Source organism: Chthonobacter albigriseus (assembly GCF_013839445.1).
In the GTDB taxonomy this organism is placed as follows: Bacteria; Pseudomonadota; Alphaproteobacteria; order Rhizobiales; family Pleomorphomonadaceae; genus Chthonobacter; species Chthonobacter albigriseus.
In genome coordinates this window covers 1,133,445-1,191,115 of sequence record NZ_JACDIT010000001.1, presented here as the reverse complement: position 1 = coordinate 1,191,115, position 57,671 = coordinate 1,133,445, and the positions used below count along the sequence as shown (strand labels likewise).

Below are 57,671 nucleotides of genomic sequence, written 5' to 3'. Positions count from 1 at the left end.
CAGAACGGCGAGTCCGGGAAGTAGTATTCGCCGGCGTTCTCCTTGGTGATGAGCGGAGCGTCCAGTTTCACCGTGCCGCGGATCGGCGCCTGGCCCGTGAACTGCGCCGCGGTCATGTAGATCGCGGTCTTGATCATGGACGGCGGATACGGCGTTTCGATCGGGGTGACCGGGTCGCCGGCCATGACCTTCTCGATGATTTCCTTCATCCCGTTGCCGCCAAGCGCGTACTTGATGTCGGTCCGACCGGACTGCTTCATCGCTTCGAGAACGCCCAGCAGCATGTCGTCATCGTTGGCCCAAACCGCATCGATCTGCGGGTACTTGGAAAGGAAGTCCTGCATAACCTTGAAGGCGTCGTCGCTGTTCCAGTTCGCGTACTGGATGTCGAGGATCTTCAGATCGCTGCCCTTGATCCCGTCCTCGAAGCCCTTGATGCGCTCGTCGTCGATGACCGTCGGGATGCCTCGCAGAACGACGAGGTTTCCCTTGCCGCCCAGCTTTTCGACCAGGAACTTTGCCGTGGTATGGCCCACGGCGATGTTGTCGCCGGCCAGGTAGAGATCCTGGATGGTCGGGTCGGTGAGGCCCCGGTCCACGACGGTGATGAAGGTCCCGCTCTCCTTGATCTGCTTGACCGGAGACGTCAGTTCCTCGGAGCTGTGCGGCAGGATGACCAGGGCGTCCATGCCCCTGCCAGCCGAGATATCCTCGATGGCGCTGACCTGGGCGCTTGCTGACGGCGAGGTCTTCACGATGACCTCGACGCCTGGAAATGCGTTGTTGATCTCCTCGGCCGCCGCGTTGGCGTGGTAGACGACGCCGGCGGTCCAGCCGTGGTCGGCAGCGGGTATGGACACCGCGATGACCTTCTTCTCCTGGGCATGGGCTACGCCGCCGAGTAGAAGCGTGGCTGCGAGTGCAGCCGTCAGATTGGCCGTTGTTTTCATAGTCTCCTCCCAAAAATCCGATCTTCGTCCGCATGTCCCGCGGCACGGGTCTGCGGGTTGGTCCAAGACATCCGCCTCCCTGCGGCCGTCTCGAAAAGTGGAGGTGCATCCGTCGACAGGGCGCAGGTATCCCCTCGGAGACCGGTTGGACCGGATCGTCCGTCTCACCTCGTTCTTCGGATGTCCTCGATGCCAGGCGGCCCGGTCCGAGAAGCACGCCGCAGCGGCCGCCCGGAAAGCCGCCAGGCGCTAGTCGAAGGCTGGCAGGAGCCGGTCTCTCGACCGCTCGATATGCCGCCTCATCGCCATTTCCGCCGCCTCACCATCTCCAGCGGAAAGGGCGTTCAGGATCGCATCATGTTCGTCCAGGGCTTCCTCGGTGACCCGCGCGTGAAACATGAGGCGGAAGATGTGGAAATGCGTGTGCTGGTGGGCCAGCGTTTCGCGGATCAACTCGTTGCCCGCGATCGCCAGGATATCGTCGTGGAAGATCGCGTCCTGGCGAGCAAAGGATGAGTACCGGGCACGCTCGTCACCGGTCGTACGCTGCATCATCACGCCGGCCGCGTCCCGGAGAGCGGCCAGGCCGTCAGCGTCGATCCGGCCAGCGGCGCGGCGGGTCGCGTCCGGCTCGAGCAACAGCCTTAGTTCGTAGAGTTCGTCGAAACGACGGCGCGTGATCTGTGGGGCCGCGCTGTAGCCGACGAGGTGGGTCTTCACGACGAGGCCCTCGCCCTCAAGTCGTCCTAGCGCTTCTCGAATAGGTGTGTGCGAGACGTTCAACTCCCGTACAAGATTATCCACTGTGATACGAGCTCCTGGAGCGATCCGCAAAGCCATGAGTTGCGCAAAAATCGCTTCGTAGACTTCTTCAGCAAGGCCGCTGGATCGGTGGATCGGACCGGTTGATCCATCCATTCCTATCTTGTTGCCTGGTTTCTGCGTGACCGCGTTCCGCATATCTTTTGCCCCTTGACACAGGGCAGTCGTATCATGATGCTCGCATACATTCAATCCTATATCGTATAGGATTTTGGAGGCGGGCCGTTGAGAGTCTGTGAGCGGGACGCGCAAGACCTTGCCGTAGGGCTTCTTCGCGGGTACGGCGTCCCCGAAAAATCGGCGCAGATCCAGGCCGGCATCCTCGTGGAAGCCGAGCTGAGAGGCCACCCGTCACACGGTCTTCAGCGTCTGCCCAGGCTGCTCCGGCGCATCGAACGCGGCCTGGCGGACCCGGTGTCGCAAGGCGAGTTCCGGTGGCGATCGGAGGGAGTGCTCGAAGGCGACGGGCTGCGCGGACTAGGTCCTGTCGTGGCTTTCGCAGCGCTCGACCGCCTGCTGGAGCGGGTCGGCCGGACCGGCGTCGCACTCGCCGCCGTGAGCAACGCCCAGCATCTCGGCATGCTCGCCCAGTACGTCGAGGCGATCGCTTCGACCGGACGCATCGGGATCGCGATGTCGTCCAGCGAAGCGCTCGTCCACCCTCACGGCGGCACGAGCCGGGTGCTTGGGACGAACCCGATCGCGATCGGCGTGCCTTCGGCCGACGGCGCTCCATTCGTCGTCGATCTGGCCACCAGCGAAGTGTCGATGGGGAAGATCCATCATCACGCCGCGATCGGCCGGCCGCTGCAGCCCGGTTGGGCCACCGACGCCGACGGGCGGCCTACGACCGATGCCGTCCGTGCCAGGGACGGGGCCATCGCACCCTTCGGGCAGGCCAAGGGCTACGCGCTCGGCTTGGCGATCGAACTCATCGTGGCCGCCGTCGCCGGAACGCCGTTCGCGCCCTCGATACGCGGAACGCTCGACGCGGAGGCGGTCTGCAACAAGGGCGACATCTTCCTCGTCCTCGACACCTGCGGTTCGACTGATCTCCTCCGGCGCATTGCCGACTACCTGGATTTCGTCCGTGCGGCGCCTTCCGCCGACCCCGAAACGCCGGTGAGCATACCGGGCGATGGGGCACGCAGGCGCCGGACGCAGGCCGCGAATGCCGGCTTCGAGGTGGATCCCGGGCTTTGGGCCCGGCTCAACGACCTATCCCTACACAAGAACCTCAGCCGACGGGAAACGCCATCATGAGCCTCTTCGCAGCCCTCCGCCTTCCGCGGGAGATCCTGTTCGGTAAGGGACAACGCGCCGCCCTCGGGGCCGTCGCCGCCCGGGTCGGATCGAGGGCCCTGATCTGCACCGACGAGCGTTTTGCGGGAACGGCGGCGTTCGAGGAACTCGTCGCGATCCTGCGGTCGAGCGCGGTGGACGTCCATGTCTTCGCCCGGGTCGAGCCCGACGTCCCGCGTGACAGCGCCGCCGTCTGCGCCGAGGAGGCGCGGGCCTTCCGCCCGGAGATGGTGATCGGGATCGGCGGCGGCAGCTGCCTCGACATGGCCAAGTGCGCCTCACTCCTCCTCAGCCACGGCGGCCGGATCCAGGACTACTACGGCGAGTTCAAGGTTCCCGGACCGACGCTGCCGGTGATTGCCGTGCCGACCACCGCCGGCACCGGTTCGGAAGCCACGCCCGTCGCGGTCATCTCCGACCCGGACCGGACCTTGAAGGTCGGCATCTCCAGCCCGCACCTGATCCCCGCCGCGGCGATCTGCGACCCGGACCTCACGCTCTCCTGCCCGCCGGGCCTCACCGCCATCGCCGGAGCCGACGCGCTGACCCACGCCATCGAGGCCTTCACGGCCGCCCGGCGCGATGCGACCGCCGATCTCCCGCAGCGGCACGTGTTCATCGGCAAGAGCGCCCTCACCGACCATTTTGCCCTCCTGGCGATCCGGCTTCTCGGCCGAAGCCTGGAGAGGGCCTGCCGGGACGGCTCGGACGAAGCGGCGCGCGCCGACGTCATGATGGGAGCGCTCGCCGCCGGCTGCGCCTTCGGCACGGCGGGAACCGCGGCCGCCCATGCGATCCAGTACCCGGCCGGCGCACTCACCCACACGCCGCACGGCCTCGGCGTCGCGACCCTGATGCCCTACGTCATGGCCTACAACCGGTCCGCGGCGATGGCCGAACTGGCCGAGGTGGCCGACGCGCTTGGTCTGGACACCGCAGGGCTGTCCGAAGATGCCAGGGCGGATGCCGCGATCGGGGAGGTGGCGCGCCTGTTCGCTGCGATCGGAATCACGCCGAGCCTCGATAAGCTCGGACTGCCGGAAGACAGGATCGCCTGGACCGCGGAGCAGGCGGCCGGGATCGAGCGCCTGGTCAAGAACAATCCCCGACCCATCGACCGTGACGCCATGCTTCGCCTGGTCGGCGCGGCCTGGCGTGGCGACCTCGCCGCCGCCGCCGTTTGAGCCCTCGTCCATCCATCCGTCAGGATCCACCGCGATGACAGCATCTCTTCAGTCCGAGTCAGGCGCCACAGACGCCGACATGCCCACGCCGGCTTCCCGTCACGCCCGCGGGCTGTACATCGCCGGTCGCTGGTGCGACGGCGAAGCCGGCGGCAGGATCGCCGTGACAGACCCGTCTACCGGAACGGTGCTGGCGCATGTACCCGACGCGACCGTCGCCGATGCGGCGGCCGCGGTGGAAGCTGCCGCGGCCGCCGCTCCGACCTGGGCCGCGACGCCCCCCCGGCGCCGGTCGGAGATCCTGCGCCGCTGTTTCGAGCTGATGGTGGAGCGAGCGGACGCGCTGGCTGCGCTGATCTCCCTGGAGAACGGCAAGGCGCTCCGCGACGCGCGCGGCGAGGTCGCCTACGCCGCGGAATTCTTCCGCTGGAACGCGGAGGAAGCCGTCCGCATCCCGGGCGACTTCGCGCTCGCCCCTGCCGGCGCCAACCGCATCATCGTCGATTACCAGCCGATCGGCATCGCGGTGCTGATCACGCCCTGGAACTTCCCGGCCGCGATGGCGACCCGAAAGATCGCGCCCGCGCTGGCCGCCGGCTGCACCGTGGTTCTCAAGCCGGCCAGCGAAACGCCGCTGACGGCCTATGCGCTTGCCGACCTTTATGCCGAAGCCGGCGTTCCGCCCGGCGTCGTCAACGTGATCACCACCTCCACCCCGGGCCCTGTCACGGCAGCCATGCTCGCCGATCCGCGCGTGCGCAAGCTGTCCTTCACCGGCTCCACCGGGGTCGGTCGTCTTCTGCTGGCAGAGGCGGCGAAGAACGTGATCAGTTGCTCGATGGAACTCGGGGGCAACGCACCGGTCATCGTGTTCGACGACGCGGACCTCGACGTGGCGGTCGATGGCACGATGCTGGCGAAGATGCGCAACGCCGGCGAGGCCTGCACGGCGGCCAACCGGATCTTCGTCCAGGCCGGCGTACATGATGCCTTCGTCCGGCGCTTGACCGAACGCATGACGGCTCTGAAGGTCGGCCCCGGAATCGACCCCCTCACCGAATGCGGCCCCATGATCACGGCAGCTGCCGTTTCCAAGATCCATCGTCTCGTCGAGGATGCCAGGCAGCGGGGCGGCAGGATCCACTGCGGCGGGACGCCCACTGCGGGTAGCGGACACTTCTACCCGCCGACCGTCATCACCGATGTCCCGACGACCGCCGCCATGGCCCGCGAGGAGATCTTCGGTCCGGTCGCGCCGATCTACCGGTTCGAAAGTGAGGACGAGGTCGTCGCTGAGGCGAACAATACTGAATACGGGCTGGCGGCCTATATCTTCACCCGGGATATCGGGCGTGGGCTTCGTGTCTCCGGCCGCATCGAGGCTGGGATGATCGGGCTCAACCGTGGTCTCGTCTCCGATCCCGCGGCCCCGTTCGGCGGGGTCAAGCAAAGCGGTCTCGGGCGTGAGGGCGGCCACCATGGCATTCTGGAATTCCTGGAGCCAAAATACATCGCCGCCGCCTTCTGACCGGCGGACCGACGGAAGGGGAAGGCGTGGAGAAGGATCTGTTCCGGACGCGGGATCACGTCGCCGATTTCGATGGCTACCTGACCGCCTATGCCTCGCGGAGCGCCGAGGCCCGCCAGGCCGGGCCGGCGGTGCTCGATGTTGCCTACGGCGGGTCGCCGGACGAAACGCTGGATCTCTTCATGCCTGATGGCGCGGCAAGGCCTCGGCCCGTGCACCTGTTCGTGCACGGCGGCTATTGGCGCATGTTCTCCAAGAGCGACTTCTCCTTCGTCTCCCGCACCGTCACCGCTGCGGGAGCCATCGCGGCGGTGATGGACTATTCCCTGATGCCGGCCGTCCGAATGGCTGTCATCGTCGATCAGGTCCGTCGCGCAGCCCGCTGGCTTCAGGATCATGCGCGATCCTATGGCGGCGATCCGGATCGGATCACCGTCGGCGGACATTCCGCGGGGGCGCACTTGTGCACTTTCCTGCTCGACTCCGATCGGGGGAAGAGCCTTCGCGGCGCGTTCCTCCTCAGCGGGGTCTACGATCTGGCACCGCTCCAGTCGTCCTTCCTGGCGCCGCTGATCGGCATCACCGACGAGGAAGTCCGGTCCTTTTCCCCGCTGGCCCGCCACCATGCCGCTGGCGGCCCGGTGAGAATCATCCACGGCGATCAGGAGACCGAACCCTTTCACAGCCAGGCGGCGGCGTTCCGGTCACGGCTCGTCGCGCAGCATGTCGACGCGACACGAACGATTCTTGCGAACGCCAACCACATGAGCTGCGTGCTGCAGCTCGACGATCCCGCCAGCGAGGCGGGCCGGAGCTTGACCGAGCTTCTCCGGCCCGCTTGAGAGCGTCCAAGAACCGGATTGCACGCCGACGGAGGAGCGAGCCGGCGAGAGAGCGGATGGCCGACGCCGGTTAGAGGCAGGGCGTCTCCTCCTTCAGCATCCCGTGCGTCCGGACGCCGACGAGGCCGCGCCGGCAGCGGGATCGTCAGCAGAGCCCTACGCACAGAGACGGGAGTTGCCCCGAGGCTGCAACGAGACATGAAGCCGGACCAGCCGGAAGGCTTCGGTTCAGCAGCGCAGCGGAAGGGGAGTTGGTGGAGCCAAGGTCCACCGTACTGCCGTCTCAGGCCGTCTCTGTGGGTGTCGGAGAACCGCCAAATGCCGAGGACTAATACCAGTTTGCTTCTCCACGTGTCCCACAGAATGTCCTACAATCCCAGTTCAGGAGTGGGGCCGATAGTGGGGCCGAATAATGCCGAGGACATCGAAGCGGTTGACCGCGCGTGAGGTAGCGACGCGCACAGAGCCCGGCAAGTACGCCGACGGCGACGGCCTGCACCTAGTGATCAACCGCGACGCGGATGCCGTCCGGAAGCGTTGGCTCCTCTACTTCACCTGGAACGGAAAACGGCGGGAGATGGGGCTTGGGTCGGCTCGCGATGTCTCGCTGGCGGAGGCGCGTGCCCGTGCTGAGAGCGCAAGGCGGTTGGTCAGAGATGGAGTCGACCCGATTGCGAACAGAGCCGCGATTGCACCCGTCGTACTCACATTCGGCCAGTTCGCCGATCAGCTTGTCGATGAGATCGAAGTGGGTTTCCGCAACGAGAAGCATCGCTACCAGTGGCGCCAGACCCTAACGACGTATGCGGCGCCGATCCGAGCCAAAGCGATCGACGCAATCACGACAGACGACGTTCTCGCTTGCCTCAAGCCCATCTGGTCTACGAAGCAGGAAACGGCTTCTCGCCTTCGTGGCCGAATAGAGCGAGTTCTCGATGCCGCCAAGGCCCGTGGCTTGCGGCAAGGAGAGAACCCGGCGCGATGGCGGGGGCACCTGCAAAATCTCCTGCCGAAACGCATCAAACTCCAGCGCGGACATCACCCTGCTCTGCCGTTTGGTGAGGTGCCGGCGTTTGTTGCCAAACTCCGCAACCGGAACGCCATTTCTGCACTGGCGCTTGAGTTTACGATCCTGACTGCTGCTCGAGCCGGCGAGGTTTTCGGGGCGACCTGGCGTGAGATCGATTGGGATAACGAGCTCTGGACCGTTCCGAAGGAGCGCATGAAAGCTGGACGACTGCACCGCGTTCCTCTCAGCAGCCGCTGCATCGAGATCCTCAACTCAGTGGCGGCACTCCGGCACTCAGCCGATCCTGGTGCTTACGTGTTTCCGGGCGCAAAACGAGGTCGTCCCTTGTCGAACATGGCCTTCAAAGCTCTGTTCACGCGCATGGAGATCAACGGGATTACAGTCCACGGCTTTCGATCGAGCTTTCGCGACTGGGCGGGTGAGTGCACCGACTTCCCCAGAGAGATTGCCGAAGCCGCCCTCGCGCATGTTGTTGGAGACGCGACGGAGCGTGCCTACCGGCGCGGTGACGCTCTGGAAAAGCGGCGCGAGCTGATGGATATGTGGAGAGCCTACTTGACCTCGTCAGATCCGAATTAGGAGACGCCCCATGAGCGTTGAAGATCTGCACATAATATCTTTGCTCTTCGGAAAAGGTTTTGATCTGAAGGGGCTTGATAAGCTTTGGTCAATGCGCCTGGAAAAGATTGAGAATAAGATCTACGCGAATTTACGCAATAGGAGATCCCAATCCGTAGACTGGATGCTGAGATATAATATTAATTCATCCATGCAGTCCCTTATAGATCGACCGACTAATAGAAGGATTATTAAGTTTTTTGATGATTTCTGTGCGTCCGACATAACAAAGTTCGCATCTGATCTGAGGCTCCGTGATGGCTCAGACAAGGGCGGCCGCGGAGAAGCAAAATGGCACTACAGTATTCTGCTCCACATCATGATAGATCTAATGAGAAAGGACGGTTTGTGTGACTCGGCTATAACTCGTTATATTTTCAGCGATCTGACCGACGATCGACGACTGGAGCTATTCGGATACCTTATATCGCCGGCTGCTTTCAGGAACTGGATATCAAAAATGAGGAAGGTTGAAGCACAAGAAGGGTACGACCGTTTCCATAAGCAACAACAACTGAGAGGCATTCCGCCGGCGCCAAAGCCAGAGCCTTGAGTTTCTGTGAAAGACACTCGACATGGGGTGTGATTGATAGGGGGCCACCTAGCGACATCAAGGTGGCTCATGACCCAGGAAGACTATTTCACCCGTTCGCGGACGCTGCCGGCTACCACCAGCTTGTCTCTGCCCTACTCGCTGTCAGTGAACGAGGCAGTCCGCTACTCGGGGCTTTCGAGGTCGACGCTCTATCGGATGCAGGCCAAGGGCTCACTGCAGATGGTCCGCGTTGCCGGCCGGACTCTGATCCTGCGTGAAGAGCTCGAGCGTTTCATCGCAGCTGAAGCCGCGGCAGCGTCGAGCGGAAAGGGCCATCGGTGATGGTCGCCGCGACGAGCTTCCGCAGCGGCGGTAGATGGTCTCGCGGAGATCGGCTCACCGGCGAACAAGTGTTCTCATCCGACGATATTCTCTTTCAGAACACCGGCGAGGAAGACTCGCCGGCCGAGTGGAGCCGTAAACAAGCACGCCGCAAACGTATCCTTGACGCTTCTCATACCTGGGCAGAGCTGCTGGAGAAAGCCGGCCTTGAGGTAAGGACCGAGTCAAAGCTGACTGAGTACGGCATCCTCACAGGTCACCACCGACGCGTAGAGGCCTACCGCGCAGTCAATATGCTCCCCGTGATTGCGCAGCGCGAACGGGCGCCGCTGGGCCTCGCTGCACAGTACTTTTGCGACAAGCTCCTGCCACGTGGCTCCGCGGTTGCGCAGCTCGTCGTGACTGCCGGTCCGCCCACGCCAGTTTCCGGTTTGAGAGAGGCTAGTGGTGATCTCCATCGCCTGCTCTCCCGCTTGGCTCCCGAGATGAAGAAGCGCTTCGGCGTATGCGTCCTTCTACGCTCAACTCATTGCCCGTCATCAAAAGACCGCCCCGCCGGTACAACTGTCGAACACCTGGTGCACCTGCACGCCCATGTGCTTCTTCAGGTTTGCCAGGCCGATGCGGAAGACGAGGTCTGGTGCCTCGGTGTGCAAGAATGGTGTCGCCGATTTCTGAAAGCTGCGGTGGCGGGCCCGAGGCTGGAAGCCGATCCAGCGGCTGCCGTCCGATACGTGCTCAAGCCGGACTGGATGGGCCCTCCGCCGTCCTGCCCTAAAACGGCTCTGGCCCTGTTCGAAGCAACAGGACGGCTGAAGTTTGCCCAGCCGATGGGAGATCTCGCCAAATTCCTCCGAGAATTGAGACAAGCCGGTGAGGCGATCGTCGGGCTTCGGCGAGATGGAAAAGTCGAACTCGTACGTCAGCTTAGGAGCCGGCGGTCTCCTGCAAATGGTAACTGCAGCAATGCGGCCGGCAGGCGCCCGCCGCGCACCAATGTTGTTGTTGCCGTCACCAACCCTCGAGCCAGCTTCTCGAGGCGATATGAGCCGGTCGCCATTGTCCGGAACTTCGACGAAACCACAATAGACCCAAGCCGCATCATTGATCCGTGGACGCTCTCAATCTTGCGCGACGTGTTTGAGCGGAAAGCAGACGCCAGACGCAGTCGCCGTGGCTCCCCTAACGGCGCGTCTGTTGCAGATCCTCGTTTCAAACGACCACGGTTTGATCCGAAGCACCTGGTCCATCCTGGTAGGTCAACTGTCCGAGGGAACGACGATCGCCAGTCTCAAGCAGGCGATGGCGGACTTGGGCGACGTTGTCGTGCCGCTTCGGTCGTCGCCTCCGACACGCTCAATACCTCGATCGCTGCGCGGCGGTCTTACCCAGCGCCCCCCAGATCGAAGCAGAAGCGCATCCAGCAGATTGCCCCGTCATCGCCGGTCTCCGCATCGGGAGAAGGGACCGAAGTTTAACACGCGTCGGGTGGACCGGCGCTGACGTCGAACAAACATCTAGATCGGAGCTGAAATCATGGCTACCAATGCGACGCCCTTGCTCCCGGAACAGGATCAGTTGAGGAATCCGAAGAGTGTTCCGGCAGAGCTGATACGTGCCGCCGTTCTCATCCTCGACGTTGAGAAGGCTCAGCCAGATGTATCGCGCAGCATCCAGTCCGTTCTAGAAAGCGCGGCGTCGTTTAGGGCGCGGTACGATGCAGTTGCGAGGCTGTTTGCACCAACGCAGCAGCCTTTAGCGGTAGCGTTCGCGACGGTGGCGGCTTTCGGCAAAACCGGTTCGAAACTCCTTCGTAAGCTGCGCCGCCTAATCAGCACTAGCGAGAAACTCGGCCTTTCGGTCCCTATGCTGTTGGACGAAATCATCCGCAGCCAGGATGAGGCATTCGGCAGCAGTCCTGCGATTAGCGATCGTTCAAATCAGCAAGCGGGTGAGGCGCTCGATCTTGACCGACAGGTCGCACAGGGCCGCACCTATAGGGAAGCCGTCGCGTTTTCTCCAAAGGACGATTCCTCGTCGAACGCACTGTCATCCGTCAGCGACGTCCTGGATGTTCCCGTTGCGCGGACCGCTCCTGCTGGAGCCATGCGAGATCAAGGTAAATCCGCGAGCCGTGGACAAGTCCTTAGCTCGTCACCCACGCTTGGACCGGATCACGGGACGGAACCGGGGAGAGATCAGCCTGACCTGACAGCGAACCGCGATGCCGATCTCCGTGGATTGGTCACCGGTTCGAAGCGCCGCGGAAGCTCGAAAGCAACCGCTCAGGCCGCTACTCACCGTGGCGTAGAACATGAGTCGCCTGAACTACAGGCACGTCGTACGTCGCTCGCTAAAGATGGAACGAGGCAGTCGGCAACTGGCTCGCCTGGCGAACTACGCGAGCCAAGTCTTTTCGATAGTCAGTAATGGCTAGTCCCGAGATCCTCGTGGTGGGGGGTGCCGATGACGAAAATGAACTCAACCTCCGATGTTCTCACAACGGAACTGATCGGCGATCGACTTCCTGAGCCAGTCACCCCTCGCGGCGAGACCTCCACGCCGGGCGGAGCGCCAACCGGAGTGCTCAACGGGCGATACACCGATGGCCGCTACACAAAGGAGGCGAAAGCGCGGCGCACCTGGGTTCGGCGGCAGCTACTCAAGCACTCACAACACTTGGCGGGCGCCGGATCAGCTGTGGAGCCGCAACTTGCCGCGGCGGTGGAAACGCAGCGCGCCAACTACCGTGTTGCAACTGCGCCAGTTGGAACAGATGAAGAGGCCTGGCGGACGACCTTGCGCAGTTCGCTGGGCGGCGGCTCGGACGCCTTTGTAAACACGATGCTCAATCAGCTGATCGACGCGGCCGCCATAAACCGGGACCACGTGGCAACCTCGGAAAGCTTATCTGCTGCTCTGGAACTAATCCGGGGACTTGCTCCGAGCAATACAGCCGAAGCCGCACTGGCCGTGCACGTGGCTCAGCTTCACATGGTTGCCGCCGCCCTGAACGGGCGGATCCTCCTTTACGGCTCGACGCGCGCAACGCGGGATCAGGCAAATGCCGCGGCGCGATTGGAGCGCGCCTTCTTAGCTGCCTTCCAGACCTATCACCGTATCCGTTACGGTACACGGCATGTCGTTCAGATCGAGCGCATCACAAAGATGCAGCAGAGCTGAATCGGGACATCAGGCCCAACGCATCCCCAGCTAAGCCCTGCCCTCGGAAAGCAGTTAAAAGGGCACGGCGGCTATGATGCATGGCGCGTGAACCAAAGCGGCTTTCGAGAGCCGCACAGGTCAGCTAGATTCCTCGGCCAGCTTCTGCCAATCTAATGGTTTACGTCTGCCTCGAAGGCGTCGACGATGCTTTGGTTCGGCTTAATCACGCCGGCTGCCGAGTTGGGCATTGCGCTCGCGGGACTATCCTCGGCTCGCGCACGGCGGCGGCGGGTCTTTCCGGTGCTGCTCACATTTGATCCTTCCTCTGAAAGCTTGCGGATCAGCGAGGATCGAGGGCCAGTCGCCGTTGAAGTGCCGGCCCAAGGCGATTGGTCTCCCACCGGTGCAACAGTGGACCTTCATCTTCTAAGCCGGGCGGCGCGGAGTTGCGCTTCCAGCGGCGAGGTAGCAATTCGGATGTTGGAGGATGCACTACTGGTGAGCGACGGCCGCTTGAGCTTCACGCTGTACCTGCTGGAGTACGGGCCTAGAAGTTCGATTCATGCCCCGAACCCGGCAGCTCCGGTCTGGACGCTCCCGCTTTTTGCGTGGGCAGCGCGGCAGGATCGTCGACGCTCCTGAATGGGCAGCAATTGGTCAGCCGCCTTTTACACATGCTCAAACTCAGCATCACGGTCCAACCAAGTAGTCCTGCCGCCGCACAACTTATTCCAACTGGAGAACGAACAGCATCTAAGGTGGACATGGTGTCGGTCGATGCGTCCAGCGGTCGACCGCCGGTCTCCATCCTTCCGCCGGCGATGCATCCATCGACCTAAGCTGCTTCGAAAAAGAGTCCCTCGAAATGACGGCCGGCCGGTTCGTCGAATCTGAGGAAAGTCCGATCGTCGATCGAGCGAAGTTCAGAAGACCCCGGCAGATTGAACTCACTGCCGAAGCGCAGTGTCCCGCCGGCATCGCGTTTGTAGGCGAGAAGCCGTAGGCGTGGTTGCATTGGTGGCGAGATTGCCGGCGACGTCGGCCATCAAGACGGCGAGTTGTCCGTTGGCTCCGCTCAGGTCCGGCTGTCCAAGGCTAACGGTAATCCGGGGCACGCCAACGAGGCGCGTGTCAAGGATGCAGGTTAAGTGCCGAGATCGAGCAGCGGCCCGCCAGCAAACTTCGCGTCGTAGAGTCGAAGCGGTGGTGGCAAATGATCAGAACAGTTCGGCCAATGTCGACCGCAGAAATTTCTTCAGGCATGTTTGCTCGGTGTGGATCTTGAGCGCCAACAGGGGCTCGTTGAGCAAAGCACGGCCGACGGCCATCAAACGAAGGCGACGAGTGAGTACAAACTCCGTAACCTCGTTCGGGGTCGTTCACGCGCCCACCGGTCCGGCAACGATTACCGTCTTCGAGAACGGCACCGGTGCTTACCTAGTCTAGATCACGTACTACGTTTTCCGAGCAGTACAGGCCAATAGTTCTCACTGTTAAGAAATTAGCCGATCAGCTGGGAAGTTGGCAATGCGGCGATGATCGCCACCTCGACGGTCATCATGTTTTTCCTGATGTACCAGCTCGTCTACGCCTGGGACCACGCGCTGTTCAGCCTGACGCGGCTCGACTCGTGCCTGGTCATGGGCAGCGTCATGACCGCCGTCATGCTGGCCTTCAAGTGGCGCATGTACAGGCCGGCGGCCGCGAAGCTCGTCGTGCTCCTTGTAGCGATCGTCGCCGGCGCAGGGCTCCTCGTCGCGAACCGCGACCAGACCTTCATCAACGACAGTAGCTTCGTGAAATCGATGATCCCCCACCACTCCATCGCCATCAACAACGCCCAGCGGGCCGACATCCGTGATCCGCGCGTGCGGCATCTGGCGGACAAGATCATCCGCGACCAAGTGAAGGAGATCGCCGAGATGAAGATGCTGCTCGGGGACATCGAGCAGCACGGCCGTCGCGGAGACACGCCCCTCGACGCCGGTCCCGCGAACCTGCGGGACGAAGGCGCGAGCGAGGCAAAGGAGCTCGTGAACGGTAAGCTCCTGGAGGACAAGCCTCTGTAAGGGGATCGAAGAAGCGTCGGCGAGCGCGGGCCGTCCTTTCGGCCCGACCACACGAAGAAATCGCCCGGCCCAGCGCCCTCGCCGCGGCTCGGGCTACTCGGTTCACGTGATCTCAAGGACGACTTGTTACACTTCCTGGCATGACCACCGGCTACTCACTCCTCCAGATAGTCCTTCATTGGCTCGTCGCCGGCCTGGTGCTCGTCCAGTATCTGACGGGCGGCAGCATCGAGCGGACCCACCACGCTGTGCATCTTGGGCTCGCGCCCGATCCCTTCGACCTCCTGCCGCACGCTGTCCACAACTGGTCGGGCATGGCGATCGGTGCGCTGCTGGTGGGGCGGCTCGGGCTGCGCTGGTGGCTCGGAGATCTCAGCCTCCGCGTCCTGTCCGGCGGAAACGTCGAGCACGCCGCCCGCGCCCTCCACCTCGGCTGCTACGCCGCGCTGGTCAGGCGGCCCTCGGGTTCACGGCGAGCTACCTGACGTTCGCCGTGGCGCCGCTCCACGCGATGCTGGCGCTGCACGTCGCTGCCGCCGTCGTGCATGCGGTGCGGAGGAACGGAGTGCTGGGCTGCATCCTCGTGCCCGGCCGGGCCCGTCCGCAGCGGCAATAGCCGGCGGCGATGTCGCTCGTCGCCGCTCCGGCCAAGCCGGGCGCTCGGCATCGATCACCACGTCGTGGACGTGGCGGCCGTTCGTCGTCGCGGCGAGATGCGGATGGTGCGCCGGCAGGTCGGGATGGCGGTGCTCGAACGCGTCCGGATCGTCGGCGGGCCATGCTGCACGGGCGGCGATCATTCCGAGCACCGGGACTGCGCGAGTGTATCCCCGCCTGTGGAATACCGCTCCCACGGTAGCGCTTGCTCAGCCCACAATTTCAGAAAAATTTCAGGGCGTGTTCGGGACGGCGCTCCCATGCCTGCGAGACCATGGGAGCAGGTCAGGAGAACCTCCCATGGATCTTACGCTCGAACTGGTCGCCAGCACGCTGCGCACGATCGCGGACCCCGGACCGTTGGCCTCTTCCGCCTCGATGGACGACGGTGATTACGAGGCGATCGCCAATCGGCTCATGGCCGATGCAGAGGGACCGATCGAGGTGTTCGCCTACGGCTCTCTTCTGTGGAAGCCTGCCTTCCAGCCGTCGACAGAAGCCCCGGCCGTCGCGCGGGGCTGGCATCGGGCGTTTCGCCTACGCCTGACCCGGTGGCGGGGAACGCCCGAGCGACCGGGCCTCATGATGGTCCTCGACCGAGGGGGAAGCTGCCGGGGCATCCTCCAACGGCTTCCCGAGACGGAGCTGCGGCCCGGGCTTCTCGCCCTCCTGCGCCGCGAGATATCGAGCCGAACGAGTTCGAACCTGCCCCGCTGGATTTCCGTCGAGTCCGGGGGGCAAACGCGACGGGCGATCGCCTTCTGCGCGCGCCGGGATGGTCCGGCCTACACGGGTCCGCTTCCCGATCATGAGGTTGCGGACGTGCTCGCAACGGCCGTGGGACATGCGGGCTCCTGTGCAGAGTATCTCTACCGCACCGTCGAGAGCCTCGAGCGGCGGGGCATCCGCGACGGCAGGCTCTGGTCTCTACAGGCGATGGTGGCCCGCCGCATCGCCGCGGGTTCCTTGATGGAGAGGGGGACGGAACGATGACCGCGACCGGGCACGACGTTTTCGAATTGCTGGCAGCGCCCATGGCAGACGCCGTTTGCCACGACTGGAACGCCCATCTGGAGCATCTGTGCTGCACGAGCGCTGTCGGCGCTCCAGCGCCGAATACGAGGGCCCATCAGGCCAGCGCCTCTGCACCCACGTGCAAGGTTGACCAACCGCTCAAGCTGAGGCGACTCTTCAAAGGATAAACGGTCAGGTCTGGGGGACAGGATGCCACCGGATGCGGACGCTACGCTTCACTTTCGGGGATTCGTCCTGAACCTCTCCGCCGGTCGTTTGCAGAGGCAAGGTGAGGACGTTCCTTTGCGCCGCAAGGCCTTCGATCTCCTGACGGTTCTGGCGCGCCGTCCCGGGCGTGTAATGCCGAAGGGCGAGCTGTTGGACGCGGTCTGGCCCGATGCCATCGTGACCGAGGACTCCCTGACACAGGCGATCCGGGAAATCCGAAAGGCGCTCGGGGAAGCCGGCTTGGCGACGATCAGGACCGTTGCCGGACGGGGCTACTTCTTCGACCCCGGCATGCCAGAGGCGTCCTCGGCTGGCCCGGGTGGCGACGAAATGGCCATTGTCGTCCTGCCGTTCGACGATAGGACGGTCGGCGCCAGCGACAGCTTCGCGCTCTCCCTGTGTGACGAGATCATCAACGGGCTCGCCCGCTTCCGGATGGTGCCTGTGATTGCGCGCGCGACGGCGGCGGCGGTCGCTGAATCCGACCGTTCGGACCCGCGATTGCTCGGCCGCACCTTGGGCGCGAGCCATATCGTAGATGGGCATGTCGAGCGACGCGACGGCACTGTTCAAGTCGGCATCCGGATCATCGATACGGCGGACGGCAGCCTGGTTTGGGCCGACCGCATCGAGGCTGTGGATCCTGATCCGCTGGCCCTGGAAGACCTGATCGCAAGGCAGGTCATCAGCCGCCTCGTGTCGCGCGTCGAGGATGCTGCACTACGCCTCGCTGCCCGTAAGCCGCCCGCGGATCGGCGTGCGCACGATCTCCTGCTGCAGGGCATGGCGTTTCTCCGCGGCTATGGTGCCGATGACAACCGGATCGCACACCGGGTGCTGTCCGAAGCGCTCGTCCTCGATCCCCTCTACGGACTCGTTCACTCCTATCTGGCCCTCGCTACCGTGATCCTCGGTCGGTACGGCCTGAGCCGCCAGACGGAACTGGTGACGGCTCTCAACCTTGCTTCGACCGGGGTGAACCTTGCGCCCGAAGAAGCGCGAACGCACCGCATCCTGGGGCTGGTCCGCCTCTATCTCCGGGAGCATGCGGCTGCCGAGCACCATGTAGCGCGGTCTTTGGAGCTGAACCCGTATGATGCGGACACCATCGCCCAGATGGGTTACCTGCTCGTGCTGCGCGGGCGGATCGAAGAAGGCATCGCATGGATGGACCGGGCCGTCCGTCTGAACCCGCTTCATCCCGACTGGTACCACTTCGATCGGTCCATGGCGCTCTATCTGCGCGGCGATTACGCCGGGGCAGCCGACCGACTCCTCAGGATTCCGCGGCTCGGATCATGGGGCCTCGCTCGTCTTGGAGCGTCCCAAACCCTTGCCGGAAACCTCGCCGATGCGCGGGAGACCCTTGCCCGGATGCGCATGCTCGACCCGGGATTCGACCCGATCGACTACGCCACCCGGGGCATCGCCTTCGAGCGCCAGATGGAACTCGATCATGTCGTGACCGGGATCCGAGAAATGTTCAAGGCGGATTTATGAACGGCTGGTGCGGCTCCTTGGGCGCCTTGCATTGCACCTGCCGCCGTGCTTTTGCCGTTCCAGATCACGGAACAGCGGGGTTCCGGGTTCCCCGCTGTTGCCTACGAAGTTTGGGTTGGCGCACTCTTATTTGACTTTAATCAGACGATTGGTAATTTGTGGCAGACGATCGATTATAGATCGTCCGTGGCGGGTTCGTTACCGTGATCTCGTCGAATAACGAGGAGATCCCGATGAAGACCGTGCTAATCACCGGCAGTTCCTCCGGCTACGGCCTGGAGACCGCCCGTCACTTCCACGACTGCGGCTGGACCGTCATCGCTACCATGCGCCGGCCGCGTGCCGGCATCCTGCCGCCCTCCGACCGCATCCGGCTCGTCGCCCTCGATGTGACCGATCCCGCGAGCATCGCCGCGGCGCTTCAGGTAGCCGGGCCGATCGACGTCCTCGTCAACAATGCCGGGATCGGCGTGGTCGGCGCCTTCGAGGCGACGCCTATGGCCCACGTCCGCAAGGTGTTCGAGACCAACACCTTCGGTGCGATGGCCATGACCCAGGCGGTGATCCCGCAGTTCCGGGCACGGCGGGCCGGCACCATCGTCAACGTCACCTCCAGCGTGACGCTGGCGCCGATGCCGCTCGCAGCGGCCTACACCGCCAGCAAGATGGCGATCGAGGGCTTCACCGGGTCGCTGGCGCACGAACTCGCTGACTTCGGTGTCCGGGTGAAGCTCGTCGAGCCCGGCTACGCCCCGACCACCCGCTTCGCTGAGAACACCGAGGTGCGCGTCGAGGACCTGATCCCGGAGGCCTATGCTGCCTTCGCCGCACCGATCTTTGCAGGCTTCGCCGAGCCCGCCTTAACGACGCGGGAATTGGACGTCGCAGAGGCGGTCTTCGCCGCGGCAACGGACGGCAGCGACCGGCTGCGCTACCCTGCAGGCGCCGATGCGGTGGCCCTCGCGGAAGCCTCCTGACCGTTGCACAGGGCAGGGCTGCCGCGGAAGCCGCGCCCTTGACGACAGCCGCGCCGGACGGCGCGGCCGGAGTCGTCAGCCGACCCCGGACCTTTCGCCATGGAACCCCTCACGGCTATTATCACGCTCCTCCGGCCCCAGGTCGTCCGTCCCAAGCTGATCGCGGCCGCCGGCCCGTGGGCCGTGCGCTATCCGCGGGTGGACGTCGCCGGCTACGGCCTCGTTCTCGCGGGTTCCTGCCATCTGATCCCGGACGGCTCGCCGCCGGTCGTCCTTTCCGCCGGCGACTTCGTGCTGATGCCGCCGGCGCCCGGCTTCGTCATGACGAGCGATCCGTCCGTCGAACCGATCGACGGCGACCCCGACCCGTCCGGGCGCCTAACGGAAGTCCGGCACGGGGGGCGGGACAGCGCTCCGGATTTCGAGATGCTCGGCGGCTACTTCCGCTTTGAGTCCGCGAACCTTTCCCTCCTCGCAGACCTTCTTCCGAGCCTCGTCCACGTTCGGGCCGGCGATCCGACGGCAAAGCGCCTTTCGGCCACTATCGACCTCACGACGGAGGAGGCCCTCTCCGGCCGCCCGGGCCGGGATCTGATCCTCGAACGGCTGATAGAGGTGATGCTGATCGAGGCGCTGCGCCATGCCGGCGGCAAGCCCGACGCCTCTGGCGGGCCGAGCCTCCTCCGCGGCCTGGTCGATCCAAATCTCTCCCGGGCGCTCCGGTGCCTGCACGCCGACCTGAAGCGCCGCTGGACCGTCGGCGACCTCGCGCGGGAGGCCGGCCTCTCCCGGTCGGCATTCAGCGAACGCTTCTCGGCGATGGTCGGCCTGCCGCCCATGGAATACGTCATCCAGTGGCGGATGGCCGTTGCCAGGGATGCGCTCCGGAAGGGTGACATGCAGCTGGAGGAACTCGCCCTGGCGATCGGCTACGAATCCGCCAGCGCTTTCAGCACCGCCTTCCGGAAGAATGTCGGCCGGCCGCCGCGCAGCTTCGCCCGGGAAATGCGGCTGGGCGCCGCCGAGGACGAGGGGCCACTGCCAACGGTCGCCTAGCGGAGCCCGGCGGGCGGAGCATCCGCCGGTACCCTCCGCACCGGCCACGGGCACCGCCGGGCCGCCTTCGGCCGCCCTGACGAATCCTGGACGATTGATAATCATTCCCGGACGAAGGTGATCAACCTCTCTTCCACGCAATCTCACAGGTCTATTGGCCCGTCAACCGTTTCCCATCGGCCAGCGACCCGGATACGATTCGAAAGGCGTGCTGGAAAGAGAATGCTCTCATCATTCAATACACCGATAATGGTCATTCCGTTACCGAGCGGGCTATCCTGCCACTTGAGGTAATGTATACGGAAGGAATGCTGACCGTGTTAGCGTGGTGTTGTTTGTGAGAAGCGCTTCGCATGATTCGAACAGATCGGATCATCGAGTTCTCCCTGACCAATATGAGCTTCCGCCCAAGACGTGCGTCAATGCTTCGGGTGTATCTGACGCATCTGAACACTCGGAAGTCTGAAAATTCGTCAGTGTCGCCAAAGGTGGGCTGAATCGCGTGGTTCGCGTCTGCATGAGTAAGTCGACCCGGCCTTTGACCCAAAATCAACTTTGAGCACTGGTCCCAGGCCGGTTGCCAGGGGGAGCGGCTCGCAAGTGCCGTCTCGAACACAGGCCAAATCTTCCAGCGGACAAGGATGGTTTCCATCTGATCTGGAAGCACGGGTCGGAAGCGGCGCCGGCCCGTGTGGCTGAGCATCCCAGGTCAGGTAGTCACCGCATCCCCGAGATGTTGTAGCCGCCATCCACCACGATGCTCTGCCCTGTTATGAACCGGGCTTCGTCCGTGCACAGCCAAACGGCGACGTCGCCGATGTCTTCCGGATCCGCAATCCGCTTCAGAGCTGTATGACGGGCGACGGCGTCCCACATCTGGTCCGGGGTTCCGTCTGTCATCGGGGTCCGGGTGAGCCCCGGACTGACGTTATTGATCCTGATCCCGTCGCCGCCGACTTCGAGGGCGACATGCCGGATCATGGCGTCGAGCGCGCCCTTGCCGGCACCGTACGCCGACAGCCCGGCGTTGCCGCCCGTAGCTGCGATCGAGGACGTGTTGACGATAGCGCCACCCCTTCCGTGAGTGCGCATTGCGATGACTTCCTGCTGGATCAGCAACCATACGCCTCGGACGTTGGTCGCCATCACGCTGTCGAACTCTGCGGCGGTCACCTTCTCGATCGGGCCGTAGCTGGTTATCGCCGCGTTGTTGAACGCTGCGTCGAGCCGACCGAACCGCTCGACGGTGCCTTTTACCAATGACGACACTTGTGCCTCGTCCGAGATGTCGGCGGCGATAGCCGCGGCTAACCCGCCGAAGGCGCCGATCTCCGCGACGACCCCGTCGAGTTCCCTCTGCCTGCGGCCTGCGACGACGACCGATGCACCCTTCCTTGCCAGGCCCAGCGCGGCGGCGCGGCCGATCCCCGTGCCTCCCCCAGTAACCAGGACGACCCTGCCCGCCATCGGTCTCCAATCTTTCCGCTCGCTCATCTGCCTCACTCCAGGATGACGTGATGAGCCGAAGTTGGATCTGGCTCGATCTGTAAACAATGCAATACAATCAGCATGGGTTGTTGAGCAGGACGCAGCAATGATGCGGGGAACGGAATTCGCGGAACTCAGGGCGTTCGCCGCCGTCGCGGAAGCGCGCAGCTTCCGCAAGGCAGCGGCTGTCCTCGGGGTCAGTCCCTCTGCGCTTAGCCATGTCGTCCGGGCCCTGGAGGATCGGCTAGGAGCCAAGCTCCTCCACCGAACCACCCGCAGCGTCGCGGTGACCGAAGCGGGTGCTGCATTGCTCGTCCGCGTGACGGCTGCGATCGCGGACTTGGAGGCCGCGGTCACGGCCGTGGGCGCCTTTAGCGAGCGGCCGCGCGGTCGGCTCCGGATCAACCTGCCGCGACTGGCGGCCGACGTCGTCTTCGCCCCGCACCTTCCGAGGTTTTCGGAGCTTTACCCCGAAATCGCTCTCGACCTTGTCGTCGAAGACAGCCTGACCGACATCGTTGCGGGCGGGTTCGACGCTGGCGTCCGGCCCGGTGAACGCGTTCAGGGCGACATGATAGCGATCCGTCTCACTCCGGACCTTCGCGGCGCTGTCGTTGCGTCGCCGGAATACCTGGCCAAGCGGCAAATTCCGGAAACCCCTGACGACCTGCGACAGCATCGGTGCATCAACTATCGATGGGCCCACAACGGCTCAACATATCGATGGCGGTTCCAGCGACAAAGCGAGGATGCCTTCGAGGTGCCCGTAGAGGCGCCGCTGACCGTCAACGACACCAACCTGATCGTCGCGGCCGCTCTTGGCGGTGCCGGGGTGGCTTACCTGCTTGAGGACGTGCTCGCCGAGCACATCGCCGCCGGACGGCTGGTGAGGATGCTGGACGGGTGGTGCCAGCCAACGCCCGGCTTCCACCTCTACTACTCCGGCCGCCGCCACATGTCCGCTCCCCTGCGGGCACTGATCGATCACCTTCGTCATGCTGCGGTCAACACGACCGCAGTGCTGCCGCGAGGCTAGCGGCGAGCCGCTCAATGTGGGCGCGATCCACTCGACCTCCGGTCACCACCATTCGCCAATACAGCGGTGCGGCGATCAGGTCGGCGGCGGTTTCCCGGTCGCACGACACCGACATGTCGCCGCGCGCGACAGCGCGATCGATCATTCCGTTGATGCGGGCGCGGCGGTCTCTCTGGAACGGCCGAATGGCTTCCTCGAGCGCCGGGTTTCGCCCGATCTCGGAATGCAAATCGGCGACGATTCGACGTATCCGGGGGTGGCGAAGCACGCGGCGGATCGCGAAGAGCAGGACCCGCAGGTCGTCCGTCAGCGACGACTGCGCAGGGACGTCGGTCAAGAGCAGTCCAACCTTCGAAAGGAGTTCGCTGGCCATCGTCGCCTTGTCGGGCCAACGACGATAAAGCGCGGCCTTTCCCGTGCCAGCCCGTCGGGCGACTCGTTCCAGGCTGAGGCCGGCATATCCGTGGCGTGCCCACTCCTCGAAGAACACCCGTGTCAGCGCATCGGTCACCTCAGGCCGCCGGATGGCAGCTCCGGTCGGACGACGGGCCGGCATATCGAAGTCGTCGGAACCCTTGCGTTCCATCCAGCGCTTCCTATCTAACGTCGAGACACGAGCGTCTCGACGACAAGGAGATAGGTGATGACAGTCGAAATTGGAAGCTTCTCAGACATGTTGCGCAAGGGTCTGGGCAATAGACTGGACGCGAGGGCAAACAGCTTCGTGGACATGGTGGCCGACGATGTCGTGATGGAGTTCCCATACGCGCCGCCGGGAATGGTCACCCGGTTGGAGAGCAAAACCGCCATCGCGGAGCATCTGCGGAACCTCGGCGGCATGCTTGCCTTCGATCGCATGGGTGAGCCGGTCGTTCACAGTTCGACCGACCCCGACGTCTTCATTCTGGAATTCACCGGCCACGGCAAAGGTGTCGAGACAGGCGAGCCTTACGATCAACAGTATATCTCGGTGATCCGTCTCAGGGACGGCAAGATCGTTCACTACCGCGACTACTGGAACCCGCTTGTGGTGCTGCGGGCGCTACGGGGCTCCACGGTTGTCGACGCGCTGATCGGTGATGGTGCGGACCATGGTTGAGCGGGTCCTTGTCACGGGCGGCACGGGAAAAACAGGCCGACTTGTCGCTCAGCAGCTCGCCGAGTGCGGTGTGCAGCCTCGCATTGCTTCGCGACGACCGACTGGCGCGAACCAGGTTCGATTCGATTGGAGCGACCCCGGCACCTTCGAAGCAGCACTGAACGGAACTCAGGGCGTCTACCTCGTCGCCCCGACCGACCGCACAGATCATTTGAGCGCGATGCTGCACTTCCTGGAACTCGCCGTTCAGCGTGTGCCGGGTCGGCTGGTCCTGTTGAGCGCATCCTCGCTTGTAATGGGCGGCCCCCTCATGGGCGAAGTCCACGCATGGCTGCACGACCACGCTCCTCGATGGAGCGTACTTCGGCCGAGCTGGTTCATGCAGAACTTCGTGACGGAACGACTCCCGTCCATCTTGCATGAGGACTCGATCACTTCGGCAACGGAGGACGGTCGCGTGCCGTTCATCGACGCCTGGGATATCGCCGCCGTGGCGGTCGCGGCCCTGACCCGGCCGCACATCGACTCGGGCGAGCACGTCCTCACTGGCCCCGAAGCACTGAGTTACGACGATGTTGCGGCCAGGATATCGGCAGTGGTTGGCCGCCCCATCCGCCATCGCAAGCTGTCAATCTCGGAACTGACCCGGCTTTACGTCGGCATCGGTCTTCCGGAGGACTACGCACCCATGCTTGCAGGGATGGATGAGGCGATCGCGAGTGGATCCGAGGATAGGGTCACCAACGAGGTTGCGCAGATGACCGGACGTCCGCCGCACTCCTTCCAGTCATTTCTGGAAGCACATCGCGTGGTCCTTCGCGGAGAGTGACAAGCGGTTGCTTCATACAGCCGGGGTCGCGTCAGTCTTGTGGCTGCATTGAGGTGGTCCCGAAAACCGGACAGCCCGCCAAGCTCGGTTTCGGTTGCGAGAAGACGGACCCGACGACGGGGAAGAGGAAGCGTCATTCTACGGAGTTCAAGGCGAAGGCGGCGCTGGAGGCGTTCCGGGGCGAGATGACGGCGGCGCCACTGGCTGCCAAGCACGGCGTCCATCAAACGGTGATCAACGCTTGGAAAAGGCAGGCGAGCCAAAGCTCTGCTGGCAGGCCCTTCGCCATCTGCAACACTCACTACAGGAATGTTGGAGTAGCACTTGCGTCCGCTTCGGGTCAGGAGCAGCCATGGACGCGACTAGCTCAACGACAAGCTCGGAGCACCACCGGGTCCGCATCATCCGGAACCAACGAGCCAAGTGGCACACATCTCCCGTTTGTGTAGATGGTCCAGTCACCCGTTCCGGGAGCGCCGGAACGGCGCAGGACGATCTCCGTTCGGGTTCCACTTCGGGGAGTCCAGACGATCCAGCCGCCCTCTATCCAAGCGTTGTCTCCCGGCTCGATGCCGGCGCCCGAACCTTTAATGCGGCTCTCAACGACGCGAAGATCGTTGCCTTCGATGACCCAGGCGTCCTCGATCGGGGTCTTCTCGATGCTGTGGATCCACCCGAGTGTGAAGGAGGCGGCTGCGATCCGACCCACCACCCCGCCCGCGATGATGCAAAGCGCGGTCATGGCGCCGACATCTCAACCGGCCGGCGTCGTGCGGCATTCTAGCGCCAGACCAGGAAGACGGCCGATGCGACAAAGCCTGCCTCGTCAGTGACCGGCAGAGCCGTAATCAGCAGCGCGGCGGCGCCGAACGCCCAAAGGCGCTCCCACCAGGCGAGCCGGTCGTCCATCCAGCCGACCGCGACCGCACCCCAGAGCACGATAGCGATCACCGCCTTGGTCACGGTGTAAGCGACGGCTGGCCAGAAACCGATACCCTCGGCCAGCGGCCCGCCGTCCTGCAGCATGATCATGGGTGAATAGACCGCCATGAAGGGCACGACGAAGCCGGCGACGGCGATCCGAACCGCCTGGATTCCGATCTTCATCCCGCTCTCCTTCGCAATCGGCGCCGCGGCGAACGCCGCCAGCGCGACCGGCGGCGTGAGGTCGGCCATGATACCGAAGTAGAACACGAACATATGGCTCACTATCAGCGGCACGCCGAGGTCGAGCAGCGCCGGCCCCGCGATGGACGAGGTGATGATGTAGTTGGGGATGGTCGGGATTCCCATTCCGAGGACAAGACAGGCAACCATCGTCAGTAGCAGCGACAGGAACAGCGAGTTCTCACCGACCGAGACGACGAGCCGAGCGAAGGTGGTGGCTGAACCGGTGAGCACCAGCGATCCGATGATCACGCCGACGAGGGCGCAGGCAATGCCGACCGGCAGTGCGTTGCGGGCGCCTTCGGCGAGGCTTGAGAGACAGAGCTGCAGGGTCGCGCGGCCGCCCCGAAACAGGAAATTGACGAGGATGAGGACGACCGTCAGACCTAGGATCGCGGTGACGCCGCGGATCTCCAAGCCGAACACGCGAAGGCTCGTCGAGAAGCCGGCCGCCGAGAGGAGGCCGAGTGCGATCCAGAACAGCACGCGAAGGGGGAGCGTCATCGTTCCCGCGAGCGACACCGAGAATGATCAGCGCCGTCAGGCCGAGGCCGACCGTTCCGGCGAAGAGCGGCGTGTATCCCGAGAACAGGAGCCAGACGAGCGCGATCAGCGGCAGGATCAGGTACCAGCGCGCGCGCAGCGCTCCGAGCGGGCTCGGCAGATCCGCCTTCGGCAGGCCGGCAAGGCCGAGGCGGCCGGATTCCAGGTGCACCATCCAGAATTCCTGAGGTCTACGGTGCTGCCCTACTGGATAGTTGTTGGATGCAGCCGCAGACCTCTTCTTAGCAAAGGGTGTGGAAGCCACGGGATCGACGCTATCGCCGCCAGTGCCGGAAACCGGCGCCGCCTAGCTGCGGGGCGAACCCCTCTCCAAACCGTCGAACCGCTGTGGCCTCTGCCCCAGTCGAGCCTCAAGCTAGTGACCGCGCCGCAGCAGGCGTTTCGGATCACGTGGGAGCCAGGGATATGCGACATCGCACTCGAGAAGGACGGCCGCATCGTGCCGGGACCAGAGCGGAGCGTCCGCGTGATCCCGCAGGCCGGTCGCGCCACACTGGTTGCCTACGACGTCCCGGAAGAACGGTGGACGCGGCCGCTTGCCTCCAACATGGAACAAGCACGGATCTTCGCGCGACCCGGAGCGACGATCTACATGACGCTGTTCGAAGCTGCCCGCTTCCACGAAAGCGAGTATCTGCCTTTCGTCAGCTCACAATCTTCGCCCGATCCGGACTGTCGGTCTTCGTGCGCCGTCATCTGGCGACGGTCGATCGCCTGCAGGTCGTCTGGAACGGCAACACCTCCACGACGGTTAAACGCCAGCCGTTCAAGGTTGGACAGACGACAGGGTCGAGCTTCGGCTATTGCGTGCGTCCGACAGCGGCCGGCGAACACTCCTATCTCGATGCGTTTGCCATCCGGGTTCCAAACGATGGAGTCTTGCATAGCGGCGTCATCGAAGTTGTCGGATAAAACCAGCATTCTTTGAATCGATCCATCATCGTTGTGAGGCCGCGTCGATCCTCATTGCCGCTGGCCCTAGCCTTTGCCGCTTGCAATCGGGCTATTCTTGCGCGCGATGAGGCATGGGCAGAGCAGGAGACTGTGACTGGATCCCGTTGGAAGCAATGCGGCGGCGCTAGACAATTGGATCGCATTGCAGGCTCAGCGGCTAGAGTTCGTAGCCAATCTAAATGATCAATTCGTTGGTGCTGCGCCTACAGATCAAAGGATCGAGCCTCATCTGTGTCTGCGGAGGGCTTTATCGCTCGAAACTCTTCTATTTTTCTGCACTACGGCGAAGATGATCAGAACGAAAGCCGATAACCGAAGGAGATAGAACCAACTCCGTTCTTCAGTTGGTAGGTTGGAGAGAGCGACCATTGCTTGGTTCAGGGCCAGAAGCCAGAAGGCGGCGCCGAATGCGGCGAAGAGCCCGTCATTCGTTCTGAACCAGAACCGAATAAAAAATAGGCCCGCCACGAGAAAACCCATCGTAATCAGGCCGGAGACGAACTGGAACATGACGACTCCTGTCAGGATTCCCACACAAGTCCGATGAGCAGGATGGAGACGGCGAGCAGCGACGCCGCATGACGGGCCGGAAGCAGGTTCACGTCGGGGAACACCACGATGTCGAGCACCACGACCAGGCTGTTCACCGCGAGCAGCAGAAAGCTGACCGCACTCCAAGCGAGAAGACGCATCCGGGTCTGTAGGAAGCCGCGCAACAACAGGTACGAACAAACAGCCGCGGTGCCCAGGCACAGGATATAGATAGCGACCTTGAGCAACTCGATCATTGCGGTGGTTTCCTCATTCTGAACGCGTCCGCAAAGATGCGAAGCCTATCGCTGCCGGTCTGTATGATCGCCCTTCGGACTGCGCTCGGCATTCGCCGGTAAACGTCATCGACTTGGATGACCAGGTCGTGCAGCTCTGGCGACGCGGCGCTGTAGCGGACCTCGTCCTGCGGACCGACGTCGACCAACCCGGCTACCACCAGCGACCGGATGCTGTCCGAAATCACCTGCGCGCTGCTGCGCAACTCCGCCACGAGTTCACCCGGCGCCCAACGCCGGTCACCGGACCGGTAGAGAAACAACAAGACCTCCAACGACCAGACACTCCTGAACGAAGCGCGGACGAAATCCAGCAGCTCGTCAGTCATTGGGCTCAGGCGGCCCGTAGTTAGATAGCAACATCGTATTCTCCCGAATCTCTCACTCGCGAACTGTGGACGATCGACGACCAGAAGGGTGCACCGGAACTGGAACCTATGTCTACGTCATACGTTTATGGCTCGGCTAATTGCGGCTCTCGTCCGGGTACGGGGATTACGGGTGTCTCCCGGCGTGTCGCAAAACGGAATAGTCGATCGAAAAAATAGACTAATTTACGTCCGTGCACGGACGAGCGGGATACGGGGGGCGCATGAACATCGAGGTTCCACGCGAGCAGCTAGACCGTCGTGAGCTGCTGAACGTTCTGCGTGCATTTCGCAGGGGCGATTTTTCGGTTCGTCTCGGCGACGACTATGGAGGCGTCGATGGCGAGATCGCCGCGGTTTTCAATGAAGTCGTCGAGGTCAACGAGCAGTTGACGAGCGAATTCGAGCGGCTGAGCCGGGTGGTCGGCAAGGACGGCCGGATCGGCGAGCGCGGCCATATCCGCAGCGCGACGGGTGGTTGGGAAAGCTGCATCCGATCGGTGAACGACCTCATCGAGGACATGGTGCAACCGACCGCCGAGGTCGCGCGCGTGATCGGCGCTGTGGCCAAGGGCGATTTGTCCCAGTCCATGATGGAGGAGATCGACGGCCGGCCTCTGCGGGGCGAATTCCTGCGCATCGGCCGGGTCGTGAATACCATGGTGGAGCAGCTTGCATCCTTCGCATCGGAGGTGACGCGCGTCGCCCGCGAGGTGGGCACGGAAGGCAAGCTCGGCGGCCAAGCCCGGGTGGAGGGCGTGGCCGGCACATGGAAGGACCTCACCGACAACGTGAACGCGATGGCGACCAACCTGACCGGGCAGGTGCGCAACATCGCCGAGGTGACGACCGCCGTCGCGTCCGGCGACCTGTCCAAGAAGATCACGGTCGATGTTAAGGGGGAGATCCTGGAGCTGAAGAACACCATCAACACCATGGTGGACCAGCTCAATTCGTTTGCGTCGGAAGTCACACGCGTGGCGCGCGAAGTCGGCACCGAGGGCAAGCTCGGCGGACAGGCCCGTGTGGAAGGCGTGGCCGGAACCTGGAAGGACCTCACCGACAACGTCAACCTGATGGCTGAGAACCTGACCGGTCAGGTGCGTAACATCGCCGAGGTGACCACCGCGGTGGCGTCGGGCGACCTCTCCAAGAAAATCACCGTCGACGTCAAGGGCGAAATCCTGGAGCTGAAGAACACCATCAACACCATGGTGGACCAGCTCAATTCCTTTGCCTCGGAAGTGACGCGCGTCGCGCGCGAGGTGGGCACCGAAGGAAAACTCGGCGGCCAGGCTCAGGTGCGCGGGGTCGCCGGCACCTGGAAGGATCTCACCGACAACGTCAACCTCATGGCCGAGAACCTCACCGGGCAGGTGCGCAACATCGCCGAGGTGACCACCGCGGTGGCGTCGGGCGACCTCTCCAAGAAGATCACCGTGGTGGTGAAGGGGGAAATCCTCGAACTGAAAAACACCATCAACACCATGGTGGACCAGCTGAACGCCTTCGCCTCGGAAGTGACGCGTGTGGCGCGCGAGGTGGGCACCGAAGGAAAGCTCGGCGGCCAAGCCCAGGTGCCTGGCGTCGCCGGCACCTGGAAGGATCTTACCGACAACGTGAACTCGATGGCGCAGAACCTGACCGGACAGGTGCGCAACATCGCCGAGGTGACTACTGCGGTCGCCCGCGGAGACCTTTCCAAGAAGATCACCGTCGATGTGAAGGGGGAGATCCTGGAGCTGAAGGACACCATCAACACCATGGTGGACCAGCTCAACTCGTTCGCCTCGGAAGTGACGCGCGTGGCCCGCGAAGTGGGCACGGAAGGAAAGTTGGGCGGCCAGGCGCGCGTGGAAGGCGTCGCCGGCACCTGGAAGGATCTCACCGACAACGTGAACGCCATGGCGGCGAACCTGACCGGCCAAGTGCGCAACATCGCCGAGGTGACCACTGCGGTCGCGTCCGGCGACCTTTCCAAGAAGATCACGGTGGACGTGCGCGGCGAGATCCTGGAGCTGAAGAACACCATCAACACCATGGTGGACCAGCTCAACTCCTTCGCCTCGGAGGTGACCCGCGTGGCGCGCGAGGTGGGCACCGAAGGAAAGCTCGGAGGTCAGGCGCAGGTGCGCGGTGTCGCCGGCACCTGGAAGGATCTGACCGACAACGTCAACTCCATGGCCGAGAACCTGACCGGTCAGGTGCGCAACATCGCCGAGGTGACGACCGCGGTGGCGTCGGGCGACCTTTCCAAGAAGATCACCGTGGACGTGCGCGGCGAGATCCTGGAGCTGAAGAACACCATCAACACCATGGTGGACCAGCTCAACTCCTTCGCGTCGGAGGTTACCCGCGTTGCACGTGAGGTCGGAACAGAGGGCAAGCTCGGCGGACAGGCGCAGGTGCGCGGTGTCGACGGCACCTGGAAGGACCTGACCGACAACGTGAACTCGATGGCCCAGAACCTGACCGGCCAAGTGCGCAACATTGCCGAGGTGACCACCGCCGTTGCCCGCGGCGACCTTTCCCGAAAGATCACGGTCGACGTGAAGGGCGAGATCCTGGAGCTGAAGAATACCATCAACACGATGGTGGACCAGCTCAATTCGTTCGCCTCGGAAGTGACGCGCGTGGCCCGCGAAGTGGGCACGGAAGGAAAGCTGGGCGGCCAGGCGCGCGTGGAAGGCGTGGCCGGCACCTGGAAGGACCTCACCGACAACGTCAACCTGATGGCGACCAACCTCACCAACCAGGTGCGCGGCATCGCCGACGTCGTCACCGCCGTGGCGCAGGGCAACCTCAAGCGCAAGCTGTCGGTGGATGCCAAGGGCGAGATCGCGGCGCTGGCCGACACCATCAACGGCATGATCGAGACGCTGGCCACCTTCGCCGACCAAGTGACAGACATGGCCCGCGAGGTGGGCATCGAAGGCAAGCTCGGCGGCCAGGCGCGCGTGCCCGGGGCCGCGGGGCTTTGGCGCGACCTGACCGACAACGTCAACCAGCTCGCCGCCAACTTGACCAACCAGGTGCGCTCGATCGCCGAAGTGGCGACCGCCGTGACCAAGGGTGACCTCTCCCGATCCATCGCGGTCGAGGCGTCCGGCGAGATGGCGGCGCTCAAAGACACGATCAACGAGATGATCCGCAACCTCAAGGACCAGACCTTGAAGAACGCGGAACAGGACTGGCTGAAAACGAACCTGGCCCGCTTCTCCCGCATGTTGCAGGGCGAGCGGGACCTCACGACCGTTTCCACGCTGATCATGTCCGAGCTGGCGCCGCTGGTGAATGCCCAGTACGGCGTCTTCTACGTGACAGGGCGTGAGGAGAACGAAACCTACCTGGAGCTCGCTGCCAGCTATGGCGCCGAGAACGGCAGCAAGGTGAAACGTCGGTTCGGCATGCGTGAGGGCCTGGTCGGACAGGCCGCGGCTGACAAGCGTGGTATGCTGCTTAACAACGTACCGACCGACTATCTCAAGATTTCCTCAGGCCTCGGCGACGCTCCGCCGGCAAACGTGATCATCCTCCCCGCGCTTTTTGAGGACGAAGTCAAAGCAGTGATCGAGCTCGCCTCCTTCGGCGAGTTCCGCGAGACGCACCAGTCGTTCCTCGATCAGTTGATGGAGTCGGTCGGTATCGTGCTGAACACGATCGCAGCGACGATGCGCACCGAAGGCCTTCTGAAGCAGTCACAGCTGCTTACTGCGGAGCTCCAGGCCCGACAGTCGGAGCTGACCAAGAAGCAGGAAGAGCTGCACGCCACCAACGAGGAGCTGCAAGAGAAGGCCCAGTTGCTCGAGAACGAGAAGAAGCAGGTCGAGAACAAGAACCTCGAGATCGAGATGGCGCGTCGCGCACTGGAGGAGAAAGCGGAGCAGCTGGCGCTCACGTCCAAGTACAAGTCGGAGTTCCTGGCCAATATGAGTCACGAACTTCGGACGCCGCTCAACTCACTGCTGATCCTCTCAAAACTCCTGGCATCCAACCAGCAGGGCAACCTCAACGAAAAGCAGGTCGACTTCGCCCGCACGATCAACTCTGCAGGAACCGACCTGCTCAACCTCATCAATGACATCCTCGACCTCTCGAAGATCGAGTCCGGAACCGTCTCCATCGAGATCGGCGAGGTGCCGCTGTCCAACCTTCGCCAGCATATGGAACGGACGTTCAGGCAGCTCGCCTCGGACAAGGCGCTGGCCTTCACGATCGAGATGGACGAGCGCCTGCCGGCCTCCATCCGCACCGACGAGAAGCGCTTGCAGCAGATTGTCCTCAATCTTCTGTCGAATGCCTTCAAGTTCACTGCCGAGGGCGGAGTCGTGCTGGAGTTCCGCTATGCAAGCGAGGGCTGGTCGGCTACGAGCGCCACCTTGAAAGGGACCACCAACGCGCTCGCCATTGCGGTTTCGGATACGGGCATCGGTATCCCCGAGGACAAGCAGAAGCTGATCTTCGAAGCCTTCCAACAGGCCGATGGCACGACGAGCCGGAAGTACGGCGGCACCGGCCTCGGCCTCTCCATCAGCCGCGAAATCGCACGCCTTCTCGGGGGCGAGTTGCACGTCCGCAGCCGCCCGGGCGAAGGTTCCACCTTCACCCTCTACATCCCGCTCGACGCCGTTCCGCAGCAGATCCTGCTACCGTCCAACCCCTCGCCGTCCCGGCAGAACAACAGCGGAGGGGAGATCGTGCCGCTGGTTTCTGGTCCGATCGACATCGTCGACGACCGGGACGGAATCCAGTCCGGCGACAGAGTAGTCCTGATCGTTGAGGATGATCCGACGTTCGCCAGGATCCTTCTCAATCTGGCCCGCGAAGCTGGCCTGAAGGGGGTCGTTTCGCTCGCTGGAGCAGGAACTCTCGCGTTGGCCCGCAAAGTTCGTCCTGACGCCATAAGCCTGGACCTGGGTCTTTCCGACATCGACGGATGGGTCTTGTTCGATTTGTTGCGCCACGATGCGAAGACGCGCCGGATCCCGATCCATGTGATCTCCGGTGCGAGCGACGTGAACATCCTGATCAGCAAGGGCGCTGCGAGCGCAACGGTCAAACCCGCCGCGCAGGACCAGCTCTTCACCATCTTCGAGGGCATTCGAAACGGAAATGGCAGGATCCAGCGTCGTGTTCTCGTGTGTGACGCCGATCCCGACCAGCGGCTGATGCTGATCAACGCGATTCGAGACGGCGTGACGTTGGTCAGCGCTGTTCCGTCGCTGGCGGAGGCCGCGGAAGAACTGCGCCTCGACGCTTTCGACGCACTCGTCCTTGGTCTGGGACGGTCGGTGAAGGCCAATGCCCACGTGCTGGCGGAAGTCCGCCGGCGGGAAGAAATTGATCCGATCAAAGCCCTGGTCATCTATGGCCCGCACAGCGACGCGGTCGACCAGGCTACCCAGCAGAACCCATTTACCGCGCCAGTCTATCGGGCGGATACCATTCAGCATCTCTCAACAATGCTACCGGCAGCGCTCGGCGAGCAGGCTGGTATCATTGGGGACATGCCGGACTTCGTCGACATGTCGGACCTATCCGGCGCGAAAGTGCTGATTGTCGATGATGACATTCGCAACATCTACTCGCTCACCAGCGTGCTTGAGACCTACGGGATCGAGGTGCTCCACGCCGAGCGCGGGCGTGAGGGCATCAGCATCCTGGAGACCACACCAGGCATCGACGTCGCGCTCATCGACATCATGATGCCTGAGATGGACGGCTACGAAACGATGGGCGAAATCCGTAGAAGGGCCTCGCTGGCCGAGCTTCCGCTCATTGCTGTTACAGCCAAGGCGATGAAAGGGGACAGGCAGAAATGCCTTGATGCCGGCGCGTCCGACTACGTAGCCAAGCCGGTCGACATCGACCTACTCCTGGCGCTGCTACGCGTCTGGATCCGGCGCTCCAGGCATCGCACCGGCATCGCGGGGTCCACCCTGTCAATGCCGCAGTGAGGAGAGAAAAGTGCCCTTTCCTCAAAGCTCGGAAGCGGAATTGTCTGACCTGTTCGCCCAGCCCTCGCCGCGGGCCCGTATTCTGGTCGTCGATGACGACGACCGGAACCTCATCGCTATCGAAACCATACTCGATCCAGTCGGCCAAGTGGTCAGTGCAAACTCCGGCGAGGAGGCTCTACGGTATCTCCTGAAGCAGGACTTTGCCGTTATCCTGCTCGACGTCTTCATGCCCGGTCTGGACGGTTACGAAACCGCCCACTTCATCCGTCAGCGGGAGCAGAGCCGGTACACCCCCATCATCTTCCTGACCGCGATCAACAAGGAAGACGCGCACATGCTCCGCGGCTACGACATGGGCGCGGTGGATTACGTCTTCAAACCGTTCGATCCGACGATCCTCAAGTCCAAAGTCTCTGTTTTTGTCGACCTCTATGACAAATCGCAGGAGATCCGCCGCAGCGCCGTCCAGCAGCAACGTCTCCTCGAGGAAACGCTGCGTGCCAATACCGAGCGCCTCGAGATGGAGAAGGCGCTACGCCATGCGGAGGAACGTCAAGCCTTGATCCTCCGCTCTCTTCCGGTGGCGCTCTACGAGGAAAAGATCGACGACGTCGGACGCATACCCCGTTTCGTGGGTGGCGACCTATACACCCTGACGGGATACCAGGCGACCGAGCTCAATACTCAAACCGTCTGGACGGATCGTATCCATCCAGACGACCAGATACTTCGCTCGAACACTCTTGCAGCACTGCTCAACAGCGGTGCCGCGGTCTGCGAATACCGCTGGCAGGGTCCGGACGGGCGCTACAGACACTTTCTGGACCAGGCCGTACTGCTGCGGAACGAGGATGGAGAACCCATCGGGATTGCCGGCACCCTGCTCGACGTGACGGAACGGCGGCAGCTGGAGGACAGCCTGGTTCAGTCCCAGAAGCTGGATGCCGTCGGAAAGCTTACCGGGGGTGTCGCCCACGATCTCAACAACCTCCTTGCATCGGTACTTGGCGGCCTACGCCTTGTCGAGCGCCGTACGCCCCTGACGGACGACGTGCGCCAGATCGTCGAAATGACCCGCCACGCCGCGGAACAAGGTGCGGAGTTGATACGCCGCATGCTCGCCTTCTCGCGCCGCCAGCATCTTCGGCCCGATGTCGTCCACCTGAACGAGCTGCGCGGCAACATGGAAGGTATGGTCAGCCATATACTGGGTGGCCTCGTCCGTTTCGAGTGGGCGGTCGGCGAGAACCTCTGGCCCGCCTACGTCGACGCGGGCCAACTGGAACTCGCGCTGATGAACCTGATCGTCAACGCGCGAGACGCCATGCCCGATGGCGGCACGGTTCGGGTCTCGGCGGAAAACCGGTCCATCGTTCGCGAGACCGCGGCTGGGGTCGGGGCTGGCGACTACATCGTGGTTTCCGTATCGGACACAGGCTGTGGGATATCCTCGGAAAACCTCGAGAAAGTCATCGAGCCGTTCTTCACGACCAAAGATATAGGGAAGGGCACCGGCCTCGGGTTGAGCACGGTCTACGGCTTCGCGCGTCAGTCCGGCGGCACGCTTTCTATCACGAGCCTCGTGGGCAGCGGGACGAATGTCGAGATCTGGCTGCCCCGATCTCCTGTCGAAAAAGTAGATCTCGACAAAACCGGGCCCAAACAGCAATCCCGGCCGAAGCCCAAGCGGTCGGTCGAGAAGTACGAAATCCTTCTGGTGGACGATACCCCGCTCGTGCGAGACACCACAGCCGCCATTCTAAGCGAGAACGGCTTCAGCGTCGTTGCTGCCGCCGGTGGCGGGGAGGCGCTGGCACTCCTTGAGAAAGAACCACAGCGGTTCGATCTGATCATCACGGACTTTGCGATGCCGATCGTTTCCGGGCTTGAAGTGGTGCGATTTGCCCGCAACCTCCGCGCAGATATGCCGGTTCTGATCATCACCGGCTACGCTGACACCAGCGAGATCTCAAACCGGCCGAGCAATGTGCCCGTCATCGGAAAGCCGTATGACGAGCGCGAATTCCTCGCCACGATTCATCGGCTGCTGAGAACGCGACGCGCTGCCGTTCCACGTATCTGACGCGGACGGGGTCTGGGGCGGGGACGAACGCGGCGACAGGGCGCTGCGAACGTCTGCCGGCAAGCATCAGTCTTTTCTCTTCAACATCGTTGAAAGAACGGCTTGGAGTTCATCGATCATGAAGGGTTTTCGCAGGAGCGGAACAGGCGTTCCAGTGACGGCTTCGATGGCCGCCGTGTCCGAATAGCCGCTCGCAAAAACGATGGGCGCGTCAGGATCGGTCGTGCGGATCGCGTCAGCCACCTTAGCGCCGTTCATACCCGGCATGGCATAATCCAGAATGACAATATCCGGATTGGTCCTTGCGAATTGGGCTAAACCGCTGGGTCCGTCGGGCGCTTCGAAAACACGGTAGCCCAGGACATCCAAGACTTCGCAGAGCATGCGCCGGACATCCTCGTCGTCGTCAATCACCAGAACCGAATACGTCTCGACGATTTGCAGCTCCTGCGGCTGGGGGCCTTGGGGCGCGCTGACCTCATCCTCCGTCGTCGGCAGTAGGAGCAAGACGGTCGTTCCTGCACCGGGCACCGTGTGGATGCGTGCGCTGCCGCCAGCCTGACGGGCGATGCCATACACCTGCGACAGTCCGAGTCCGGTCCCCTGTCCGATCTCCTTGGTCGTGAAGAACGGATCGAACGCCCTGGCCGCGACCTCCGGCGGCATGCCGACGCCGTTGTCGGCGACTGCGAGTTCCACGTATGGACCCTCCGGCAGTTCCGGATCGGCGACGAGGTTCACCACGGACGTCCGGATGACGAGTTCGCCGCCACCGGGCATGGCGTCCCTTGCGTTGATCGCCAGGTTGAGCACGGCCATTTCCAGCTGCACCGGATCGGACAGCACCGCGACAGGCCTTCCGTCGAGTTCGAACCGGACGCGCACCTGCGGGCCCAGCGTGTGGCCGAGCAAATCCCGCATGCCTTCCACCAGAGCCGAGACGAGGAGCGGGCGGATGTCGATCTTCTGGGAGCGCGAGAATGCAAGCAATTGGGCCGTCAGCTTCGCCCCGCGTTCGGCGGCAGCAAGTCCGCTCTCTGCAATCCGCAGGACCCGGCCGGGCTCGTCCGGTCTCCGGCGAATGAGATCGAACCCGCTTACAACGGCTCCGAGCAGATTGTTGAAGTCGTGGGCGATGCCCCCCGTCAACTGGCCTACCGCCTCCATCTTCTGAGCCTGTCGCAACCTCTCCTCGGCGGTGACCTGCGGCGTGATGTTTCGGCTGGAGCCGATGATCCGGCCTATTCGCCCGTCCGCCTCCCGCACGGGAACTAGGGATGTGTCCCAGTGCTGCTGCTCGCCCCGCAGCTCGAACGTCTCGCGGTACTGGACGATACCGTCCGTCGACAAAACCTCGCGGTACCGGCGGAGGACGGCTTCCGCGGCGGCCGGCGGCAGAAAGTCCTCGATCCGGCGGCCGCGTACCTCGGACAGCTTGAAACCCACGCCGGCCTCGTGCGCCGGGTTGATCTGCTCGACGAAGAAGCCGCCATCCGATTCAACACGGATGACGAACAAAGCCTCGGGCGAGTTCTCGAAATAGGCGCGATAGAGAGCGTCCGACTCACGGCGGGCGGCTTCGGCGGATACGAGCTCGGCCTGGCGGGCCCACTCGTCGGAAACATCGCGTCCGTTCGCGTAGACCAGGCCACCTTCCGGCGCGGCGACCCACGAGATGAAGCGCGAACTCCCGTCCCGATGACGATAACGACTGATGTGGGGCGGCAGTGTACCCGTCCGGGCAATCGCAAAGGCGGACAAGCTCGATTCCTGGTCGTCTGGCAGCACGAAGTCGAGATAGAAACGCCCGATCACATCGTCGGGGCTGTAGCCCAGGATCGTCGCCCACGCCTCGTTGGCGGCCGTCACGCGTCCGTCAGCGTCGAGAACCACCTGCAAATCTCTGGAGTTTTTCCACGCCCTGTCCCGTTCCGCTGTCCGTTCCTCCACGCGGCGCTCAAGCGTCTCGTTGAGTTCGATCAGCCGCGATTCGATCTCCTTTCGCGCCGTGATGTCCATCGCGGTCCCAACTACCCGGACGCAACGACCGCTGTCATCGAACACACCCTTTCCCTTGGCTGCAACCCATCGGATGACACCGTCCGCTTTGCCGATCGTCCGGTACTCCACGTCGTAGAGCGCGCGCTGCCGTGGGTCGGATGCGGCTTTGTACGCGGCGGCCACCGCATCCCTTTCGTCGGGGTGAAGCCCTGCGTAGAAATCGGCCATCGACACGGTCTCGTCAGCCGGAATGCCGAACATCCCCTTCAGGATCGGCGGCCAGTGGAGGATGCCGTTGATCTCGTCCACGTCCCAGAAGCCGACCTCGGCGTGTTCCGTCGCAAGCCGGAGGCGCTCCTCGCTTGCCCGGAGTCGCTCCTCCGCAGCGCGCCTATCGTGGATATCGATGACCGTTCCGACGTAGCCGAGAAATTCGCCGTTCTCTGCAAACCGCGGATTCGCCGCGTCGATCGACCAACGGTAGACGCCGTCGAACCGTCGTAAACGATACTCGATCTGGAAGGGCTCTTGCCTCGCATTTGCCTCCAAGAAGATTCGCTCTGCCGCTGACCTGTCGTCTGGATGCGTGGCTCTGAGCCAACCAGATCCCAACGCTTCATCCGGTGGCTGACCTGTGACATCGAACCATCTGCTGTTGAGGTAAGTGCACTGGCCGGCCGGGTCGGTAAACCAGATGGCCACCGGCACGAATTCGACTATCTGGCTAAACAGCATTTTTCGGTCAGAAATTCGCAATCAATCCCCCGAGACCTCGTGCCGTTTTTTGCGCTTGGATTTTTACTCCCAAGGCGGCAGCCCATTCACAAACGGGAGCCCGTTCAGTCCTACAAACCCTCACAGATCACGGAAAGTTGCCGACCGGTCGCTCACGATAGGGGAGATACCGGCGGTTCCGTCTCCAGCGCACCTGTCCACGGTGCTGAGACGTTCCGGATGACTTGCAGCGGCGGCGGTGTGAATCTGGTCTGGACTGCTTCTGGTTAGAAGCCGATCTCGATATATCTGCAAGTCGCGATTACCTCTATAAATCGCATAGCCGCAAAAGCAGCAATTGATGACGCGCGACGAATGATTGTCGGCAAAGCGCCAGAAGGAGACGTCCTGTTTCAGGGATCCGAGTGTGGTGAGGCGCAGCCTGTCAACTTATTCCTCATACATCCATTTGCATTCTGGGTTGCAGGGCTCTGGAGTGCGTTTTTATGGACTGCAAAGTTTGCCGCAACGGCGTCGGCTTCGAGATCGCTATGGCTTTCCAGCCGATCGTGGACATCCGGTCGGGGGAGGTCCACTCTTTCGAGGCTCTCGTCCGCGGCGCGCAAGGCCAGTCGGCGTGGGAAGTGCTCCACCAGATCACGCCAGAGAACCGCTACGCATTCGACCAGAAGTGCCGAGTGACAGCAATCGAAACGGCGTCGCGGCTGGGTCTCGCCTGCAAGCTAAACATCAACTTCGCACCAAATGCAGTGTACGAACCACGCAATTGCCTTCGCGCCACGCTCGACGCCACACGCCGCACGGGATTGCCCCAAAGCCGTCTCGTGTTCGAGTTGACTGAGGACGAGAAGATCGTGGATCACGACAAAGTCCGCCAGATCTTCCAGGAGTACAAGGCACAAGGGCTGGGGACCGCAATCGACGACTTCGGCGCCGGGTACTCACAACTTAATCTGCTTTCGGAAATCATCCCGGACTACGTGAAAATTGACATGAAGCTCGTCCGCGATATCGACAGCGATAGGGCAAAGCGGGCAATCGTCAACGGCTTGCGCGTGGCCTGCGAGGAACTCGGGGTACGGGTGATAGCCGAGGGGATTGAGACAATGTCCGAGGCGCAGACCATCGCGGAAATGGGGATTACGCTGCTGCAGGGCTATCTGTTTGCCCGGCCTGGGTTCGAGGCTCTGCCAGCCCCAAGCATCCGACTTCCTGCCGCCTGAAAATCCGTTCGCTTTTGGTCGACGCAAGGCGACGTGACCTGGCGCCGTGAAACTTTCCCCGACCAATCCTTCGTTATCCCAGGAAAATGCCGCGGCAGCGAACCAGCGATTTTTTCTTGACTCAACGGCCTGATCGCATCGGCCAGACGCAAACCCTGCAGGACCCACTGTATCGAAACGATCTAGCGCTGCTATTGCGTCAGATTAGGAGAGCACGGACACCAGCGGGCACAACCACATCAACACGGACCTGGTTGCCACGATGATCATGTGACAACCCCAGCACCGCCACTCGCAAGTGGCTTTTGAGCATTTGGGCGATAGTTCAATCCTGGCCGTTCTAGCCACACCATCGGTCCTGAAAAGTGTAAGGAGCCGCCTCTTAGTGGGGCGGCTCTTTGCAGGGAGGTGCCAATTTGACTGGTTTCCAATCGGCCCGACTCACAATTGGCCCGAATCTTCGGCCCAAGTTTGAAGCGAGGATAGAGCCGAATCTGGACCGGCCAAAATCGGACTAAAAGAAGAATAGCTTAATAAAATGTGCTGGCGGCGCCGAACGCCGCCAACCCTTCTCCGCCGTACCTTTTAAGCTGCCCGGATCTGGGAAAAGAAGTCTTCTACCTTAGATTTCAAAGCGTCCGATTGCCGCGCGAGTTCTTGTGATGAGGAAAGTACCTGAGCGGCGCCGGACCCTGTCTGGGTGGCGGCATAGGTCACGGCCTCGATATTGGATGACATTTGCTGCGTACCGGCGGCGGCCTCATTGACGTTGCGCGCAATTTCCCGCGTCGCCGCCCCCTGCTGCTCGACAGCCGCGGAAATGGCCGCCGAGACCTCAGAAATGCGCTGGATAACGTCGCCGATGCTCCGGATTGACTCGGCGACGCGCGACGTTGCTCCCTGCATCTCGGTAATCTGAGACTCGATCTCCTCAGTCGCTTTCGCCGTTTGGTTGGCCAGCGACTTCACTTCTGTCGCCACCACAGCAAACCCTCTACCTGCCTCACCAGCCCGCGCGGCTTCGATAGTGGCGTTGAGCGCAAGCAGATTCGTTTGCCCGGCGATGTCGCTGATCAAGTTCACAACGCTGCCGATCCGGTCAGCCGAGGCCACGAGTGTTTTCACAGTACTTTCCGTCTTGCTTGCGGCTTTCAGGGCTTGGTCGGCAATAGTCGCCGAGGCATGCACCTGACCGGTGATCTCTGAAATCGACGTTGCAAGCTCCTCAGATGCGGCTGCAACAGTGTGAACATTCGAGGACGCCTGCTCAGAGGCCGCTCCAACGCTCGTTGCGCTCGTTGCGCTCTCCTCGGCGGTGGCAGACAGTGAGGCCGCTGTGGCCTCCAGTTCCGACGAAGCCGACGCGACAGTCTTCAGAACCATGCTGACGTCGCTGTCGAAGCCGTTGATAAGCTGCTCGATGAGGGCAGCGCGCCGCTCGCGGGCTGCCCGCAGTTCGGCCTGCTCGGCCTCCAAGCGCTGTCGCTCGATGCCGTTCTCCTTGAAGACCTGGACAGCTGCCGCCATCGCGCCGATTTCATCCTTGCGGCCGATGCCAGGGATAGTGGTGCCGAGGTCCTGGCCTGCGAGGCGCAGCATGGCATTCTGAATCGCGGCAATCGGCCGGGTTACTCCACCCAGAACGGTCCAGCCTGCAAACGCGACGACGGCGAGCGAAACCGCTCCGATGCCCAGCATGGTGATGATCGATGCGTAACGAGCATCTTCCGCGGCAGTGAATTCTTGCTCAGCTACGTGGATTTGAAGGTTGATCAACTCTCTCAACGGCTTCTCGATGGGATCTACTGCCGGGTAAAGTCGCTCAGTAACAAATGACGCAAGCGCAGCCGAGTCTTTGTTCGAAACAATAATCTGGTACTCAGATATCGCTTGCTCAGACTTGGACATCGCCTCGGTAACCTTATCGGCCAAAGCTTTCTCGTCCGGAACCATGTAGGTCATGGAGTATGCAGACCAATGGTCGTCCACCGCCTTCATCGCATCACGCAACTCCAGCTCCGCAGCATCCCAGCCCAGCCTTCCGAGGTGTAGCTGGTGGGCCGATCCGACGACGTCCACAGCGTAGGCATCGGCAACCGCCTTCAGCTGTTCCATAGGCTTGACGCGGTCTTCGACTATAGTACGTGTTTTCTCTGATAGCTGTGCTAAAGCATGGAAACCCTCAAGGCCTACAGACGCTAGCGCAACTGTTAGTAGTCCGAGCGCTAAGAAAAGTTTATTCTTGATAGACATCTGACTGCCCCCAATTACAAGGCGCCACACATACTTGTCAGGCGTTAAATCTCCCAAAACATGTACGACTTATGTTAGGCGTATCTGATAAGAAGAAATACGCACCAAATTAACGTGACACTAACGGCCGCTTTGATGCGGACACAGTTTACTGCCCGGCGGCATTCTTCCGGATCCAAACCCACCAGTTGCCGGAGGCTTGTGGTCTTGCGAAACTTTTCAACTTGGTGGACGCGCGCTTGGCAATCCGCCATCCACCACTACCCGCGTGGCATGTCGGATCATGAGGCGTTTGCCTGGATATCGCCGCACTCCTTCGTTGTACGCTGCCCGGGCGAGCGGGAAGTTGCCTGCAGTTGCAAGCGTCTCCAGGAGCTTGCTGCCATCGTCGGACCAGAGCTCGACGGCGAACACGTTCTGCGGTTTGGAAGAAGGAACCGTTCTCATGCCCGAGTGATGGCACGGGAACACATGGGGAACAACTGACGGTCTGTGACAGCGGACATGCTGCTGACAGACACACCGGAGGCGGGCATATGCACGAGAACAGAGTGCTAGGCTGTGCGAAGTGCAAGCGAGCTGTTGGCATCAGCATGGACCCTGAGACGGCCACCTGTATGGGTTGCGGGGAGTCTGAGGACCTATCCATCGCCTATGCTGAGGCTCGTCGAGTAGCCGCGGGGGGGCGGCCTGAAGGAGCACCCAGCTTGCGGTTCATTTTCCTCTAGGGCCGAGCCACGCCGTGCATCTAACAATTTGAGTATCTGACTGGGAGCCGCTGAGCAGAATCGGGGTGAGAACGTGGGGAGGAGGCAGCTAGGAACCTTGGGTCCGATAACAATTCCGCAGACATTGGGAGAATATGGTCGTGAATATAGATTAACTCTACGTCCATCTCGTTTCTTGCTTGCGCCTGCCCTAACGTCTACAGAGCAGGCTTGGACGTGGACTCAGAAATACAAAAATTCAGATCCATGTTCGGATTCGGAGCAGCCCCCGTCGGCGAGGGCTGCTCTTTACAGATCGGTCGGCCACTGGGGCCATTCTGGTCCACTCAATCGTAGCTAATGGCCGGGTCAATAAATGGCGCGTAGGTGGATGTCGGCCTCTCGTTCGACACCATACCTCGCTTCATGATCTGAAGGTCCTGCGGCCGGTTCGCAGCGTCCCAGATGCCTGGGGTATAAGTGCTCGCGGCACCGCTCATTCCGATTGCAGATCCCGTGACATTGGCCTGCCGATCAAGCTTCATCAGGTCCGCATCGCGACTGTCATATGCCGGGTCGGACAAATATCCGCTGGAAGCGGCCAAAGCTGGCGATGCCGCGACGCTGACACAGATAGCGACAAAGGATGTAGCGTAGGTTCTCATCGGTCTTCCTCCACAATCTACCTGGGCTCTCCAAGCAGTTGCGAGGATCTACGGCCGCTCAGCCCACCGAGTTTTGACCGGCACCATCACGAAACCGCAAGCTCGCCGTGATCTACGGCACTGCAGCCCCAAATGAGGCGCATATGAAGATCGAAGTCAATGTGCATGGTCGCTTTACTCGTTGCGGCCGCCAGAACTCGGCTTCGCCATCCGCACGCCCGCACCCCCGCCGTTCTCTGCGATAATGACACGCCGGCCGCTTCCAACGCTTCTAGGATGTCCGACAGCGTCCGGTCATACGGCGTCCGTTTCCTCGCCTCTAAGTCGGCGAGCGTTGCCATTAATACCTTTAAAACAGCTAACATCTCAACGCGTGACGATCCGAGAAGCCCGCGTGCTGCGACCGACTGGCCAGCGTGGCGCTGCGTCACCGCCACGTGCGGTACTTCGAGGTCATGCACGAGATTTGCCCGATGCAGACGGCGGAACTCCCTCGCTCGGCAGGATGGGCCGTCATTTGTTTAAGATCCGGCGGGGAGCGAAATTCCGTCAATCTCGGAACGAAATGGCGAGTTCGCAATGGCCCGCATATTGATGTTTTTATCGTGGCAATTAGAATAAGACAGACAAGCTCGGCAGGGGTTATCGATGCCATACACCAAGCGGCCCTGGCGCATTGCGCGACGAGGAACAACTCCTACGGCCGTCGATATCGCTGATGCTGAACACCGCCTAGCCGACCTGATTGCTAACTTGGGAATGCGTGAGCAGAGCCCTAACCAGCATCGTGCAGCGGTTATTGCCGCTCGCTTTCTATTGGACCGATTGCGAGATGAGGCCGCCGGAATCAACGCTTACCTTAAAAGAGTTCCGCAAAACCGGCAGGTTCGGAAAGATTCGGGCACCGATCAATCTTGACCGATGCCATACCTGTCTCCAGGTACCCATTGTTTGGATCACGGCTGGCCTGGCGTAGAAGATAGGCAAGGCCATACCGGGTAAGGAGACGCTATGGGTCATCCAGTCCAGACTTCCGGCCTAGCATTACTCCTCCTCGGCGCCGTGCGGGCCTATGCGGCCGACGAGCTGCAAGGTCCTCCAGGCATTACTGTACCAGCGCAGTTCGCAGCTTTCGATGCTAACGCTCCGCGCTGCAGCGCGCCCGTAGGACTTCATCCGGTTTTGGCCTTCATCCAGGAGAACGACCGCAAGTTCCTCGAGGGAGTAAATCACGGCCTTTCCCTTGCAGCCGCGGATCGAGGACTAATGTACGAACGCGTTCTGGCGAACAGCGACGCGGAAACTGCGGCCACAGAAATTCAGCGCATGGTGGATGCAAAAGTCGGAGCGATGGTCGCCACGTCCTCCAACCCGTCAGTCGTGAGGCAGAGTGTCACGAGGGCTATCTGGTCCGGTGCATTCGTCGGTTCGGTCGTCCCGCCGCCAGCGACATTGATTTTGAATGCGCCGCAGTACCAGACGGGAAAGATCCTTGCGGAAAAAGCCGTCGCCCACATAAAGGGCAAGCTGAACGGCAATGCCAAGGTGGTGATCCTGACACAGGATACCCTTCAATTCCTGGCCCCCCGCTTCCAGGCCATGCGGGACGATCTGAGCCAACTGCCCGGAGTGACAATCGTTGCCGACATTGCTCCAAAAACCGTGACCGAGCAGGGCGGCTACGAGGTTATGGTCAGGGTCCTTGCGGCAATTCCCGACATTGACGTCGTGCTTGGCGCGGACTCCGTTGTTCTCGGCGCTCTGCGCGCTCTCCGGGAGGCAAAGAAGGATCGTCCGGACCAGTTCCTCGGCGGCATCGACGGAGAGCCAGAGGCGATTGCCGAGATCAAGAGCGGCGTCGGCCCCTACAAGGCGAGCATCGCGCTCAACTCCCCTGTGTTTGGCTACGCCATTGGGCAGTTCGGGGCCGACTGGCTGGCCGGGCGCAGCGTCCCGCAGGCGATGGACATACTGCCTATGGCACTGGACGGCGACAACCTTGCCGCCTACGAAGCCGATCTCGAGAACCCGGCCCCGGCGTTCAGTGATCCTGTCCGGCGGGATTCTTATCTCAGAATGTACGGCAACATCTGCTATGACACTCGTGACCAGTACGTCAATTTCCCATGGTCATCCGAGAAGCCTTAGGTGTCCGGGGCGCACCTGACCTGCAGCGATCGACAGAGATGAATGCGACCGTCCCACCTCTCGCTCGGATGCAGTTCCTCTTCATCACAGTCGGCTTAATCGCGTTGGCATCGATCGTGTCCGTAGCATTCTGGCTAGATCGTCGGTCATCCGAGCTTGCCGTACAGACCCTTGCTGCACGCGACCTGAAGACGGCGGCCGTCGTACTGCGGGAAGCCCTTCAAAGGGCGGAATCGAGCCAACGTGGTTTCCTCTATACAAACAATGAGGTTTACCTCGCGCCATTCTCGTCGGCCCGAATCGAGGCGAGGCGGGTGATCGCCGACATTCCATCCCGCGTTGAGGGCTACGAGACGCTCGAGCCCCTTATTCCGAAGCTGCGCTCAATCATCGACGACAAATTCTTGGAGATCGAGGAGACCATCGACCTCGCCCGCTCGCAGCGGTCCCGGGAGGCTCTGGACGTGGTGCTAACGAACCGCGGCAAGGCGCTGATGGACGAGTCTAACATCTACATTACCGGAGTTAGTCTGGCCGCCGACCAACGCCTGTCGACCTTGGTGGGAGAGCAAGCCCGCAATGCGGAATTGCTACGGCTTGTGTCCGTGACGGGCGCTTTGGTAGCAGTTCTTTCGGTAGGCGCGGCACTCCTGACCCTCCGGCGATACGCCGCCGAACTTGTGCGTGCCCGCGACGCGCTGAGCGCGATCAACGGCGAACTCGAGCACAAAGTTGCACTGAGGACGGCCGACCTTATAAGGCGGACCGAACAAATGCGAGAAGCCAAAGACCGCGCGGAGCTCCTAATGCGGGAGGTCTATCACCGCGTTGCGAACAGCCTCGGCATGGTGTCGGCTCTGGTGCGCTTGCAGTCAAATGCCCTGGAGGATCAGACGACCAAGGCGGTGCTGGAGGAAATCCAGTCGCGTATTCAGGCCGTGGCGATGGTTCACCAACGACTCTATCAGTCGGATGACGTCTCCGAAGTGGCACTGGACGACTACCTGCGCAGCATGCTCGAGCAGTTCCAATCGATGATGGGCCAACACAACAGGATCCGCCTCAAGTTTCAGCTCGAGCCGCTCGCGCTGAAGACCGATTCCAGCATCAACCTGGGTGTGATCGCGGCCGAGTGGGTCATGAACGCCGCTAAGTACGCCTATCCCGACCGCAGCGGCGAGGTGAGGGTTTCGCTGAGCAGGACCCCAGATGGAAAGGCTCTGCTCGCGGTCGAAGACGACGGGACCGAGAGCTGCAAGGGCGAGATCAAAGGAACTGGGCTAGGGACCCGCATTGTAAAGGCGATGGCCCGTGCAATTGACGCGACCATTGACTACGAGTACCGCCAACCCGGCTTCACTGCCCGACTTGCGTTCCCATTGAATAGCTCGTAAGCCGGGATGCCGACCAAAGTAGATCGCCTGAACAACTGTCAACGTGCTCTGCTTTACCAAAGCTAAGGCTTGAGAATACGTGAGAGCTATCGAGACTGGCTTTTCCGATCCGGTGCAGCCCTAACTCAAACGCTTCGGGTCTGATGAGGTAGCAGTTCTGTGAACACGGCCGCCGTTTCGTTTGGGTGCACGCCGAGTTTCGGTTCGGCTGTCACGAACTGCAACCGCGTCGACTGATCTGAAGGGGTAAGTGCCGCGTTGCTCCTTGAATCCACTGGACATGCTAAGTTAATCGATTTACGTGGTCACAAGCTTAGCATCGACTACAACGCGCGAGCAGAATGCATGCAAGCAGCCCGCATTTACGCTGGCAGCAAGCAACTTAGTCGGAATATTGCGAAATTGTTGGCTGCGCGACGAAGACGCCCGCTCGATCAGCAGGATCCACTATGTCAATGTGGATTGAGAACTCAACCGCGTCAGCTCAGGACATCAAGGGCACCAGCAGGCACAACCACATAAACACGGAAGTGGTGACCACGATGGCCATGTGCCAACCGCGCGGCATGAAAACGCTGTCGGATATTGGCGCCTCTTTCATAGCCTGCCCTCCTAAAACTCAGGCAAGGCTGCGCCGGATTGATTAACGAGCTGTTAACAGCTAGGACCACTTCGGATCAACGCTAGAACTGGCTTCAACAAAACCCAATGAGGCTAATTGGCAACACTCCGAAGCAGTTACTGACTAGGCGAAACGTGGTTCATCAGCCGATGTTGTTCTATTGCCGTTGGGGCGTGCTGATCTTTCCAGCACCGCCACCGTCGCAAGTGGCGTTTTGAGAACTGAACGATACTCGAATTCCGGCCGTCTTCGGCCTCAACATACGCGACCAGCTCCATATCCAGCGCGCCGAGACAATCGAGCGCTTCGGCAGAGCCCTGACCGTGCACGTGGCTCAGCTACATCGGTCTAGCACCGGACCCGGCGAGCTCTCAACAACGGAGAGACGCTGGCGGCTCCGCCTCAGATGCGGGTCACCCGGAGCCGCAGCGCATTCACGATCACGCTGAAGGAGGAGAGTGCCATGGCCGCCGCCGCAATGATCGGCGACAGGAGGAGCCCCGTCACCGGATATAGCACACCCGCCGCCACAGGTACGCCCGCCGCATTGTAGACAAAGGCGAAGAAGAGGTTCTGGCGGATGTTGGACATGGTCGCCCGGCTGAGCTTCCGGGCCTGGACGATGCCCATCAGGTCGCCGCGCAGAAGCGTCACGCCCGCGCTCTCCATGGCGACGTCGGTCCCCGTGCCCATGGCGATGCCGACATCCGCCGCCGCCAGCGCGGGCGCGTCGTTAACACCGTCGCCGGCCATGGCGACCACCTGGCCTTCGCTCCGGAAACCAGCGACGATGTTGCCCTTGTCTTCTGGCAGTACCTCGGCCTTCACCTCGTCAATTCCGAGCTTGCGGGCGACCGCTTCTGCACTGGTCCGGTTGTCGCCCGTCAGCATCACGATGCGGATGCTGGCGTCGTGCAGGGCGCGGATGGCATCCGGCGTGGTCGGCTTGATCGGGTCGGCGATCGCGAGCACGCCCGCCGGCCGTCCATCCACGGCGGCCAGGATGGCGGTGGCGCCGTCGCCGCGCAGGCGATCGGCTTCCGCCTCGATCGCCGCCGCGTCCGCCCCGGTCTCGGCCAGATAGCGCGCGTTGCCGAGCACGACGGTGCGGCCGCCGATCCGGCCGATGACGCCCTTGCCCGTCGGGCTGTCGAAGTCCTTCACCGGATCTAGCGCGAAGCCCCTCTCCTTGGCGGCCGCCACGATGGCGGCGGCGAGCGGATGCTCCGAGGCCTGCTCCAGGCTCGCGGCAAGGCGCAGCAGCTCGTCCTCGGTGAAGCCAGGCGCCGGGCGGAGGGCGGTCACCCGGGGCTTGCCTTCGGTCAACGTACCCGTCTTGTCGACGACGAGCAGGTCGACCTTTTCCATGCGCTCCAGCGCCTCGGCGTTCTTTATCAGGACGCCCGCCTGGGCGCCCCGGCCGACGCCGACCATGATCGACATCGGTGTGGCGAGCCCGAGGGCGCAGGGACAGGCGATGATCAGCACGCTGACCGCCGCGATCAGCCCGTAGGCCATCGACGGCTCCGGCCCCCACACCGCCCAGACGACGAAGGCGACGACGGCGATCAGCACCACGGCGGGCACGAACCAGGCGGACACCTGATCGGCGAGCCGCTGGATTGGTGCGCGGGAGCGCTGCGCCTTGGCGACCATCTGGACGATCTGCGACAGCATGGTATCCGCGCCGACCTTCTCGGCCTGCATCACGAAGGAGCCCTGGCCGTTGATCGTCCCGCCGATCACCTTGGCGCCGGCCGCCTTCTGGACGGGCAACGGCTCGCCGGTAACCATGGACTCGTCCACATTCGACCGCCCCTCCAGCACCTCCCCGTCGAGCGGCACCCTGTCGCCGGGGCGGACGCGGAGCCGGTCGCCGACCTGCACGTGGCCGAGCGCCACCTCCTCATCCGAACCATCCTCCCGGATGCGCCGCGCCGTGGCGGGGGCGAGGTTCAGAAGCGCCTTGATCGCGCCCGACGTCTGCTCGCGGGCGCGCAGCTCCAGCACCTGTCCGAGCAGGACCAGCACGATGATCACCGCCGCCGCCTCGAAGTAGACGGCGACCGATCCGTCGTGGTCGCGGAAGGCGGACGGGAAGACGCCGGGCACAAGGGTCGCCACCATGCTGTAGAGCCAGGCGATCCCGGTGCCCATGGCGATCAGCGTGAACATGTTGAGCGAGCGGACGACCAGCGAGTTCCAGCCGCGCACGAAGAAGGGCCAGCCCGCCCAGAGCACGACCGGCGTCGCGAGCAGCATCTGCAGCCAGTTCGAGGTCCGGCCGTCGATGATGTGGTCAAGGCCGAGGAAGTGCGCGCCCATCTCCAGCGCGACGATCGGAACCGACAGGCCGAGCCCGATCCAGAAGCGCCGCGTCATGTCGCGCAGCTCCTCGCTCGGGCCCTCCTCGCCGGTGGCGATCTCCGGTTCGAGAGCCATGCCGCAGATCGGGCAGCTGCCGGGGCCGACCTGGCGGATCTGCGGGTGCATCGGGCAGGTGTAGATCGTGCCTTCGGGCAGCGTCGTGGCGACGGGCGCGGGCTGCGGCTGCGTATAGCGCTCGGGAGCCGCCTTGAATTTTGTCTCGCAGCCGGCGGAGCAAAAGAAATAGGTCTGGCCCGCATGCTCGGCCCGATGCGTCGCCGTCGCCGGATCGACGTCCATGCCGCAGACGGGGTCCTTCACCGTGGAGGGTCCGTGCGCGTGATCATGACCCGAATGAGCATGGCCATGGTGGCCGTCGTGGGCCTGCCCGGGCCGGTGTCCGTGGGAATGCTGCATTGACATGTCCGCCTCCGGGTTGATGCTGATGATCGACCCTGGGCCTTCCAGTGACGGGAAGGTCAAGGGCCAATTTCGCTCGGATCGGGATCACGGAGATGGCCGGATCGCTGGTCAGGCATGAGGACGTGCGGATCCGCTCGCGCGCCGCGCCCGGCGAGGTGTTCGACGCCCTGGATGAGCATCGGAACCTCGCCGCGCACATGGGACGCGGCTCCCTGATGATGGGCGGCGGCGGCATGGTGACCACGATCGACGAGCGCGGCGGACGTGCCGTCGGCTCGAAGATCTCCATGGTTGGCCGCGCCTTCGGGTTTTCGCTCGGCCTCGAGGAAGTGGTGACCGAGCGCGAGCCGCCGGTGCGGAAGGTCTGGGAGACCGTCGGCTCGCCCGCTCTCGTCGTGATCGGCGGATACCGCATGGGCTTCGAGGTGACCTCCAATGGACAGGGCTCGCGGGTGCGGCTCTTCATCGATTACGACCTGCCGATCCGGAACCGCTGGCTCGGGGTTCTGTTCGGCCGCCTGTTCGCGCGTTGGTGTCTCGGCAGGATGGCGCAGGCGGTGCCCGAGCCCGTCCGTCCGCAGCCACCGGCCGACGCATGGGTCGTCCTTCTCGGCCTCGGCGTCCTGGCCATGATCATGGGGCTGGCTTTCATCCTCGTCCGCCCGTCCTTCGTCCTGCTGCCGGAGGACAGCGCCTTTACCGGGCTCACCCCGGACCAGCTCCGCACCTTCAGCCCGCAGCTGTTCGCCTGGATCGGGATGGTGTTCCGATCCTGGGGCGGCTTCGCCCTCGGCCTCGGGACGATGACGGCGGCCACGGCCGCGACCGCCTTTCGGGCCGGCGAGCGCTGGGCCTGGTGGACCCTCGCGGCGACCGGCGCGCTGACGCTCGGGACGTTCGCCGCTGTGAACGCGGCGATCGCCTCCGACTTCCTGCCCGTGATCCTGGCCGCCGCCGCGGCTTGGGTATTCGCCCTCTGGCGCGGTCGGGTCGCACTTTAGCTGCCGGTGCTCCTGCCCCGGCCGTGGCCGGCATGGCCGCCGTGGCCTCTGTGCATGACGACATGCATCAGCGGGCAGGCGAGGATCACGAGATAGGGCAGCACGCCGAGCACATGCGTCCAATGATCGATGACCGCGAGGCCGACACCAATCGCGAAGACGGTCGCGACGATCCACCCGGACGTAGTCCGGGGAACGAGGGACGCGGGCGTCATCGGGCTGCGCCCTTGTGATCGAGCAGCCACTTGCGCATCGTGGCGACCTCCGCCTCCTGCGCGGCGATCACCTCCTCGGCCAGCTTCCGGATCTCGGGATCCTGGCCGTACTCGAGCACCGTTTCCGCCATCTCGATCGCGCCCCGGTGGTGGGCGATCATGCCGCGTACGAAGTCGGCGTCGGCATCGCCCGAGTAGGCGATTGCCATTCCTGCGTGCATGCGCTCGCTGGCGATACGGTAGGCCGCCGTGGACGGCGCTGCGGGCGCGGGCATGGGCATGCCCCCGCCCATCGCCATTCCGCCGGACCCCGACCCGTCCGGCCCGGCCATCGCGCCGCCCATCATCGGCATGCCGCCGCCCATCATGGACTGCAACATTCTCATGCAGTCCATGCCCCCGGGCATTCCGGCCATTCCGGACTTGCCCGCCATGGGTGGGGGTGCCGGCATCGCAGCGCCGTCCGGCGCCGTCACCGCCGGTGCTTCGAGGGGCGCCGCGGGCGTCTCGGCAGCGGCACCCGCTCCGTCGGGGTGATGGGCCGAGTGGTCGGCGTCCTGCGCGAACACGGGCGTGGCGATCGCGAGGGTCGCGGCCGCAAGAACGCGGATCAGGGTCTTCGTCATAATGCTCTCCTGGAATTTAAGGGAACTCGGCCACGTGGGACGGCCGGGCCGCTGTCGTCAGGCCACGTCCACGTAGGCGAAGCTGGCCATCGTGCCGGCCGCCATGTGGTAGAGGTGGTGGCAGTGGAAAGCCCATCGGCCGGGGTTGTCGGTATCCACGGCGATCGTCACCGCCCGCATCGGCGGCACCAGCACCGTGTCGCGCACCGCGCCCGCGAACCGCTGGCCGTCCACGGCGACCACCTGGAGATGGTGGCCGTGCAGGTGCATGGGGTGCGCCATCATCGACATGTTCATCATGGTGATCTCGACTCGCTGGCCCTTGCGGACCGTCAGGCCGTCGATCCCCATCATCCCCCAGCGATAGGTCGCCATGTCGCCTCCGAGGTGGACCATGGCGGTCTGGTCCGGAGCGCGCTCGATGAGCGGTTTCGCCGCGCGCAGCCCCATCTCGAACTCCGCCCCGAGGACCGGTCCCGAGACGTCGCCGACGCCCGGGAGCTTCGCCACGGCGGCCCCGGCGGTGGCGAGCACGATGCCCGTCCGTTCCGGCGCGCCTTCGCGCAGCGCCAGCACCGGGAAGGCCCCGCCGCCCACCGGGATGCGGATCCGCAGGTCGATTCGCTGGCCCATGGTCGTCGGGAACCGCCGGCCGCGCACGGGAACGACGGCCTGGCCGTCCACGGCGATCAGATCGCCCTCGATCGCACCGAGGTCGATCGTGAAGGCCGTCGCTGTCGCGCCGTTGATGATCCGCAGCCGGACGACGCCCGTCTCGATCCTCACGACCTCCGGATCGTCCAGCGTCCGGTCGTTGGCGAGGTAGGCGTCGTAGGCGATGTCGTTGAAGTCCATCGCGCCCGTCCCGCCCATGGCGCCGTGGTCCATGCCGGGCATCGACATCGCGCCTATGTCCGTGGAGCCGTGGTTCATCGGAGCCATCCCGCCGTGGCCGGCCGCTCTGTCGCCGCGCTGGAGCCGGGCGAGCAGTTCGGCCGCCGGCGTGAAGGAGAAGTCGTGCAGAAGGACGACGACCTCCTGCTCGTCGGCCGCCCGGTCCTCGGCCGTGCGGACGATCAGCGGCGCGGCGAGCAGGTTCTGCTCCTGAAGCGTGTGGGCGTGCATCCAGTGGGTGCCACCGACCCCGACCGGGAAGCGGTAGCTCCGCTCCGCGCCCCCGCCGAGGATGGGCGTCGGCAGGCCGGGTACGCCGTCCTGGTCCCACGGCGGGGTGAGCCCGTGCCAGTGGATCATCGTTTCCTCGGACAGTCCGTTGCGGAGCACGACGTCGAAGTCCGTGCCGGCGTCGAGCGTCAGGCCCGGCCGCCCGTCCGGCCCGAGCAGCGAATGGACTGTCGCCGCGCGGCCGTTGACGTCGAGCGTGCGGGTGCCGATCAACAGCACGGCCGGTGCCGCGAAGGCGCGGTAGTTGGGAAGCGACAAGGTAGCGGCGCCCGCAAGCGCGGCCTTCAGAAAGTCTCTGCGGTTCATGGTGATCTCGATCCGACGAGCGCCCGTCGTCTGACGACGGCGCAGGAAAGCCCAGCCGCCGGCCGGAGCCGCGCGGCGCCTCGAGTTCAGGCAAGCGGTCTGGGAGGATCGAGCAGTGGGGCAATGTCTAGGCCGTCGGGACGGTCCGCGTCCGCAGCGGGCATGGCCGGACCAGCGGCCGGTGACACAGGGGCCATCGCCACTGGAACGGGTCCGCCCGTCACGCAACCGAGGTGCCGACAGCCGTTCGCGTCCATGCAGGTCGCGCCGCCGTCGTCGCACGGGCCATGGGCCGTCCCCGGCTTGAGAGCACCGACGTGCAGGCCGTGCCCGCAGTCGGATTCGGTCGTGCCGGTCGCCGAAACGCCGACATCGACGGCATGCGCCGGCACCGGCCCGGAAACCGGGCCGACGATCATCGCCAGGAGGGCGAGGATGATCACGGCGAAACGCACGGCGGACGACTCCTCCATTGGGGCCAGGATATTGTGGCCGGGCCAGATGATCCTTGACCCGGATCAAATGTCGGACGGATCTTGCATCGTCCGGCGCTGGCAAGGTCGAGCGGCATGAATTCGAGAGGTGAAGGGGACGCGGGCGCGTGGCTTCCCGCCTTTCGCCGCTATTTGGCGGCGACGCTCCTGCTCGACCTCGTCTGGGAGTTCGCGCAGATGCCGCTCTACGCAATATGGCGCGAGTCCTGGGGAACGGTGATCTTCGCCGGACTGCACTGCCTCGGCGGCGACCTCCTCATCGCCTCCAGCTGTCTCTGGATCTCGCTCGTTGTTCTTGCCGACGGACGATGGCCGGGCGCTCGATTCCGCCGGGTCGCCGCGGCCACTCTCGTTCTCGGGATCGGCTACACCGTCTTCAGCGAGTGGCTGAACGTCCATATCCGGCGCTCCTGGGCCTATACGGACCTGATGCCGCTGCTGCCGCCCTTCGGCACGGGTCTCGCGCCGCTCCTGCAGTGGATCGTCGTTCCCGCCGTGGCCCTGTGGGCGGCGGGCCGGAGCAGGGTGACCGATGCGCCCCGCGTCGGTGGACCATCTTGATCGGCGGCCCTGAGCGCCCGATCTTCCCGGCAAACCACCGGAGCGCCCCATGAAGTTTTCCGCCGTTCTCGCCGTCGCCCTGCTCGCCGCCCTTCCGGCCGGCGCCGCCTCGCTCGACGGCACCCACGTCCACGGCCTCGCCTGGGATCCCGCCGATCCAGGCCGCCTGCTTGTCGCCACCCATCACGGGTTGCTGGCACTGGAGGACGGCGAACTCGCAGCGGTCTCCGAGCGCCGCGACGACTTCATGGGCTTCTCCGTGCATCCCGCCGGTGGCGGCGTCTTCTTGGCGAGCGGCCATCCGGAGGGCGGCGGCAACCTCGGCGTCATCGTGAGCCGGGACGGCGGCCGGACCTGGGAGCCACTGTCTCCCGGAGCGGACGGTCCCGTCGACTTCCACCAGATGGACGTCGGCAAGGCGGACCCGGCGATCATGGTTGGCGTCTTCGGCGCGATCCAGGCGAGCCGCAACGGCGGTCGGACATGGGCGGTCACCGGACGGCCGCCGGCCCCTATGATCGGCCTCGCGCTGTCCGCCATCGATTCCGAGAAAATCTATGCGGCCACACAGGCCGGGCTGTTCGAAAGCCCGGACCTCGGCGCATCCTGGTCAAAGGCGGGCGACACGGAGGCCCCCGTGACCATGGTGACCACGACGGCCGACGGCACGGTCTGGGCCTACGACGTCCAAAATGGCCTCACCCGCAAGGTCCCCGGCGCCAACGAGTTCGCGGCGGTCGGCCCGACGCTCGCTGACGACGCCATCCTGCACCTCGCGGTCAAGGACGGCGAGATGGCTGCGGCGACCTACAACGGCGCGATGATCCGGTCGACCGATGGCGGCCGGACCTGGATCCCGCTCCTCCAGTAAGCCGCCGCGGGTCGCTCACGGCGGTGACCATCAGGTGGCCGGGCGGCCCTGGTCTGGCCGCCCGGCGCAATGTCATTTCTTGATCGTGGTCACCGTGATGGCGCCATTAACCCGGTCGGCCTCGAACGTGACCTTGTCGCCGACCTTCACCTGCTTGAGGAAGGCGGGGTCGGCGACGCGGAACACCATGGTCATGGCGTCCATGTCGAGGTTCGGGATCGGCTCGTGCTTGATCGTGATCTTCCCGGCGGATTCGTTGATCTTCTTGATCTCGCCGGAGACTGGCTCGGCGTGGGCGGTCGCAACCGAAAGCGCAGCGAGCGACAGCGCGAGGATGAGCGTCTTCATGGGTTCCGTCCTTTCTGGTGGGGGATGGGAGTGGACCGACTCAGTCGACCGTGACCGAGCCGTGCATGCCGGCGTCGCGGTGGCCTGGGATCAGGCAGGCGAAGTCGAATGTGCCGGCCTTGCTGAAGTGCCAGACAATCTCGTCGCTGGTCCCCGGCGCCAGGCGACGGCCGTTCGGATCGTCGTGCTCCATGTCCGGGTTCTTCATCATCTCGATGGCGTGCTTGTCGTTCTCCTCGCGGGTGGCGAGCACGAGCTCGTGGTCCATCTCGCCCTTGTTGACTAGCTTCAGGCGGACCGTCTCGCCGCGCTTCACGGCGACGTCGCGCGGCTCGAAGATCATCGCGCCGTCGGCGGTCTCGCCCATGGCGATCTCGATCGTGCGGTCGGCCTTTGCCGGATCGCCCGGCTCGCCGAAGGCGAACTCGTCGTCATGGGTATGACCCGTGCCGGTCGCGAAGGCGGCAGAGGTAGCAACGGCGAAGGCGGTGAAAGCAACGATCAGTCTCATGGCAACTCCCGTTTCGATCATGGGTCTGGGGCTTCCCAGCGCTGGAAGGTCAAGGGGTTTTTTCGGTCAGTGGTGGCCGGCGTGGGCCGTGGCTCCGGGCTTGACGACGCGGACCTCCGCGTCCGTCGGCTTCACCGGGTCGGCGGGCGCGAGAACCGCGTTCTGGCTCTCGCCCGTCCATTCGTAGGACACGGTCCCGGGCGGGTGCTCGTACCAGCCCGGGTCCTTGTAGTCGCCGGCGGCGAGGCCCTCGCGGACCTTCACCACCGAGAACATGCCGCCCATCTCCACGGGGCCGAACTGGGCGAAGCCCGTCATCATCGGCAGCGTGTTGTCGGGAAGCGGCATCTCCATCTCGCCCATGTCGGCCATGCCGGCGGTGCCCATGGGCATGTAGTCGGGCACCAATGCCTGGATGCGCTTGGCGATCTCGCGCTTGTCGACGCCGATATAGTTGGAGAGGTCGTGGCCCATGGCGTTCATGGTGTGATGCGACTTGTGGCAGTGGATCGCCCAGTCACCCGGCTTGTCGGCTATGAAGTCGAAGGCGCGCATCTGGCCGACTGCGCAGTCGATCGTCACCTCCGGCCAGGCCGCAGTCTCCGGCACCCAGCCGCCGTCCGTGCACGACACCTTGAAGTCGTAGCCGTGCATGTGGATCGGGTGGTTGGTCATGGTCAGGTTGCCGAAGCGGATCCGGACCTTGTCGCCCTTGGCGCAGACGAGATGATCGATGCCCGGGAAGACGCGGCTGTTCCAGGTCCAGAGATTGAAGTCGGTCATCTCCGCGACCCGGGGCACGTAGGCGCCGGGCTCAATGT

48 protein-coding genes and 2 pseudogenes (2 of these 50 cut by a window edge) are annotated in these 57,671 nt (G+C 63.4%); 30 read left to right on the top strand and 20 right to left on the bottom strand.

Annotation, left to right across the window (positions count from 1 at the left end):
• Both HZ321_RS05320 and HZ321_RS05315 read right to left on the bottom strand, forming a co-directional pair.
• Positions 1 to 950: the 5' portion of a substrate-binding domain-containing protein gene (locus HZ321_RS05320; protein WP_181700903.1), read on the bottom strand. It extends 1 nt beyond the left edge of the window; 950 of the gene's 951 nt are visible here — the first part of the coding sequence; its start codon is at positions 948 to 950; the stop codon is cut by the window's left edge — 2 of its three bases fall inside, at positions 1 to 2.
• Between the two features lie 249 nt (positions 951 to 1,199).
• A complete protein-coding gene (locus tag HZ321_RS05315) occupies positions 1,200 to 1,868 on the bottom strand; it encodes a GntR family transcriptional regulator (RefSeq protein WP_181700901.1) in 669 nt (222 codons plus the stop codon).
• A 129-nt stretch (positions 1,869 to 1,997) separates the two neighbouring features.
• On the opposite strand from HZ321_RS05315, the gene HZ321_RS05310 reads away from it, so the two are divergent.
• The 17 genes from HZ321_RS05310 to HZ321_RS22055 all read left to right on the top strand — a co-directional run bounded on the left by HZ321_RS05310 (position 1,998) and on the right by HZ321_RS22055 (position 20,160).
• Complete coding sequence (locus HZ321_RS05310; RefSeq protein WP_181700899.1) at positions 1,998 to 3,035, top strand: Ldh family oxidoreductase; 1,038 nt, start codon at positions 1,998 to 2,000, stop codon at positions 3,033 to 3,035.
• Positions 3,032 to 4,258 carry an iron-containing alcohol dehydrogenase gene (locus HZ321_RS05305; protein ID WP_181700898.1) on the top strand — a complete coding sequence of 409 codons (1,227 nt, stop codon included), beginning with the start codon at positions 3,032 to 3,034 and terminating at the stop codon, positions 4,256 to 4,258. The genes HZ321_RS05310 and HZ321_RS05305 overlap by 4 nt, the downstream gene beginning before the upstream one ends.
• Positions 4,259 to 4,337: 79 nt before the next feature.
• The gene (locus HZ321_RS05300) at positions 4,338 to 5,786 is read left to right on the top strand and encodes an NAD-dependent succinate-semialdehyde dehydrogenase (protein WP_181701746.1); all 1,449 of its coding nucleotides are present in this window, start codon (positions 4,338 to 4,340) and stop codon (positions 5,784 to 5,786) included.
• Between the two features lie 26 nt (positions 5,787 to 5,812).
• A complete protein-coding gene (locus HZ321_RS05295; RefSeq protein ID WP_181700896.1) occupies positions 5,813 to 6,628 on the top strand; it encodes an alpha/beta hydrolase fold domain-containing protein in 816 nt (271 codons plus the stop codon).
• 412 nt (positions 6,629 to 7,040) lie between these two features.
• Positions 7,041 to 8,237 (top strand): tyrosine-type recombinase/integrase, encoded by a 1,197-nt coding sequence (locus HZ321_RS05290; protein WP_181700894.1) that lies wholly within the window; start codon positions 7,041 to 7,043, stop codon positions 8,235 to 8,237.
• A 10-nt stretch (positions 8,238 to 8,247) separates the two neighbouring features.
• Positions 8,248 to 8,829, top strand: coding sequence for a hypothetical protein (locus HZ321_RS05285; protein ID WP_181700892.1), 582 nt, complete (start codon positions 8,248 to 8,250; stop codon positions 8,827 to 8,829).
• Between the two features lie 69 nt (positions 8,830 to 8,898).
• Positions 8,899 to 9,153 carry a helix-turn-helix domain-containing protein gene (locus tag HZ321_RS05280; RefSeq protein WP_181700890.1) on the top strand — a complete coding sequence of 85 codons (255 nt, stop codon included), beginning with the start codon at positions 8,899 to 8,901 and terminating at the stop codon, positions 9,151 to 9,153.
• Positions 9,153 to 10,631 (top strand): hypothetical protein, encoded by a 1,479-nt coding sequence (locus tag HZ321_RS05275; RefSeq protein WP_181700888.1) that lies wholly within the window; start codon positions 9,153 to 9,155, stop codon positions 10,629 to 10,631. Before HZ321_RS05280 ends, HZ321_RS05275 begins: the two co-directional genes overlap by 1 nt.
• A gap of 58 nt (positions 10,632 to 10,689) precedes the next feature.
• Positions 10,690 to 11,583: a hypothetical protein gene (locus HZ321_RS05270; RefSeq protein WP_181700886.1), complete on the top strand. Its 894-nt coding sequence runs from the start codon at positions 10,690 to 10,692 to the stop codon at positions 11,581 to 11,583.
• 36 nt (positions 11,584 to 11,619) lie between these two features.
• On the top strand, positions 11,620 to 12,336 hold the full coding sequence (locus HZ321_RS05265; protein ID WP_181700884.1) for a hypothetical protein: 717 nt from the start codon (positions 11,620 to 11,622) through the stop codon (positions 12,334 to 12,336).
• Positions 12,337 to 13,853: 1,517 nt separating this feature from the next.
• Positions 13,854 to 14,387, top strand: a complete 534-nt coding sequence (locus HZ321_RS05260) for a DUF305 domain-containing protein (RefSeq protein ID WP_181700882.1) — start codon at positions 13,854 to 13,856, stop codon at positions 14,385 to 14,387.
• 140 nt (positions 14,388 to 14,527) lie between these two features.
• A complete protein-coding gene (locus HZ321_RS05255) occupies positions 14,528 to 14,872 on the top strand; it encodes a cytochrome b/b6 domain-containing protein (RefSeq protein WP_425305373.1) in 345 nt (114 codons plus the stop codon).
• Between the two features lie 472 nt (positions 14,873 to 15,344).
• Entirely contained in the window at positions 15,345 to 16,037 is a 693-nt protein-coding gene (locus HZ321_RS05250; protein WP_181700880.1) for a gamma-glutamylcyclotransferase, read from the top strand.
• 231 nt (positions 16,038 to 16,268) lie between these two features.
• Positions 16,269 to 17,786: a winged helix-turn-helix domain-containing tetratricopeptide repeat protein gene (locus tag HZ321_RS05245; RefSeq protein ID WP_280514450.1), complete on the top strand. Its 1,518-nt coding sequence runs from the start codon at positions 16,269 to 16,271 to the stop codon at positions 17,784 to 17,786.
• 233 nt (positions 17,787 to 18,019) lie between these two features.
• On the top strand, positions 18,020 to 18,763 hold the full coding sequence (locus HZ321_RS05240; protein ID WP_181700877.1) for an SDR family oxidoreductase: 744 nt from the start codon (positions 18,020 to 18,022) through the stop codon (positions 18,761 to 18,763).
• Positions 18,764 to 18,862: 99 nt separating this feature from the next.
• On the top strand, positions 18,863 to 19,819 hold the full coding sequence (locus tag HZ321_RS05235) for an AraC family transcriptional regulator (protein ID WP_181700875.1): 957 nt from the start codon (positions 18,863 to 18,865) through the stop codon (positions 19,817 to 19,819).
• 140 nt (positions 19,820 to 19,959) lie between these two features.
• On the top strand, positions 19,960 to 20,160 hold the full coding sequence (locus HZ321_RS22055; protein WP_483295036.1) for a WYL domain-containing protein: 201 nt from the start codon (positions 19,960 to 19,962) through the stop codon (positions 20,158 to 20,160).
• A 376-nt stretch (positions 20,161 to 20,536) separates the two neighbouring features.
• Here the strand turns inward: HZ321_RS22055 and HZ321_RS05230 are convergent, their stop codons facing one another.
• Complete coding sequence (locus tag HZ321_RS05230) at positions 20,537 to 21,313, bottom strand: SDR family NAD(P)-dependent oxidoreductase (RefSeq protein WP_181700873.1); 777 nt, start codon at positions 21,311 to 21,313, stop codon at positions 20,537 to 20,539.
• Between the two features lie 100 nt (positions 21,314 to 21,413).
• Between HZ321_RS05230 and HZ321_RS05225 the strand changes: the two genes are divergently transcribed.
• Positions 21,414 to 22,343: a LysR family transcriptional regulator gene (locus HZ321_RS05225; RefSeq protein WP_342343807.1), complete on the top strand. Its 930-nt coding sequence runs from the start codon at positions 21,414 to 21,416 to the stop codon at positions 22,341 to 22,343.
• On the opposite strand, the gene HZ321_RS05220 is transcribed toward HZ321_RS05225, so the two are convergent.
• Complete coding sequence (locus tag HZ321_RS05220; RefSeq protein ID WP_181700871.1) at positions 22,312 to 22,929, bottom strand: TetR/AcrR family transcriptional regulator; 618 nt, start codon at positions 22,927 to 22,929, stop codon at positions 22,312 to 22,314. The two genes, HZ321_RS05225 and HZ321_RS05220, sit on opposite strands and share 32 nt — an antisense overlap.
• A 57-nt stretch (positions 22,930 to 22,986) precedes the next feature.
• On the opposite strand from HZ321_RS05220, the gene HZ321_RS05215 reads away from it, so the two are divergent.
• The 3 genes and pseudogenes from HZ321_RS05215 to HZ321_RS21815 all read left to right on the top strand — a co-directional run.
• Entirely contained in the window at positions 22,987 to 23,442 is a 456-nt protein-coding gene (locus HZ321_RS05215; RefSeq protein ID WP_206682719.1) for a nuclear transport factor 2 family protein, read from the top strand.
• A complete protein-coding gene (locus HZ321_RS05210) occupies positions 23,435 to 24,271 on the top strand; it encodes an NmrA family NAD(P)-binding protein (protein ID WP_181700869.1) in 837 nt (278 codons plus the stop codon). The genes HZ321_RS05215 and HZ321_RS05210 overlap by 8 nt, the downstream gene beginning before the upstream one ends.
• A gap of 116 nt (positions 24,272 to 24,387) precedes the next feature.
• Positions 24,388 to 24,546: pseudogene (locus HZ321_RS21815) on the top strand (transposase); the annotation flags it as partial.
• A gap of 92 nt (positions 24,547 to 24,638) precedes the next feature.
• Here HZ321_RS21815 and HZ321_RS05200 read toward each other — a convergent pair.
• Both HZ321_RS05200 and HZ321_RS05195 read right to left on the bottom strand, forming a co-directional pair.
• Positions 24,639 to 25,013, bottom strand: coding sequence for a DUF1850 domain-containing protein (locus HZ321_RS05200; RefSeq protein ID WP_181700867.1), 375 nt, complete (start codon positions 25,011 to 25,013; stop codon positions 24,639 to 24,641).
• 38 nt (positions 25,014 to 25,051) lie between these two features.
• A pseudogene (locus HZ321_RS05195) lies at positions 25,052 to 26,162 on the bottom strand (TRAP transporter permease); the annotation flags it as partial.
• A gap of 524 nt (positions 26,163 to 26,686) precedes the next feature.
• Here HZ321_RS05195 and HZ321_RS05190 point away from each other — a divergent pair.
• Complete coding sequence (locus tag HZ321_RS05190) at positions 26,687 to 26,914, top strand: hypothetical protein (RefSeq protein ID WP_181700865.1); 228 nt, start codon at positions 26,687 to 26,689, stop codon at positions 26,912 to 26,914.
• A gap of 267 nt (positions 26,915 to 27,181) precedes the next feature.
• Here HZ321_RS05190 and HZ321_RS05185 read toward each other — a convergent pair whose 3' ends face one another.
• The 3 genes from HZ321_RS05185 to HZ321_RS05175 are packed head-to-tail and all read right to left on the bottom strand — an operon-like array spanning position 27,182 to position 28,112.
• On the bottom strand, positions 27,182 to 27,466 hold the full coding sequence (locus HZ321_RS05185) for a DUF5985 family protein (protein WP_181700863.1): 285 nt from the start codon (positions 27,464 to 27,466) through the stop codon (positions 27,182 to 27,184).
• Positions 27,467 to 27,477: 11 nt separating this feature from the next.
• Entirely contained in the window at positions 27,478 to 27,744 is a 267-nt protein-coding gene (locus HZ321_RS05180; protein ID WP_194303955.1) for a DUF5985 family protein, read from the bottom strand.
• Positions 27,741 to 28,112, bottom strand: a complete 372-nt coding sequence (locus HZ321_RS05175) for a MarR family transcriptional regulator (RefSeq protein WP_181700861.1) — start codon at positions 28,110 to 28,112, stop codon at positions 27,741 to 27,743. The genes HZ321_RS05180 and HZ321_RS05175 overlap by 4 nt, the downstream gene beginning before the upstream one ends.
• A gap of 263 nt (positions 28,113 to 28,375) precedes the next feature.
• Between HZ321_RS05175 and HZ321_RS05170 the strand changes: the two genes are divergently transcribed.
• Together HZ321_RS05170 and HZ321_RS05165 are read left to right on the top strand one after the other, a co-directional pair.
• A complete protein-coding gene (locus HZ321_RS05170) occupies positions 28,376 to 34,108 on the top strand; it encodes a hybrid sensor histidine kinase/response regulator (RefSeq protein ID WP_181700859.1) in 5,733 nt (1,910 codons plus the stop codon).
• Positions 34,109 to 34,148: 40 nt separating this feature from the next.
• Positions 34,149 to 36,194, top strand: a complete 2,046-nt coding sequence (locus tag HZ321_RS05165; RefSeq protein ID WP_194303954.1) for a response regulator — start codon at positions 34,149 to 34,151, stop codon at positions 36,192 to 36,194.
• A gap of 66 nt (positions 36,195 to 36,260) precedes the next feature.
• Here the strand turns inward: HZ321_RS05165 and HZ321_RS05160 are convergent, their stop codons facing one another.
• Positions 36,261 to 38,930: a hybrid sensor histidine kinase/response regulator gene (locus tag HZ321_RS05160; RefSeq protein ID WP_181700855.1), complete on the bottom strand. Its 2,670-nt coding sequence runs from the start codon at positions 38,928 to 38,930 to the stop codon at positions 36,261 to 36,263.
• A gap of 485 nt (positions 38,931 to 39,415) precedes the next feature.
• Here HZ321_RS05160 and HZ321_RS05155 point away from each other — a divergent pair, with 485 nt between their 5' ends.
• Positions 39,416 to 40,153, top strand: a complete 738-nt coding sequence (locus HZ321_RS05155; RefSeq protein WP_244635577.1) for an EAL domain-containing protein — start codon at positions 39,416 to 39,418, stop codon at positions 40,151 to 40,153.
• Between the two features lie 585 nt (positions 40,154 to 40,738).
• Here HZ321_RS05155 and HZ321_RS05150 read toward each other — a convergent pair.
• Entirely contained in the window at positions 40,739 to 42,406 is a 1,668-nt protein-coding gene (locus HZ321_RS05150; RefSeq protein WP_181700853.1) for a methyl-accepting chemotaxis protein, read from the bottom strand.
• A 1,054-nt stretch (positions 42,407 to 43,460) separates the two neighbouring features.
• Positions 43,461 to 43,778 carry a hypothetical protein gene (locus HZ321_RS05145; RefSeq protein WP_181700851.1) on the bottom strand — a complete coding sequence of 106 codons (318 nt, stop codon included), beginning with the start codon at positions 43,776 to 43,778 and terminating at the stop codon, positions 43,461 to 43,463.
• 1,011 nt (positions 43,779 to 44,789) lie between these two features.
• On the opposite strand from HZ321_RS05145, the gene HZ321_RS05140 reads away from it, so the two are divergent.
• Both HZ321_RS05140 and HZ321_RS05135 read left to right on the top strand, forming a co-directional pair.
• The gene (locus HZ321_RS05140) at positions 44,790 to 45,926 is read left to right on the top strand and encodes a sugar ABC transporter substrate-binding protein (RefSeq protein ID WP_181700849.1); all 1,137 of its coding nucleotides are present in this window, start codon (positions 44,790 to 44,792) and stop codon (positions 45,924 to 45,926) included.
• 38 nt (positions 45,927 to 45,964) lie between these two features.
• Positions 45,965 to 47,320 carry a sensor histidine kinase gene (locus tag HZ321_RS05135; RefSeq protein WP_181700847.1) on the top strand — a complete coding sequence of 452 codons (1,356 nt, stop codon included), beginning with the start codon at positions 45,965 to 45,967 and terminating at the stop codon, positions 47,318 to 47,320.
• Positions 47,321 to 48,344: 1,024 nt separating this feature from the next.
• Here HZ321_RS05135 and HZ321_RS05130 read toward each other — a convergent pair.
• Positions 48,345 to 50,732 (bottom strand): heavy metal translocating P-type ATPase, encoded by a 2,388-nt coding sequence (locus tag HZ321_RS05130; protein ID WP_244635576.1) that lies wholly within the window; start codon positions 50,730 to 50,732, stop codon positions 48,345 to 48,347.
• Between the two features lie 92 nt (positions 50,733 to 50,824).
• Between HZ321_RS05130 and HZ321_RS05125 the strand changes: the two genes are divergently transcribed.
• Positions 50,825 to 51,733: an SRPBCC family protein gene (locus HZ321_RS05125; protein WP_181700845.1), complete on the top strand. Its 909-nt coding sequence runs from the start codon at positions 50,825 to 50,827 to the stop codon at positions 51,731 to 51,733.
• Here the strand turns inward: HZ321_RS05125 and HZ321_RS05120 are convergent.
• From HZ321_RS05120 to HZ321_RS05105, 4 genes are all read right to left on the bottom strand, one after another.
• A complete protein-coding gene (locus tag HZ321_RS05120) occupies positions 51,730 to 51,948 on the bottom strand; it encodes a DUF2933 domain-containing protein (protein ID WP_181700843.1) in 219 nt (72 codons plus the stop codon). The genes HZ321_RS05125 and HZ321_RS05120 overlap by 4 nt on opposite strands.
• Positions 51,945 to 52,574 carry a CopM family metallochaperone gene (gene copM, locus HZ321_RS21995; protein ID WP_425305372.1) on the bottom strand — a complete coding sequence of 210 codons (630 nt, stop codon included), beginning with the start codon at positions 52,572 to 52,574 and terminating at the stop codon, positions 51,945 to 51,947. The genes HZ321_RS05120 and copM overlap by 4 nt, the downstream gene beginning before the upstream one ends.
• 57 nt (positions 52,575 to 52,631) lie before the next feature.
• Complete coding sequence (locus tag HZ321_RS05110; protein ID WP_181700840.1) at positions 52,632 to 54,065, bottom strand: multicopper oxidase family protein; 1,434 nt, start codon at positions 54,063 to 54,065, stop codon at positions 52,632 to 52,634.
• Between the two features lie 86 nt (positions 54,066 to 54,151).
• A complete protein-coding gene (locus HZ321_RS05105; protein WP_181700837.1) occupies positions 54,152 to 54,520 on the bottom strand; it encodes a hypothetical protein in 369 nt (122 codons plus the stop codon).
• A 114-nt stretch (positions 54,521 to 54,634) separates the two neighbouring features.
• Here HZ321_RS05105 and HZ321_RS05100 point away from each other — a divergent pair, with 114 nt between their 5' ends.
• Positions 54,635 to 55,120, top strand: a complete 486-nt coding sequence (locus HZ321_RS05100) for a hypothetical protein (protein ID WP_181700835.1) — start codon at positions 54,635 to 54,637, stop codon at positions 55,118 to 55,120.
• 49 nt (positions 55,121 to 55,169) lie between these two features.
• Positions 55,170 to 55,991 (top strand): WD40/YVTN/BNR-like repeat-containing protein, encoded by an 822-nt coding sequence (locus HZ321_RS05095; protein ID WP_181700834.1) that lies wholly within the window; start codon positions 55,170 to 55,172, stop codon positions 55,989 to 55,991.
• A gap of 72 nt (positions 55,992 to 56,063) precedes the next feature.
• Here the strand turns inward: HZ321_RS05095 and HZ321_RS05090 are convergent, their stop codons facing one another.
• The 3 genes from HZ321_RS05090 to HZ321_RS05080 form a co-directional block, all read right to left on the bottom strand.
• The gene (locus HZ321_RS05090) at positions 56,064 to 56,339 is read right to left on the bottom strand and encodes a copper-binding protein (RefSeq protein WP_181700832.1); all 276 of its coding nucleotides are present in this window, start codon (positions 56,337 to 56,339) and stop codon (positions 56,064 to 56,066) included.
• 40 nt (positions 56,340 to 56,379) lie between these two features.
• Positions 56,380 to 56,850 (bottom strand): cupredoxin domain-containing protein, encoded by a 471-nt coding sequence (locus HZ321_RS05085; RefSeq protein WP_244635575.1) that lies wholly within the window; start codon positions 56,848 to 56,850, stop codon positions 56,380 to 56,382.
• 66 nt (positions 56,851 to 56,916) lie between these two features.
• Positions 56,917 to 57,671: the 3' portion of a multicopper oxidase family protein gene (locus HZ321_RS05080; RefSeq protein WP_244635574.1), read on the bottom strand. It continues 529 nt past the right edge of the window; 755 of the gene's 1,284 nt are visible here — the last part of the coding sequence; its start codon lies beyond the right edge, outside the window; the stop codon is at positions 56,917 to 56,919.

Bases quoted from the DNA above. Each gene is read 5' to 3' on its own strand.
- HZ321_RS05315 (WP_181700901.1), bottom strand. From the start codon at position 1,868: ATGGATGGATCAACCGGTCCGATCCACCGATCCAGCGGCCTTGCTGAA.
- HZ321_RS05305 (WP_181700898.1), top strand. From the start codon at position 3,032: ATGAGCCTCTTCGCAGCCCTCCGCCTTCCGCGGGAGATCCTGTTCGGT.
- HZ321_RS05300 (WP_181701746.1), top strand. From the start codon at position 4,338: ATGCCCACGCCGGCTTCCCGTCACGCCCGCGGGCTGTACATCGCCGGT.
- HZ321_RS05290 (WP_181700894.1), top strand. From the start codon at position 7,041: ATGCCGAGGACATCGAAGCGGTTGACCGCGCGTGAGGTAGCGACGCGC.
- HZ321_RS05285 (WP_181700892.1), top strand. From the start codon at position 8,248: ATGAGCGTTGAAGATCTGCACATAATATCTTTGCTCTTCGGAAAAGGT.
- HZ321_RS05280 (WP_181700890.1), top strand. From the start codon at position 8,899: ATGACCCAGGAAGACTATTTCACCCGTTCGCGGACGCTGCCGGCTACC.
- HZ321_RS05275 (WP_181700888.1), top strand. From the start codon at position 9,153: ATGGTCGCCGCGACGAGCTTCCGCAGCGGCGGTAGATGGTCTCGCGGA.
- HZ321_RS05270 (WP_181700886.1), top strand. From the start codon at position 10,690: ATGGCTACCAATGCGACGCCCTTGCTCCCGGAACAGGATCAGTTGAGG.
- HZ321_RS05265 (WP_181700884.1), top strand. From the start codon at position 11,620: ATGACGAAAATGAACTCAACCTCCGATGTTCTCACAACGGAACTGATC.
- HZ321_RS05260 (WP_181700882.1), top strand. From the start codon at position 13,854: ATGATCGCCACCTCGACGGTCATCATGTTTTTCCTGATGTACCAGCTC.
- HZ321_RS05255 (WP_425305373.1), top strand. From the start codon at position 14,528: ATGACCACCGGCTACTCACTCCTCCAGATAGTCCTTCATTGGCTCGTC.
- HZ321_RS05250 (WP_181700880.1), top strand. From the start codon at position 15,345: ATGGATCTTACGCTCGAACTGGTCGCCAGCACGCTGCGCACGATCGCG.
- HZ321_RS05245 (WP_280514450.1), top strand. From the start codon at position 16,269: ATGCCACCGGATGCGGACGCTACGCTTCACTTTCGGGGATTCGTCCTG.
- HZ321_RS05240 (WP_181700877.1), top strand. From the start codon at position 18,020: ATGAAGACCGTGCTAATCACCGGCAGTTCCTCCGGCTACGGCCTGGAG.
- HZ321_RS05235 (WP_181700875.1), top strand. From the start codon at position 18,863: ATGGAACCCCTCACGGCTATTATCACGCTCCTCCGGCCCCAGGTCGTC.
- HZ321_RS05230 (WP_181700873.1), bottom strand. From the start codon at position 21,313: ATGAGCGAGCGGAAAGATTGGAGACCGATGGCGGGCAGGGTCGTCCTG.
- HZ321_RS05225 (WP_342343807.1), top strand. From the start codon at position 21,414: ATGATGCGGGGAACGGAATTCGCGGAACTCAGGGCGTTCGCCGCCGTC.
- HZ321_RS05220 (WP_181700871.1), bottom strand. From the start codon at position 22,929: ATGGAACGCAAGGGTTCCGACGACTTCGATATGCCGGCCCGTCGTCCG.
- HZ321_RS05215 (WP_206682719.1), top strand. From the start codon at position 22,987: ATGACAGTCGAAATTGGAAGCTTCTCAGACATGTTGCGCAAGGGTCTG.
- HZ321_RS05210 (WP_181700869.1), top strand. From the start codon at position 23,435: ATGGTTGAGCGGGTCCTTGTCACGGGCGGCACGGGAAAAACAGGCCGA.
- HZ321_RS05200 (WP_181700867.1), bottom strand. From the start codon at position 25,013: ATGACCGCGCTTTGCATCATCGCGGGCGGGGTGGTGGGTCGGATCGCA.
- HZ321_RS05185 (WP_181700863.1), bottom strand. From the start codon at position 27,466: ATGTTCCAGTTCGTCTCCGGCCTGATTACGATGGGTTTTCTCGTGGCG.
- HZ321_RS05180 (WP_194303955.1), bottom strand. From the start codon at position 27,744: ATGATCGAGTTGCTCAAGGTCGCTATCTATATCCTGTGCCTGGGCACC.
- HZ321_RS05175 (WP_181700861.1), bottom strand. From the start codon at position 28,112: ATGACTGACGAGCTGCTGGATTTCGTCCGCGCTTCGTTCAGGAGTGTC.
- HZ321_RS05170 (WP_181700859.1), top strand. From the start codon at position 28,376: ATGAACATCGAGGTTCCACGCGAGCAGCTAGACCGTCGTGAGCTGCTG.
- HZ321_RS05160 (WP_181700855.1), bottom strand. From the start codon at position 38,930: ATGCTGTTTAGCCAGATAGTCGAATTCGTGCCGGTGGCCATCTGGTTT.
- HZ321_RS05155 (WP_244635577.1), top strand. From the start codon at position 39,416: ATGGACTGCAAAGTTTGCCGCAACGGCGTCGGCTTCGAGATCGCTATG.
- HZ321_RS05150 (WP_181700853.1), bottom strand. From the start codon at position 42,406: ATGTCTATCAAGAATAAACTTTTCTTAGCGCTCGGACTACTAACAGTT.
- HZ321_RS05145 (WP_181700851.1), bottom strand. From the start codon at position 43,778: ATGAGAACCTACGCTACATCCTTTGTCGCTATCTGTGTCAGCGTCGCG.
- HZ321_RS05140 (WP_181700849.1), top strand. From the start codon at position 44,790: ATGGGTCATCCAGTCCAGACTTCCGGCCTAGCATTACTCCTCCTCGGC.
- HZ321_RS05135 (WP_181700847.1), top strand. From the start codon at position 45,965: ATGAATGCGACCGTCCCACCTCTCGCTCGGATGCAGTTCCTCTTCATC.
- HZ321_RS05130 (WP_244635576.1), bottom strand. From the start codon at position 50,732: ATGTCAATGCAGCATTCCCACGGACACCGGCCCGGGCAGGCCCACGAC.
- HZ321_RS05125 (WP_181700845.1), top strand. From the start codon at position 50,825: ATGGCCGGATCGCTGGTCAGGCATGAGGACGTGCGGATCCGCTCGCGC.
- HZ321_RS05120 (WP_181700843.1), bottom strand. From the start codon at position 51,948: ATGACGCCCGCGTCCCTCGTTCCCCGGACTACGTCCGGGTGGATCGTC.
- copM (WP_425305372.1), bottom strand. From the start codon at position 52,574: ATGACGAAGACCCTGATCCGCGTTCTTGCGGCCGCGACCCTCGCGATC.
- HZ321_RS05110 (WP_181700840.1), bottom strand. From the start codon at position 54,065: ATGAACCGCAGAGACTTTCTGAAGGCCGCGCTTGCGGGCGCCGCTACC.
- HZ321_RS05100 (WP_181700835.1), top strand. From the start codon at position 54,635: ATGAATTCGAGAGGTGAAGGGGACGCGGGCGCGTGGCTTCCCGCCTTT.
- HZ321_RS05095 (WP_181700834.1), top strand. From the start codon at position 55,170: ATGAAGTTTTCCGCCGTTCTCGCCGTCGCCCTGCTCGCCGCCCTTCCG.
- HZ321_RS05090 (WP_181700832.1), bottom strand. From the start codon at position 56,339: ATGAAGACGCTCATCCTCGCGCTGTCGCTCGCTGCGCTTTCGGTTGCG.
- HZ321_RS05085 (WP_244635575.1), bottom strand. From the start codon at position 56,850: ATGAGACTGATCGTTGCTTTCACCGCCTTCGCCGTTGCTACCTCTGCC.